The organism is Bifidobacterium sp. LH_417, assembly GCF_056357035.1.
The window spans coordinates 57,672-102,495 of the sequence record NZ_JBKEVI010000011.1 but is presented as its reverse complement, the minus strand read 5'-3'; the positions used below and the strand labels follow the sequence as shown (position 1 = coordinate 102,495).

The window sequence follows — 44,824 nt, the reverse complement described above, 5'->3', positions numbered from 1 at the left end:
CGCCGCCTGAAACCACCGCACCCCATCCCGGACCCGACCGGCAAACCCCCGGCCGGACGGCGAAGCACGCCCACCACGCACAACCCCTAACCCGATACATCACCCCGGCCACAAGTTGACAAAAACATAGGAACACCCCCCTTCGCTTGGGTGGGAGTCTCGCCATTGTCTTGCCGTCTGCCCGAATACTGCGATGTTGAGCACGTCTCCTTCTTGGGCGCATCTGAGGCGTTGATCGTTTCCGGAGAGGTGGGGAGGCACCGTTTCCTTGACCGCGTCGGTGTGCACGCGATAGTTCATGGCCGCAAAAAGCAGGCGCCCGCCGCCTTGCCCTCCTGTATTCCATAGGATACAATAGGCGGCGTGGAGATCAAGCAATCCGCTGAATACGCCAAGTAGTTCCGAAAACTCAAGAACCGCGACGCGAAGGCCGCCATACAGGCCCGTCTCGACGCCTGCCGCCTCGCGGGCCGCCCACTCGGCGACATCAAACCCGCCGGAGGGCCGGTCAGCGAGATGCGTTTCCGCCTCGAAGCCGGCTACCGCATCTACTTCACCATGCGAGGCAACGTGCTCATGCTGCTGCTCGCGGGCGGAGACAAAAGCACCCAGCAGGCCGACATCAACAAGGCGCACGACATCCTCGACGACTACAAGGAGCAGCAATGAGCACCGAATTCACCGACTACGACACCAGCGAATACCTCGAAAACGAGGACGACGCCATCGCATACCTCAACGCCGTCGCCGAATACGACGACCCCGCCCTCATGCAGGTCGCACTCGGCAACGTCGCCAAGGCGCGGGGCATGACCCAGATTGCCAAAGAGGCCGGCGTCGGCCGCGAAAGCCTCTACAAAAGCCTCAGCAGGGACGGCAACCCCAGCTTCCAGACCATCCTCAAGGTCATCCACGCACTCGGCGGACGCATCAGCATCCAAGCCGCGTGAACGGCCACCGCTTGGCAAAAACCGCTGTCCCGCACATACTGTCTATAGTGGTCATTCTTGTACCCACGGGGCACGGGGATGACACGACGGCCATCAACCCGCAACCGGGCTGGTGGCCGTCCGCGTATGGGAGGCTCCCCGATCGGGCGCAACCGGATTCCAACCCCGGCGCGAATCATGTCCTCCCGCCAAAGGCTTGCGTGCCCGAGAGGACGAAAGGGCCACGCCGCGAGGCGCAGCGCGGAGCAAACAGAGGCCATAGGGCCGCCACTCCGCCGCGGATTCGAATTCCGCCCAAGCCGCCACCTACAATGCCCATATGGCTTCAAGAACCTGCTGGCACTGCGGTGAAACCGCCCATATGACGCGCGTGGGGAACTCCTACGCGACGGATAAAGACAACACGTGGGCCGCATTCTGCAAATGCGACTACTGCGGGTACCCCAATATCGCATTCGTGGATAACACGGTTCGCGTCACCTACGGGGCAGTCACGGCAAATGAATTCATCGACGCCAACGGGGAGCAGTCCGAAAACCTGATTCACTGGCTCCCCGAAGAACCTCTCGGAAGGGAGTTCAAGGAAGTGCCACAGCATATCGCAGACGCAGCCTCCGAAGCATACGCCTGCTTCAGCATCCGCTCCTACCGGGCTGCGATCCTCATGGCCCGCAGCGTCCTGGAAGCATGCGCAAAAGACAAAGGCGTGACCAAAGGCAACCTCGCATCCAAAATCGACGCGCTCGCCGACAACGGAATCATCAGCCCGCAAATACAACAGGAAGCCCACGAAATACGCTATCTCGGCAACGACATGGCCCACGGCGATTTCGTGTCCCCGGTCGACGTGGCTGACGCGGACGACATGCTCGGCTTCCTCGCCACATTCCTCAACTACGTGTATCAAATGCCCGCCGCCATAAGACGCAGGCAGGAGGCCCGCAGGAACCGCACATCCAACCCCAATACCTGAACGTCCCAGGCCCCGCCACAGCGCGGGGCCTATCCATATCCGGGAGGCCCCGTATGACATCACCGGCCGCCGACGGGCCCACCGTCACGTTCGACATCACCGACGCGAACGGCAACACCCTCCACAGGCTCGGCCCGCTGCCCGCGCCCATGGCCGTCACGCCCGACGGCGCCGGCGGGTTCGACCCCGACCTGCTTACCCGCCTGCTGCACCGGGCGGCCGGAGCGTTCGCCCACGCATGGCAGGAGGCACAGGATGAGGGGCAATCCACGCAAGACCAACGGTCATAGACGCCGGCAGATACAGGCGCGCGTGCTCGCCGCCTACAGCATCTGCCACCTGTGCGGCCGGCTCGTCGACAAGACCCTGCCCGCAGGACTGCCCGGCTCGCCCGAGGTCGACGAGATCATACCCGTGTCCAAGGGCGGCTCCCCATACCAATTCTCGAACTGCTACCTCGCGCACCGATGGTGCAACCGCATCCGCTCCAACCACAGCGTCGCATGGGCGCAAGCGCGCATCAGACAGATCGAACACGGCCACGCGCCGGACATCAGACCGTCCTCGCTGCCGCTGACCACCAGCGGCGAATGGTAGCCGACCAGGGGAGGACACCCCGCCCGCCCCGTCACGGGCCACCTCGGGCGCAGGGCCGATATCCCCCCGCGGGTTCTATCCGTGACATGTCACGGCAACAGGAGGTGTCACGTATGCGCGTTTGCGCGGAATGCGGAGCTCCGCTGCCTGCATCCATGCGATCCACGGCCAAGTACTGTTCCGCTGCGTGCCGGAAGGCGGCCCAACGCTCCAGACAACGCGGGACCGAGACCGCCGGGAAAACGAAACCAAAAAAGAGACCTCGGGCAACGACCACAGTCCCGCTGAATTCCCGCGAGTTCGAACGCATGATGGACGGCAGCATCGAGGACGAGCTGCGCCACGTGCGCGACCGATTGAAGCGATACCTGGACGACCCGGCGACCCCGGCGAACGCGATATCGAACATCGCCGCCCGCTACATCGCCGTATGCGAGAAGCTGCACGACATGGCCGGCGGCGACCCGCTGCTCGAACTGGACGACGAGACCACGGAGGTGAACGCGGATGCCGGAGCGTCGATTGTCTGAGATCGCGCAGACCCTCGTACAGCCGTCCGGCGTCGTCGGCTCGGACTTCATCCGGCTCAACAAGGTCGCCCTGAAGGCCGGCATCCGCTACGACCTATGGCAGCAGGGCCTGCTCTGGCTCCTGTTCGCCCGTCGCGCCGACGGACGCTACGCGTGCGGCGAGGGCGGCACCGTCGTCAGCTCATGCCGTCAGATCGGCAAGACGTTCACGCTCGGCACCGCCATGTTCATCACCTGCATCCTGCGCAAGGGCCTGAAGGTCATCTGGACCGCCCACCACACGCGCACATCGGACGAGACGTTCGCCGACCTGTGCGACCTCGCCAAGAACCGATTGCTCTCCCGTTACGTGGAACGCATCCGCCGCACCAACGGCCAGCAGGAGCTCACCTTCCGCAACGGGTCGCGCATCATGTTCGGAGCCCGCGAGAACGGGTTCGGACGAGGCCTGCACAGCGTGGACGTCGAGATCTTCGACGAGGCCCAGATCCTCACCGTCCGCGCCCTGGACAACATGCTCCCCATCGTCAACACGTCGCCCGACCCGCTCGTCGTGTTCCTCGGCAACCCGCCCAAACCCGGCGACCAAAGCGAGGTGTTCGAGGAGAAACGCCGCGCCGCGCTCGCCGGCACCGACGGCATGGTGTACGTCGAGCTCGCCGCCGACCGGGACGCCGATCTTGACGACCGCGAGCAGTGGGCGAAGGCGAATCCCTCGTATCCGAAACGCACTTCCGAGACCGCGATCCTCCGCATGCGCAACCTCATGGCCGCCGATTCCTTCCGCCGCGAGGCCCTGGGCATCTGGGACGAGGCCACCAGCTCGCGCGCCATCGACCCGCAGCAGTGGGAGGCCGCGACGATCGACGCCGGCGAGGTCGACAAGACCGGATTGGTCGGCTATGCGCTCGACATGAGCCCGGACCGCAGCACGCTCGCCGTCGGCGGGGCCATCAGGCACGCGGACGGCACCATGCACGTCGAACTGCGCGAGTTCAGGGCCACCCGGCAGGCAGGCATCGCGTGGGCGGTGGACTACATCACGGAACACTGGCCGCGAGCCGCGAGCGTCGCCATCGACGGCCAGTCGCCCGCCATGGCGTTGCTCGCCGACCTCAAGGCGCGCCACGTGCGCCCCATCGTCACCAACGCGAGCGACATGGGCCGCGCCTGCGGCCTCCTGCTCGACCTGCTGCGCGACCACAAGCTCACCCACCTGGGGGACGAGAAGGCCCCCGCGCTCGCGCAGGCCGTGGCGAACGCCACGACCCGCAGCATCGGCTCGTCCGGCGCGTTCGGCTGGAACAAGACCGGCTCGGATATCGACATCAGCCCGCTCGTCGCGGTCACGCTCGCCGCGTACGGCACCACCATCACCAAACGCAACCCGAACAGAAGACAGGAGATGATGATCTGATGGTCAACGCAGACGTGGTGGCCGCGGCAGGCGGCAAGCCGTTCCTCGCGTCCGGGAGCCTGCCCGTCGTGCGCGGCATCGCCGGCATCGACGAATCCGACTGGGACCTGATCGAGGACCTGCTCAAGGTATGGCGCGACAAGATGGGCGGCAACGTGCTGCGCACCCTCTACTACACCGCCAAGGAGCGCCTGCGCAACTTCGGCATCGCGGTCCCCGAGACGATCAGCAGCGGCTACATGGCGCCCATCGGATGGCCGGCGAAGGCCGTGCGCGCCCTGTCCGACCTGAGCGCGTTCGAGGGGTTCAGCGTGGACGGCGGCGATTCGGGCGGGCTCGCCTCGGACGTGGCGAGCCTGTTCGAACGCAACGCGCTCGACTCGATGGTCTCCCAGACCATCGTCAGCTGCTACACGCACTCATGCGCGTTCCTGACCGTGAGCGACGGCGAGGACGGGCAGGCGCGGGTCACGCCGCGCTCCGCGGACTGGTCGTCCGCGATCTGGGACTCGTACGACAACATCATCAACCGTGCCATGACCATCACCGACGCCGACCGGGACGGCGCGGTCACCGGCTTCAACGTGTGGCTGCCCGACAAGGTGTACGTCTGCCGCAAACGGGCGGCCGGGTGGAAGGCCGAGACGCTGGTCACGAACTACGGGAGGCCGAGCGTGGTCGCGTTCTCCTACGACCCGCAGCTCAACCGGCCGTTCGGGCGCAGCCGCATCAGCCGGCCGTTGATGAGCCTGACCGACGCGGCCTTCCGCACGATGATCCGCATGGAGGGCAACGCCGAGTTCTACGCGGCCCCGAGACTGTGGTTCCTCGGCCTCGACAGGGACGCGTTGAGCGGCGACGTCTGGAAGAGCCTGATTTCGTCGATCAACGCGGTCAGCCGCGACGAGAACGATGAGATACCGACCCTGCAGCAGGTGCAGCAGGCGAGCATGCAACCCCACTCGGACATGCTCAAGACCATCGCGATGCTGGTCGCGTCGGAAACGAACCTGCCGGTCAACGACCTCGGCATCACGATGGACAACCCCGCCAGCGCGGAGGCCATGGCCGCCGCGGAACGCAAACTGTCACGCGAGGCCGACCGGCAGAACCGCCTGTTCTCCCGCGCCCTGAAGGACGTGGCCCGGATGGCCCTCGACCTGGACGACGAGGAACTGGCCCGCGTCACCCCGATCTGGGCTCCGACCCGCGAGGTGTCGGACGCGGCCCGCGCCGACTACTACGCCAAGGTCGCCGGCGTCAACACCGACTTCGCCGACTCCGATGTCGGATTGATGAAGGCCGGGCTCACGTTCCAGGAGATCCAATCGTTCCGCGCCTACCAGCAGCGCATGAGGGCCCAACGGCACATCGACCAAATCATGCAACAGGCCCAGTCCACCACTCAGGGAGGTTCCGATGCCCAATCCGAATCTTCCCCCGCTCCCGGACGACGCACGCCGGCAACTGGAAGCGAGGCTGGAGAAAGCGACCAGAATATATCAGGCCAGGCTTGACACGGACTCCGAGGAAGCGGCCGCCGCGATCGAGAGCGAATTCGAGTACGCCCGGAAACATCCCGGCCATGTCCCCGACCTGACGGGGATCATGCGCAGATACGCCGAGGTTGGCAGCCAACGCGCCAACGACTACTACAACCAGATCCGCAAGGAATACGAGAAAGCGTACGACCGTACGTTCGAGGACTACGCCACCGGCGGCGTCTACGACCCCGACCGCACCCTCTACCGGATGGTCGGGGGCTGGTCGAAGACCGACTACAACGGCCTGAACTACGAGCAGGCCATCCACCGCAGGTCCCGAGCCGGCGTGACCATCGATGATCTGTGGCCGAGCCTGACGAACGTGGACGACGCGATGCAATGGGCCGCGGACATGGTGCGCGCATCCGCGCGCTACACCATGCAGAGCAATATCGAGAACGATCCGACGGGTCCACGTTGGGCGCGCGTCACCGAAGGCGCGAAACCATGCGCGTTCTGCGTCATGCTCGCCGGCAGAGGCTTCGTCTACCACAGCAAGGAGACCGCCAGCCTCGGCGGCAGCTTCCACGACGGCCACTGCCACTGCACCGTCATCCCCGGGTGGAAGGACGACGTGCTCACCCCCGGGCAGCAGGAATGCAAGGCCATGTACGACAAGGCCACGCAGATGCTGAATGATGGGATCCCCTCACGATGGAAAGCCGACGCCGCCAAAGCCGCCATCGACCTCGGAGCAGCGAATCCCCGGACGCTGACCTACCTCATCAGGCGTAAATATCCGCGTAAAGTCAACGATGGCATATACCCCAAACAGCGTACGGCATGGCGCATAGAACGAGGCTTCACGTCCATGCGCCATGAGCCGTCACTCAGCAAGAAAGGGTGGGACAACAGGCAGAAAGCCCTCGGCATTCCTCTATCTCTTGACGTGCTCGAGATGCACGAGATCGTATTCGCGGAACACTTCAAGGCCATCGGACAGCACTTCGATTGGATTCCCCGAGATGCGGTCGGGCATACCTCGACCAATGATTTCTATTGGAAAGAGCAGGGGTATGAAATCGAAGTTAAAGCCTCACGGCAACGACGACCCGATTACGGCGCCATCGCAAAGAAAATCTCGAAAGCTGTAGCGAGCTCCACGGAGAACGGCCACCCCAAGGATTCATTCATGGTGGACCTTACCGGATACAAGGCTCCGGAAAAGCTCATCAACCAATTAGCCCAATACAACGTCAAGCATGCAAGAAACAAAATAATGCATCTTTGGTTGTTCGACGAGAACGGTCTGAGAGAAATCCAACTGAAATGAAAAAGGGAACCGGATGCGCTCCCGCACGAATAGGCTTTTATTTCAAGTCTGCACGGGACAACCGTTTCCCTTCTCCAATCATACCACAAAACGTTCGGCGGGTTGCCGGAGCGGTCGATCGGAGCCGCCTGTAAAGCGGCCGCAATTGCCTCGCAGGTTCGAATCCTGCACCCGCCACTCCTCCTATAACCATTTTTCTGTTTATGACCACCCGCACGGGTGGTTTTTTCATGCCCGGAACGGGCCCCTATCAACCAATTCAGGAGGAACATCATGGCCGAGGAAGCCAACATCAGCCAGCCGCAGCAGGATGCGGGAGAGCCGCACGGCGAACCGCAGTCCACGGATTGGGAGGCGAAGTACCGCGAGGCCGTCTCGCATTCGCGCGAGTGGGAGAAGCGCGCCAAGGACAACAAGGCCGCGGCCGACGAGCTGGTACAGCTCAAGGAGTCGCGCATGTCCGAGGCGCAGAAGGCCGAAGCCCGCACCATGAAGCTCCAGAAGGAGCTCGAAGCGTTGAAGGCCGAGAAGCAGGCCGACGCGTGGCGCTCGCAGGTGGCCGACGAGTCGGGACTGCCAGCGTCGCTCATCGTCGGCGATTCGCTGGAGGCCATGCAGGCGCACGCGAAGGCCATCAACGAGTACGTCGCGGAGAAGACCAAGCCGGCCGGCATCCCCGCGCCGACCAACGGCAACGTGCAGCCGGAAAACCCGCGCTCCACACTCGCCGACGACTTCCGGCACGCGTTCGGCCTGATCAACTTCTGAATCCTCCGACAAGACACAAGTCACATCATCCCATCAGCTCGAAAGGAGCATTCTCATGGTCGACCCGACTATGACACGACAGTCCGGCGGTCTTGACCTGACGCCGGAGACCCAGAACCTCATCTGGCAGACCGCGACCTATCAGAGCGCGTTCATGCAGCTCGTCCCGCAGATCAACCTGCCGGGCAAGGGAGTGCGCGTGCCCATCATCACCGGTGACCCCGTGGCCGACTGGGTGCAGGAAGGCGCTGTCAAGCCCAAGAGCGGCGTCGGCTTCTCCAAGAAGGACATGGTGCCGTACACCATCGCTGTCATCCTGCCGTTCTCCAACCAGTTCCGCCGCGACTTCGACGCGCTCACCGCGCAGGTCATCGCCAAGGGGCCGCAGGCCATCGCCCGCAAGATCGACCAGACCATCATGGGTTTGGGCGACGTGCCGGGCGCGGATTTCGACACGCTCGCCAATGCGCCGCAGGTGCAGCTCGGCAAGACCGTGTGGAAGAGTCTGAACGACGCGGACGACAAGGTCACCGGAGCGGACGGCACCGTGGACGGCTGGGCGCTCTCCCCGCAGGGCCGCAGCATCCTGCGTCAGGCGACCGACAACAACGGTCGTCCCCTGTTCCTCGGCTCCATGGGCGAAGCCGACGTGAACACCGTGCTCGGCAACCGCACTTACGTAAGCAAGGGCGTGCACGTGCCCGCCGTCACCGGCGATACGCCGAAGCCGGAGATCGTGGGCGCCGCCGGCGAGTTCGCGTCCGCCGCATGGGGCACCCCGCAGGGACTCCAGACCTCGGTGTCCGACCAGTCGACCATCACCATCGACGGCAAGCAGGTCAACCTGTGGGAGCAGAACATGTTCGCCGTACGCATCGAGATGGAGTTCGGCTTCCGCGTGCGCGACATCAACCGCTTCGTGCTGCTCACCAAGTAAGGAGGGCGAACATGGCAATCAAACTCCACGCGCTCGCCGCATCCGAAGCCGCCGGCCACGTCGACCCTTATCAGGCTACGTCCGAAGCTGTGTTCGTGGACGCGGACGGCAACCCTGTCGACATCACGGCCGGCGGCTCCTCCACGCCGGTGGTTCCGGCCGCGGGGTCGCTGACGCCGGCGATGCTGGCCGGCTACGATGCGGGCACGGGCCATTCCAAGGTGCCGCAGGTCAAGGCGGACGGCACGGGCTTCGATTTCGTCGACCCGGCCACCCTCAAGGGCGACACGGGCCCCGCGGGTCCGGCGGGCGCGAAGGGCGCTACCGGGGCCACGGGCCCCGCCGGCCCGGCCGGGCCGGCGGGCAGGTCGGTCACTGCGCTCGCCCTGACCGTGGACGCGTCCGGCAAGGTCACGGGCGGCACGGTCACGTTCAGCGACAAGACCACGGCCGCGGTCACCGTGACCACGGCGGCCGCGTCCTCCGACCAGCCGGCCGACCAGCCGGCCGGCATCCAGTAGAGGGAGGTCCCACGATGGCAGGCACGCCATCCGCGGACGGTTCGACGGGGGCGGTTCCCGCCCCGGTCCCGCCGTTCGCGTCGGTCGTGGACCTCGAATCCCGGTGGCGCGTCCTGTCCGGCGGCGAGCGGCTGACGGCGGCCACCCTGTTGGAGGACGCGTCGGACAAGATCATGACCGACTGTCCCATGTGGGCGCGGGCGTCCATGTCGACGCTGCGGCGCGTCACCTGCCAGATGGTCAAACGCGCCATGCTCAACGCCGACTGGGCGGGCGTGTCCCAGGGCACGCAGACCGCGAACGGCTTCAGCGAAAGCCTCTCATACAGCAATCCCGACGGGGACCTGTATCTGACGCGGTCGGAGAAACGGTCGCTCGGCGTGGGCGTGCAGCGCATGTGGTCGGTCGACCTGTCGAACGGGGAGGCCGTATGAGCCGCATGCACGGGGAGACCGTCACCGTCACCTGGCGCGTGGACGCCGGGACGCGTGACGAGGGCAACGATCCCGTCTGGCGGGAGGAGTCCGAGACCGTGGACGACGTGCTCGTCAAGCCCGGCGCCGGCTCGAACGCCACGGACGCCAACCGGCCCGAGGGCGTGGCCGTCGCGTTGACGTGCGCGTTCCCGAGACTCTGGACGTACCGGAGCCTCAGGGGCGCGCTCGTCACCGTGCGCGGCCGCGCCTTCGAGGTGATCGGCGACCCGCTGCCCGCCGACGGCGGGCTCACGCCCACCCGTTGGAACCTCATGGTCGAACTGGCCGACACGAGAGGATAGGAGCCGTCATGTCATCCACCGTGAGACTCGACCTCGCCGCGTTCACCGCGATGCGCCGCGACCCACGCACCCTGGGCGCGGTCAACGCGGAGGCCGACAAGGTCGCCGCGCGCGCCAACGACCGCGCGCGAAGCGAATGCGGACACCCCGAACACGCGCGCTTCCACGCGGAGCACGCGATCCCCACCGACCGCGGCAGCATCGCCATCGTCACCAGCAGCGGGGACCTGGGATGCCGCCGGCACAACGCGAAGCACAACACGCTCGTCAAGGCGCTGGGCGAGGGAGGCGCATGATGCGGCCCGTCGAGAAACTCGTCATCGACTGGCTCAACACGGACCCCGAGCTCAAGGACTGGCCCGCGTCGATGGACGTGCCAGCCGGCTCCACGGCCGCCCGGCCATCCCGGTTCGTCACCGTGGAACGCACCGGCGGCGTGGAGGAACGGTTCCGCTCCCGCCCCCTCGTCGCCGTGCAGATATGGGGCACAAGCACCTACGAGGTCGCGGACGCGGCCGCACGGCTCGTCCTGCCCCGCCTGCGACGCCTCGTCGAACTCGCGCCGGTCGCCGACGTGGACGTGACCGGCATGACCCACTTCCCCGCCCCGGACGGGCGGGCACGCTATCAGATACTCATCCAGCCCACCCTCCAGGCGGGCATGTAGAAAGGAACCATCATGGCCGAAACGAACGACGCGACCAATGTGACGCTCGGCAAGTTCAGGATCGGCGGCTACGCGTACTGGGCGCCGGCCGGCACGCCCCTGCCCACGGACGCGGCCACCCCGCTGCCCGCCGCCTACAAGCTCCTCGGCTACCTGAACGAGGACGGCATCACCCTGACGACCGACACCGACAACACCGAGGTCAAGGACGCGAACGGCAGCACCGTGCTCAAGGTCATCAGCAGCTACGCGGAATCCGCGCAGTTCGTGCTCCTCGAGGTCCTCCGCGCCGAGGCCGCGAGACTCCGCTACGGCGGCGACAACGTCGACGGCCAGGACAAGAACATGACCATCAGGCACACGATGCCGTCCGACGAGACGTTCGTCCTCGTGTTCGAACTCGTCAAGACCGGCGGCGTGCTCGACCGCCTCGTGGCCGGCATGGCCTCCCGCGCCGAGTTCGGCGACCGCCAGGAACACGCCGGCGACCCCAGCGCCTACGACGTGACCTGCGCGCTCAACGACATGGGCGACGGCGTCACCTCGATCGAATACGTCAGCAAGCCCGCCGACACCGGCGCGGACACCGGCACCGGCGACGCCGGCGCCGACAAGTGACGGGAGGCCGCGGATGAGCCAGCAGCACACCCCGCAGGACCACAAGCCCAAGACCGGGCCGCACGCCATCACCGTCAAAGGCGTGACCGTCCAGCAGCTCGCCGACATGTTCGTGAACACGGTGCTGCCCGCGCTCACCCCCCTGTTCGACGCGGTCAGCGGATTCGTGCCCGCGGTGCTCCCCCAACTGCTCGCCACGATCCAGCAGGTCATGCCCATCGTCACCCAGGTCATCGACACCGTCATGACGAACATGATGCCCGTCATCCAAGGCATCATGGACACCATCGACGGGATCATCACCGTGCTCACCGGCGTCATCACATTCATCACCGGAGTGTTCACCGGCAACTGGAGCATGGCATGGCAGGGCATCCAGACCGTGTTCTCCGGCATCTGGGACGGCATCAAGACCGCCGCGAGCAACGGCATCCAGGCCGTCGTGAACACCGTCACCGGCATCAAGGACAAGATCACCGGATTCTTCTCCGGAGCCGGCGACTGGCTCAAGGACGCGGGAGCCGCGATCATCAACGGCCTCGCGGACGGCATCAGGAGCGTGGCCGGCAAAGCCACGGACGTCGTCAAGGGAGTCCTCGACAAGATTGCCTCGTTCATCCCCCACTCGCCGGCCAAACAGGGCCCGTTCAGCGGCCGCGGATGGACCACGTTCTCCGGCGCCGCGATCGTCACCGGACTCGCCGCCGGCATCACCGCCGCCGCGTTCGGCGTCACCTACAACCCGATGCGACTCAACGCCAAGTGATCGCCGCCGCGTTCGGCGTCACCTACAACCCGATGCGACTCAACGCCAAGTGATCGCCGCCGCGTTCGGCGTCACCTACAACCCGATGCGACTCGCCGGCAAGTAAGATTGACATCTCAATAAAGAACCGCCCCGACCTCCCACAGTGCTTGGAAGCTCGGGGCGGTTTTCCCGTTGGAGCGACGTCGTTCCAAGCGTGGATTTTTGCCCACATTCTTCCTAAAAACAGTGTAAAACCGTATAAAATCATCAATAATGGAAAAGCCGCTCTCCCTTACTCCTGTATGGGAAAGCGGCCATTTCGCAACCCCCTATCAGCTCAACGCGTCCTTGAGCTTCGAGAAGAAGCCCTTCTTGCCGGACTGGCCGCCGGTGGCGGGGCGGGAGCTTTGCGCCACGTGGGTGGCGTCTCCGTCATGCGAGGCGGCGAAGCGCTCGATGAGGGAGCGTTCCTCGTCGTCGAGCCTGGTGGGGATCTCGACGGCGATGTGCGCGATGAGATCGCCGCGCTCCCCCTGCTCGCGCATGCGGGTCACGCCGAGTCCCTTCAACGTGACGGTGTCCTCCGGCTGGCATCCGGCAGGCACGGTCACGGTGCGTTCGCCGTCGAAGGTGTCGATTTCGAGATCGTGGCCGAGCACGGCCCAGCTCATCGGCACGCGCACCCAGCAGTGCAGGTCGTCGCCGTCGCGCGTGAACTGCTTGTTGGAACGGATGCGGATGTCCACGTAGAGGTCGCCGGCCGGGCCGCCTCCTTCGCCGACCTCGCCCTGGCTGGCGAGACGGATGCGGGAGTCGTCGCCGATGCCGGCGGGAACCTTGACGCCCACGTTGCGGGTGACCCGCACGCGACCGTGCCCCATGCACGAGGGACAGGGCTTGGAGATCACGTCGCCGTGGCCTTCGCACCGCTCGCACGGCGCGGAGGTCATCATCTGGCCGAGCATCGTGCGCACGACCTTCTGACGGTAGCCGCTGCCATGGCAGTCCGGGCACGTGGAGGGTTTCGACCCGTCGGCGGAACCGGAACCGGAGCAGTCGGGGCACAGGCCGAACGTGGTGATGCGCACCTGCTCGGTGCCGCCGAAGACCGCGGTCTTCAGGTCGATGGTCATGCTGGCGAGCGCGTCGCGTCCGGGCTGGGTGCGCGGGGTCGGCCCCTGCGATCCACCGCCGAACGCTCCGCCGAAGAACGTGCTGAACACGTCACCCATATCGCCCATGCCGCCGAAGCCGCCGGCTCCGAATCCGGCGGAGGCGTTGGGGTTGTTCGGATCGACGCCGGAATCGTACATGCGGCGCTTGTCGGGGTCGCTCAGCACTTCGTAGGCGTTGTTGACTTCCTTGAACTTGTCCTCGAATTCGGGGCCGGCGATGTCGGGATGGTATTTGCGGCTCATCCTGCGGTACGCCTTCTTGATCTCGTCGTCGCTCGCGGTGCGGTCGACGCCCAGCACCTCGTAGTAGTCTGCCACGGTTCGTTCCTTTATGTCTGTTGGTTGCTAGCGGGTCATTGTGCCATAAGGAGGGGTCAGCGTCGGAGGCTATCCGGCGTCGTCCGGGTATGCCGCCGGGGGCGCTTCGCGCTCCCTTCCGGGAGAATCGCGGCGGGGACCGTCGCCATTGGCCAGGAACGCGGTGAGGTAGCGCGCCACGGCACGTACGGCGGCGATGGTGTTCGCATAGTCCATGTGGGTGGGACCTATCGACCCGATGAAGGCGACCGGTTCGCCGCCCTGATCCTGGACGTCGGCGACGGGAACGCCCACATGGGTTCGATCCGCTTCGTCCGCCGATGCCTGGATATCTCCGATATCTCCCTCCGCGTCGCGGCCTGCATCGTCGGCGGTCTCCGTCCTGCCGTATCCGCTGGTGACGACCGACGCGTGGAGCAGTCCGGGTGTGTGCGTCTCCGATCCAATGGCCACGCCGACGCCGTCGCCGCGCGCCGTCTCCTCGCTGAGCGCGCTCATCAGCTTCATCAACACGACCTGCTCCTCCAACGCGTCGAACAACGGCGCAAGGTCGGCGACGGCGCGCTGGTGGGCGAGGCTGGATGCGCCCGACATGTACAGTTCGCTGCCGCGCTCGTCGTCGTGCATGGCATTGAACGCCTTCGCGAGTTGCAGGGAGAGCGCTTCGATCTCGTGGAACCGCCGGTCGGCGCCCAAGGCGCGGATCCGCTGTGCCGCCTGCGCGAGGGACAATCCCGCGCATTCGGCATTGACGGCGTTGGTGAATCGGGTAAGCAGATCGGCCTGCGGCATATCGGACACGACGAGCGCATGCTGTGCGACACGCCCGGTGTCGGTGATGATGACGGCCAGCAACGTAGTCATCGCGACGGGCACCAGCTCCACGTGCCGCAACGTGGATTTCGAAAGCGACGGGGAGGCGACGACGGCGACCTGCCCGGTGATGCGGGCGAGGAGCCGTGCGGCGCGTTGCAGCGTGTCCTGCAGACTGACCGATCCGGACAGGAATCCGTCGATGCCCCGCCGTTGCGCCCCGGACAGGGGAACGACGGTGGCAAGTCGATCCACAAAATACCGGTATCCCTTTTCCGTGGGTACACGTCCCGCCGACGTGTGCGGCTGGATGAGATACCCCTCCTCCTCGAGCGCCGCCATGTCGTTGCGGATGGTGGCCGAGCTGACTCCCAGATCGTGTTGTTTGGTGAGCGCCGCCGAACCCACCGGCTCCTGGGAGCGGATATAGTCCTCGATGACGGCGCGCAGCACCACCATGCGTCTCGTCTGCGGCATGCGCACCTCCTTCGTTACGTACCTTGCGGGTACATTTCATCCATGATTCATGTCGTGTTCCACGACGCTTCACGTCATGGTCGCGAACGCCACGCGACACGCGAGCACGTGACCGGAACAGGGCCCGGACCGATCCGATCGACCGCGGAAAACCGTTCTCCACGCGCGCCATCGCGATACCTCATTGTATTAGCACTCCTCCATTTCGAGTGCTAACGCGTTCATCGCCAGCGTAGCAACACATTATGTGAACGCTAACGGAACAGAAGTTACCAAAACACGCCAAAATCAAAACGCTACGTCGCGAAATGAAGGTAGCATGGGTAACGCAATGTGAGGGCGACAGCGCCCGGCACAAGCCGGATACGCGGCCCGACCAAGCGGAAGGAAAGACATCCATGACCGAATTCAAGGAGACCGAGCTGGACGAGCGCGCCATCAAGATGGCCAAGGTCCTGTCGGCCGACGCGGTTGAGAACGCCGGTTCCGGCCACCCCGGTTCCCCCGTCTCCCTGGCGCCCATCGCCTACACCCTGTACCAGCACTTCATCAAGCACGATCCGAACGATCCCAACTGGGAAGGCCGCGACCGCTTCATTCTTTCCGGCGGCCACGCCTCCCTCACCCAGTACGTCCAGCTCTACTTCTCCGGCTACGGCCTGACCCTGGACGACCTCAAGCACTTCCGCGGCGGCGCGGACACCCGTACCCCGGGCCACCCGGAGTACGGCCTGACCCCGGGCATCGAGATGACCACCGGCCCGCTGGGCCAGGGCTTCGCCTCCGCCATCGGCTTCGCGTACGGCGAGCGTTTCCAGCGCGGCCTGCTCGACCCGGAGACCCCGAAGGAAGACTCCCCGTTCTACCACAAGATCTGGGCCATCTGCGGTGAAGGCGACATCGAGGAGGGCATCTCCGGCGAGGCCGCCGCCCTGGCCGCCAACCAGAAGCTCGGCAACGTCACCGTGATCTTCGACGCCAACCGCATCCAGATCGAAGGCGACACCAACCTGGTGCTGGCCGAGGACGTGCTCAAGCGCTTCCAGGCGTACGGCTGGTACACCGACGAGTTCAGCTTCATCCAGCCCGACGGCTCCTACAAGGAGGACGTCGAGGGCCTGGCCGACGTGATCGCCAAGGCCGAGGCCGCCGCCCCGGACCAGCCGAAGCTCATCAAGGTCGACACCCTCATCGCGTGGCCGACCCCGGGCAAGACCAACGATCCGTCCTCCCACGGCTCCAAGCTGGGCGCCGAGGCCGTCGCCGGCCTCAAGAAGATCCTCGGCTACGACCCGGAGGAGAACTTCCACGTCGACGAGGAGGCCCTCGCCCACGCCCGCAAGGTCGCCGAGCGCGGCCTCGAGGCCCACAAGGAATGGGACGAGAAGTTCGACGCCTGGCGCAAGGCCAACCCGGACAAGGCCGCCCTGTACGACCGTCTGAAGGCCGGCGAGCTGCCGGAAGGCTTCGACAAGGCCATCGACGACCTCGAGGCCACCTTCGAAGTCGGCAAGAACGTCGCCACCCGTGGCGCCTCCGGCTCCGTCCTCAACGCCATCGCGGCCGTCATGCCGGAACTGTGGGGCGGCTCCGCCGACCTCGGCGGCTCCAACAAGACCGACCTCAAGGGCGCCGCCACCTTCGCTCCGGCCGAGTGCGCCACCAAGCAGTGGCCGGTCTGCAGCGAGTTCGGCCGTCAGCTGCACTTCGGCGTGCGCGAGTTCACCATGGGCTGCATCACCAACGGCATCCTGCTGGGCTCCCACACCCGTCCGTTCGGCGGCACGTTCTTCATGTTCTCCGACTACGAGCGCTCCGCCGTCCGTCTGGCCGCGCTGATGGAGATCCCGAACCTGTACGTGTGGACGCACGACTCCGTCGCCGTCGGCGAGGATGGCCCGACCCACCAGCCGGTCGAGCACCTGGCCTCCTTCCGCGCCATCCCGCAGCTCGAGGTCGTCCGCCCGGCCGACGCCTTCGAGACCGCCGAGGCCTACCGCTACTTCTTCGAGAAGAAGAACACGCTGCCGGCCGCCATGGTGCTGTCCCGCCAGGGCATCCCGGTGCTCGCCGAGACCGCGGCCAAGGCCAAGGACGGCGTGCGCAAGGGCGCCTACGTCCTGGTCGACACCGAGGGCACCCCGGACGTCATCATCATGGCCACCGGCTCCGAGGTTCAGTGGGCCGTCGCCGCCGCCAAGACCCTGGCCGGCGAGGGCGTCAAGGCCCGCGTCGTGTCCGTGCCGTCCGTCGAATGGTTCGAGGAGCAGGACGCCGAGTACAAGGAGGCCGTGCTTCCGGCCGCCGTCAAGGCCCGTGTCTCCGTCGAGGCCGGCGTTGCCATGCCGTGGTACAAGTACCTCGGCTCCTACGGCAAGCCCGTCTCCATCGAGCAGTTCGGTCTGCAGGGCGATGGCGCGCAGAACATGATCGACCTCGGCATCACCGCCGAGCACGTGGTGGAGGCCGCCAAGGCATCCATCGCGGAGGTCGAAGCCGCCAAGTGATCCGTCGGGCGGCGTCACCGCGTCGTGCGTGTATGACGCGGTGACGCCGCCCCTGCCCCAATCACATATCAGATGTGTTCCATGCGAAAGCGGCATGGAACGGTTAGGAAGGAAAACAATGACTGAAGCAACGCAGCGTACGTCCGACTCCGGCGTCTCCATCTGGCTGGACGACCTGTCCCGCTCCCGCATCGAGTCCGGCTCCCTGCAGGACCTCATCGCCAACAAGAACGTCGTCGGCGTGACCACCAACCCGTCCATCTTCCAGAAGGCCCTGAGCCAGGTCGGCCCGTACGACGAGCAGCTCAAGGAACTCGGCAAGGTCGACGTCGAGACCGCCATCCGCGAGCTCACCACGACCGACGTGCGCAACGCCACCGACATCTTCCGCGAGATCGCCGAGAAGACCGACTTCGTCGATGGCCGCGTGTCCATCGAGGTCGACCCGCGTCTGGCCCACGACACCGAGAACACCGAGAAGCAGGCCGTCGAGCTGTGGGAGAAGGTCAACCGTCCGAACGCGATGATCAAGATCCCGGCGACTCTGGAAGGCCTGCCGGCCATCACCGCCACCCTGGCCAAGGGCATCTCCGTCAACGTTACCCTGATCTTCTCGCTCGAGCGCTACGAGCAGGTCATCGACGCCTTCATCGAAGGCATCGCCCAGGCTGATGCCAACGGCCACGACCTCAAGCACATCGGCTCCGTCGCCTCCTTCTTCGTCTCCCGTGTGGACACCGCGGTCGACAAGCAGCTCGAGGCCCTCGGCACCGACGAGGCCAAGGCTCTCGAAGGCAAGGCCGCCATCGCCAACGCCCGCATCGCGTACGAGCTGTTCGAGAACAAGTTCGCGAACGACCCGCGCTGGGCCGCGCTGGAAGCCAAGGGTGCCAAGAAGCAGCGTCCGCTGTGGGCCTCCACCGGCACCAAGAACCCGGCCTACTCCGATTGCGTCTACGTCGACGAGCTCGTTGCTCCGTTCGTCGTGAACACCATGCCGGAGAAGACCCTGAACGCCCTCGCCGACCACGGCAACGGCGCCCCGACCATCAAGGGCACCTACGAGGAGTCCCACGCCGTCATGGCCAAGCTGGCCGACCTCGGCATCGACTTCAAGGCCGTCACCGACAAGCTCGAGGCCGACGGCGTCGCCGCCTTCATCAAGTCCTGGGATTCGGTCATCGCCGACGTGCAGTCCGGCATCGACCGTGTCAACGGCTGAGACAGGCGCACGCATGCGGATGCCATGCGTCCACATAACGGCTGAATAGCTGGAATCACAAGGCTCCCGACCGCAAGGCCGGGAGCCTTTGCGGTTATGGTGGCACTCGGAAACACACGGCGAGGAGGAGGTTCCATGGATGGACCGTCCCCGCCGCACGAACACGGCGCCGGAAACGGACGACCGGAACAAGGAGGCCTATCGCATGCATCTGACCGCAAGGCAACGTCTGGTGATGACGTTCACGTTCTTCTCGATGTTCTTCGGAGCGGGCAATCTCATCTTCCCGCCGTTCGTCGGGGCTCAGGCCGGTTTCGCCATCATGCCGGCCGGCGTCGGATTCATCGTCTCCGCGGTCGGCCTACCGATCCTCGGCGTCATCGCCGTCACCTTCGCCGGCGGATTCGACGCGCTCGCCTCGCGCGTCTCCCCCGGTTTCTCGTTGTTCCTGGGTCTCGCGATCATCCTCACCATCGGCCCGTGCTTCGCGATTCCCCGCACCGCGACCACCTCGTTCGAGATGATGGTGGCGCCGTTCACGCCGGATTCGTCCACGTGGGCGGCTCAGCTGGTCTACTCGGCCGTGTTCTTCGCATTGGCGTTCGTCTTCGCCCAGCATCCCGAACGGCTGTCCAAGGTGCTGGGACGTTTCATGGGCCCGCTGTTGCTGACACTCATCGCCATCCTGTTCGTCGCATGCCTCGTCCACGGCGGCACGGCACCACACCCGAGCGGCGACTACGCGACGAACCAGCTGGCACGCGGCTTCCTCGACGGCTATCAGACGATGGATCTGCTCGCCGCACTGTACTTCGGCATCGTGATCTCCGCGAACATCCGCGCCCAGCAGGTCGACGACGAGAACGAAGTGCGCCGCGAGACCGCATTCGCCGGAATCGGCACCGGTGTGCTGCTCGTCATCATCTACGGCGCGTTGAGCTATGTGGGCGTCGTGTCGGGCGGCATCACGGCGATCGACTCCTCCACGGACACAGGCGCGACCGTGCTCACCAACCTCACCTCGTCGGTGTTCGGTGCCTCCGGCACCGCGTTCCTCGGCGTCGTGTTCGTCATCGCGTGCCTCAACGTGTGCACCGGGCTGATCTGCACGTGCGCCACCTACTTCCACACGAGGTTCCGCACCATCGCGGGGCGTGACGTGAGCTACCGCGCATGGCAGGTGATCTTCACCGTGTTCAGCTTCATCGTGTCGAACGCCGGGCTGAGCGCGATCATCAAGGTCTCCGTGCCCGTGCTGTCCGCGCTCTACCCGCTCGCCATCGTGCTCGTGCTGCTCGCGCTGACGCATCATGTGTTCGGAGCGCATTTCCCGCGCGTCTACCCATGGACGATCCTGCTGGCCGCCGTCCCCTCCGTCGCCACGTGCATCGCCTCGCTGGCCGTGGTCTTCGGCGGATCGCTGCCGTGGCTCGATTCCCTGCTCCTGCTGCTGCCGTTGCAGGAGCAGCAGCTGGGATGGCTTGTTCCCGCGCTCGTGGGAGCCGTCGTCGGCATCGTGGATTCGCTGCTGCGACCTCCGACAGACGCCCGTCCCACCCGTCCGTGACATGTCCCGCCGGCGACGACTACTATGAGGGTGAGTCAACGAGTCCCCGATGATGAACAGGAGCGTTTTCATGGGTGAAGTGGTCACCGACAAGGACAGGGAATACGAGGCGGAGGAGCGCGCGAGCGCGCCGGGGGCCGACCAGGCGATGGCCGACCGTGTGAACAACCGTTCGCTGCGCCCGCGTTCCGAGGCGTTCAAGGAGTTCATGCGCTCCGGCTGGGCGGACGACGAGCCGGACATCAAGCCGCTCGAATCCTCGAAGTACACCCCCGCACGTCTCAAAGCCCTGGGCGCGGCGTTCCCCGGCGAGCGTCTGGTGATTCCGGCCGGACAGCCCAAGGTGCGCAACAACGACTGCGACTACATGTTCCGTCCGGATACGGCGTTCGCCTACTACACGGGTCTCGGCGTGGACTACGAGGCGGGCGCCGTGCTCGTGCTCAATCCGGTCGCCCCGGATTCGCCCGAAGCGAAGGCCGGCGAGACGCATGTGCCGGAGCTGTTCGTCGCCCCGCGCGCCGACAATTCCACCACCGATTTCTTCATGAACGCGCACTACGGCGAATACTGGGTGGGGCCGCGCGCCGGTCTCAAGGAGATGACGGCGATGACCGGCATCGAGACCCATGACATCGCCCAGCTGGCCGACGCCCTGTCCAAGGACGTGGGCGGCGAGGCGGGCGCGGTGCGCGTGCGCGTCATGCGTGAGACCGATCCGCAGATCACCGCCCTCGTCGAATCCGTGCGCGAAACGAACGGCGCTGCCGACCCCGACCGCGATGCCGCGGCGGACGACAAGCTGCACGAGTTCACGTCCGAGGCGCGCATGGTCAAGGATGCGTATGAGATCGGCGAGATGCGCAAGGCCGTGTCCGCGACGAAGGCCGGTTTCGACCGTCTGCTCTCCTCCTTGCCGAAGGCGCTCGACAAGCCCCGGTCGGAACGCATCCTCGAAGGCGCGTTCAACGCGGTGTCGCGCGAACTGGGCAACACGGTCGGTTACGATTCAATCGTCGCCTCCGGCCCGCACGCCCCGATCCTGCATTGGATGCGCAACACGGGCGTCGTGAAGTCGGGCGATATGCTGCTCGTCGACGCCGGCGTCGAGGTCGATTCGCTGTACACGGCGGACATCACCCGCACCTTCCCGACGAACGGGAAATTCACGGATCTGCAGAAGCGCCTCTACCAGGCGGTGCTGGACTCCCAGCAGGCCGGGTTCGAGGCGGCGAAGCCGGGTGCCACGTACTCGGACATCCATCACGCCTGCATGCGCGTGATCGCCGAGCGCCTGCACGAATGGGGCCTGCTGCCGGTGGACGTGGAGGAGTCCCTCTCCCCCGAGGGCCAGCAGCATCGCCGTTGGCTTGCATGCGGCGTGGCGCACCATCTGGGACTCGACGTGCACGACTGCGCGCAGGCGCGGTTCGAGTCCTATCAGGGCGCGACGATCCGTCCGGGCATGATCTTCACCATCGAGCCGGGCCTGTACTTCCGCGAGGACGACCTGCTCATCCCGCCGGAGTACCGTGGCATCGGCATCCGCATCGAGGATGACGTGCTCATGACCGAGGACGGCCCCGAATGGATCTCCGCCGGCATCCCGAAGCAAATCGACGACGTCGAGGAGTGGATGCGCGAACGCGCCGAGGCCGCAGGGAAGGCCATCGCATGACGACCCCGCAGTTCATCCTGGATCTGAGGAAGAAGATCGGCCATGACCCGTTGTGGCTGATCGGCGTGACCGGCTGCGTGCTGGACGATCAAGGCCGCGTGCTGCTCGGCCGCCGTTCGGACACCGGCGAGTGGGCGATGGTGTACGGCATCAACGAACCGGGCGAGCAGCCTGCCGACACGGTGGTGCGTGAAATCAAGGAGGAGACGGGCGTGGATGCGGTCGTCACCGACCTGGTAGCAGTCACCTCGGATACGCGCGTCATCACCTACGCGAACGGCGACAACGCGCAATACATGGATCATTCGTTCCTGTGCGCGTTGAAGCCGGGCGGCAACGCGGAGCCGTTCGTCGGCGACGACGAAAGCCTGTCCGTCGGATGGTTCCCCATGGACGAACTGCCCGAGCCTCTGGCGCGAAGCACCGTGGAACGTCTCGCCCTGTTCCGCACCTACATCGAGAACAAAGCCGCGGGTGACGCCCACGCGCTCTTCGTGTTCGACGGCGAACGCCGATGATTCCCAGCGCCGACCTGCCGGTTTCCCGCCGGACGGGTCGGCGCTTTCATACGCCTCGTATAATGGGGAGACATCATCGATAGACAGTGCGTCCGGCGGTTACGGGGACGCGCATCCGCCCATCAACGACGACGGAAACGGATGCCTCAGGCAAGGAGATGTCGCATGACCCCGCAGACCCGCACACGGCCATTGCCGCTGATCGTCCACGGAGGGCACCCCGGCAAGGCCAGTCCGTCCGACGTGCGACGCATGAACCGTACGCTCATCTTCAATCTGCTGTTCCCCTCAGACGCGCGCTCGCGGGCCGAGTTGAGCCGTATCACCGGATTGTCCCGCGTCGCCGTATCCGATGTGGTCAACGGCATGATCGATGAGGGACTCATCCGCGAGAGCGGACACGCGACGAGTGTGAGCGGCAAAGGCAAGCGCGCCACATTGCTCGCCGTCGATCCGACGCGATTGCACGTCATCGGCGTCGACCTGTCCCAGGATCGTCTCGTCGAGGGGGCGGTCACCGATCTCAGGGGCACGCCGCAGAATCACATGGAGATCGCGCTGGAACCCGACGCGAGCATGGATCCGGACGATATCATCCGGCTCGTGGACCGGCTCGGATCCGATATCGACGGCGACTCGCTCATCGGCATCGGCATCGCCACCCCCGGAGTGGTCAGCGACGGCGTCATCCGCGAATCCACGGCGTTGGGATGGCGCGACATCGATCTCGCCGCCGCGGTCGGCGCACGGTTTCCCGTTCCCGTGACCGTGGTCAACGATACGATCGCCTCCATGATCACCGAACGGTTCTTCGGCGATGCCGAATCGAACCTTATGTTCGTGAAAATCGGCCGGGGCATCGCCGCCGCGACGCTCATCGACGACGTGCCGGTGCTCGGCGAGCATGACGCGGGCGGCGAGATCGGCCATATCGCCCTCGACCCGGATCAGGGGCCGCCATGCCCATGCGGCAAACACGGTTGCATGGAGACGCTGATCGGCGCTCCGGCGTTGAGGGCACGCATGTCCGGAGCCGACGCGAACGGCAGGACGGCGGTCCTGCAGGATGCCGGCTCGTACTTCGCCTCCGCGATCGCCATGCCCATCGGCCTGCTCGACATCGACGACGTATGCGTGTACGGCCCCGCCGACATCGTCAACGGCACGTTCCTGGACGCGGCGCAGAACCGTCTGGACGCGATGACCGTATCCGACTTCCACGAGCGCACCCGCATCAGGCGATGCCAGCAGGGAGCCGGCATCGCCTTGCGCGGGGCCGCCGTAGCCGCGACGATGCGTCATCTCGAATCGGCATGACACGGGAGCGCTCAGCCACATCAGTCCGTCACATAGCACTTCAACCAGCGCGACACGCGTACATCGACACGACACGCCACATGAAATCTTAATTGCGTTCATGCATTAACCGCGTTAATATGTCAGCGAAGTTCAGATTCAACGACGAGCGGACAGCCGGTCAATCGCGCAAGGAGGTGTCGAGATGAACAGCAGCACACAAGCCAACACCACGACATCCCAGGCGACGGTGGCGGAATCCAATCGTTCCCGCGTACTCCAGCACCTTTACCACAACGGGGTCAGTTCCAGGGCTCAGATCGCCAAATCACTGAACCTCACCCCCGCCGCCATCACCAAGATCACCGCACAGCTCATCGAAGCCGGCGCGATCGAGGAAACCGGCGACATGGAAGGCGCGAAGAACCGCCGTTCCATCGGACTGATGCTCGACACCGAACGATTCCACATCATCGGTGTCAAGTTCGCACGTTCGCTCGTGCAGGTCGGCGTGTTCGACCTGTGCGGCAACACGCTCGGCCTTGAGGACCTGCCGCCGGTCACCAACGAGACCATCGGCGAAGCCGTCCGTCTCATGCACGTTCGGCTCCAGTCGCTACTCGATGCCGACCCCTCCATCATCGCCATAGCCATGGCCGTACCCGGCCCCTACATGCGTGACGAAGGCCGCACGGCCGTCGTCTCCTCCATGCTCGGATGGCGCGACGTCAACTTCATCGAGGAATTCGGCCACGCCTTCCGTGTACCGGTGTTCGTCGAGCAGGACGCCCGCGCAGGCGCGCTCGCCCACTATCTGTTCGATCCCGAATCGCACGGAGAGGACGACATCTCCTACTTCCTCGTCGGCGAAGGCGTCGGCCTGGGAGTCATCGAGAACGAACGCATCATCAACGGCGCGCTCGGAGCCGCCACCGAAATCGGCCACGTCTCCATCGATATCGACGGCAAACCGTGCGACTGCGGCAACCGCGGTTGCCTCGAACGCTACTGCTCCACCCCCGCCATCCGGGAGATGCTTATCGAGGAGGGAGGCCCCGTACCCCACGCCGAATTGATGAGCAACACGGATGCGGCCCGCGCCTTGTTCGCGCTTGCACGGGAAGGCGTCGACAGCGCCGTGAAGATGGTCCGGCGCATCGGCCGATACATCGGCTACGGATGCGTCAACATCTTCAACACGTTCAACCCCCGGCTCATCATCATCGGCGACATCGTCTCCGAAGCGGGACACCTGCTGCTCGACGAAGTGCAGGCCACGGTGCGCAGCCGCTCGATCCGCGAGATCTGCGACTCCACCGAAATCAGACTGTCCACCATGCCCACCGACGCGACCGTATGTGGTACCGCGGCGGTGGCGGCCACCCAGTTCCTTGATCACCCCTCGATGTTCTTCGATCTGAGCTGACCGCGAAACCCAAGATTTTCCATACGGAAAAACAACAGAAGGAAAGGAACCACCATGTCCAAGCCCATCGTTCTCTCCCTCGGCGAACTCCTGTGGGATATGCTCCCCTCCGGCAAGCGCGCCGGCGGCGCCCCGGTGAACTTCGCCTACCACGCGATGATGAACGGCGCGGACGGCTACTCCGTCTCCGCCGTCGGTGAGGACGAGCTCGGCGACGAGCTCCTGGCCGAGACCGCCAAGGCCGGCATCCACGCCGTCATCCAGCGCAACGCCTGGCCGACCTCCACCGTCGAAGTCGAGCTGCGCAACGGCATCCCGGAGTACACCATCGTCAAGGGCGTCGCCTGGGATCACATCCTGTACACCAAGCAGCTCATCGAGGTCGTCGAGCAGGCCGACGCCGTCTGCTACGGCACCCTGGCCCTGCGCTCCCCCGAGTCCCACGCCACCATCACCGAGCTGCTCAAGCACACCAAGCCGGGCGCGATGAAGTTCTTCGACATCAACCTGCGCGGCGACCACTACTCCAAGGAGCTCATCGAAGAGCTGCTCGAGGCCGCCACCGTGTTCAAGATCAACGACGAGGAGCTGCTGCTCCTGCGCGACATGTTCGACATCCGCGGCACCTCCGGCGAGGACGCCTGCCGTTGGTTCCTCGAGCAGTACAAGCTCGACTACGTGATCCTGACCGCCGGCTCCGCCTACTCCACGATCATCTCCAAGAACGGCGAGATCTCCACCGTGGACACCCCGCGCGTCGAAGTCGTCGACACGGTCGGTGCGGGCGACTCCTTCTCCGGCACCTTCACCGCCCGCATCCTGCTGGGCGACACGCTCACCGAGGCGCACCGCAAGGCCGTCAACACCGCCGCCTTCGTGTGCACCGCCAACGGCGCCTGGCCGGAGTACCCGGCTCACATGACCGACTACCTGGCCGAAGCCGGCAAGTGAGTCCGTCCGCCGCATGACGCGGCATCGTGACCGTCCTGTCGCATGACGCGAAGGACGGTCACCCGCCACCTTTCCTTGGCGCCCGTTTCGCGCCGGGACACCGCCGTCCCAGCATCACTTGCTTTTCGACGACCGTCCCGGCGCGGGGACAAAACCCGCCGCCCAAGGCAAGCCATAACTGAATATCGATTATTTCGTCAGTCTCATTACAGGAAAAAGGGAATTATTACAATGAGCAACGAAACCACCAAGACCGGCAATGCCGGTTTCGCCAAGATCGCCCCGGTGATGCTGGCGTTCTTCGTCATGGGCTTCGTCGACCTCGTCGGCACGGCCACCAACTACGTCAAGGCGGAGTTCTCTCTGGCCGACGGCACCGCGAACCTGTTCACCACGATGGTGTTCTTCTGGTTCCTCATCTTCTCCGTGCCGACCGGCATCCTCATGAACAAGATCGGCCGCCGCAAGACCGTGCTGTGGTCCATCCTCGTCACGCTCGTGGCCATGGCCCTGCCGATCATCGGCTACGTCGCCTTCTCCGGTACCGCCCGCCTCGTCCTGATCGTCATCTCCTTCGCGTTCCTCGGCATCGGCAACACCCTCATGCAGGTGTCCCTCAACCCGCTGCTGACCGTGTTCGTCAAGGGCGACAAGCTCGCCTCCACGCTGACCACCGGCCAGTTCGTCAAGGCCTTCGCCTCCCTGTTCGCTCCGTACATCGCCGCGTGGGGCTTCAACCAGCTCAACATGTGGTGGATCCTGTTCGTGATCTACCTGGTCGTCGGCATCATCGGCTACATCTGGCTCGCGTTCGACAAGATCGACGAGCCCGCTCCGGACGCCGGCACCACCACCATCGGCCGCTGCTTCAAGCTGCTGTTCTCCGACGGCATCGTCTTCCTGTGCTTCCTCGGCATCGTCGCCCACGTGGGCGTCGACGTCGGCATCAACGCCCAGGCGCCGCGCATCCTCATGGAGCACACCGACATCGCCCTGACCGTCGCCACCAACGCGACGATGGTCTACTTCATCGCCCGTATGATCGGCTGCTTCACCGGCGGCATCGTGCTCCAGAAGATCAGCAACAAGCTCGGCATGCGCATCTGCGGCGTCATCATGACGCTGTCCGCCGTCTGCTTCGCCGTGTTCACGCTCACCCCGAACGACCCGCCGCAGTGGCTGTTCTGGACCGCCGTCGCCCTCGTCGGTTTCGGTAACTCGAACGTGTTCTCGCTGTTCCTCTCCCACGCGCTCATGTACCGTCCGGAGCGCCAGAACGAGATCTCCGGCCTCATGCTCATGGGCCTCATCGGCGGCGCCATCTTCCCGCCGATCATGGGTGTCGCGGCCGACGCGGCCGGCCAGTTCGGTGGCATCATCGTGATGGCCGTCGGCTGCGTCTACGTGCTCGTCATCGGCTTCGGCTACAAGCTGATCGAAGGCAAGAAGGCCGAGGCCTGATCGCCTTCGCCGAGGTGAACGGTCCACGACCGCGAACCTGACCTAAGGGGTGGGGTTCTTCCGGAAATCGTTTCCGGAAGAACCCCACCCCTTTTCATCGTCTCCGCATGCGTCTCCGGATGCGCAGCGTCGCCAGCTGGAACGGGCCGAAGACGAGCGGCACGCCGTCGCGTCCGGCCGGCGTCTCGATCTCGAGCGCGCGCGGCAGATCCGGTCCAGGAGGTTCCTCCTCCAACAGATCGGTCTCCATGACCGAGCATCCGTCAAGCGCAGGATCGAGACGCAGCGTCACCTTCGCCCGACCGCCCGCCGCCTCGACCAGACGCAGGATGATGTCGCCGGAATCATCGTCGGCGGGCTTCACCCAGTCGAGCACCACCAGGCCTCGCATGTGGTCGAGCGAGGCAAGCGGCGCGACATCGGCCAGACCATCGACATCCGACGTGTTGAGCCGCACGGCCTCGGCAAACGTCGCCGGCATGTCCGCCGCGGCGAGCACCGACCAGTCGAACGAGTGCCGTCCCATGTCGGCATCCGGATCCGGATATCGCGGAGAAGACAGCAACGACAACCGGACCATCACGCCGCCATAGCTCCCCTGCATCGGATCGCGGCGGACCGACGACACGTCGGCACCGTAAGTGGACCCGTTCACGACGGCGACCGCGTACCCGGTCTCAGCGACGCGCACGAACCGCCCCGTGCAGCTCTCGTATGCGGGATTCTCCCCGAGCGGACCGGCCGTGACCGGCCGTTCCACGAATCCGTATGGGCATTCGAACCGCGCGCGGTCAGTGCGCACGGCCACGGGAACGTCGACCTTGAGCATACGCTCCTGCGCATGCCAGTCCACATCGGCGTGGAAGTCGAGCGAGCGAGCGTCCGGGCGCAACACGATGCGCGTGCGGATGCGCACGCCGTCCGTCGCGACGATGCCCACGGCCGTCGCCGTGCCGTCCGCCGCGACGGCGACATCGGCGAGTGCCGCATCCGTGAGCGGCATGGCGGTGTCGAACGCGTCGCGTTCCAATTCCCATGCGTCCCATTGCGACGGCTCGTCGCGCAGCAGTTCGTAACGGCCGATGGCCGTCCCCTCGGGCACGATCTCGCGGTCGACGGCGAGGTCGATCAGGGAGTTCACGGCGCCTTCCGTGGTGATGTGCGCGCGCAGCAGGCCGTTGTCGAACGTCACGCCGGCGTCGTCGCGCGTGACGCGTACCGGACGTTCGCATTGTCCAGTGTCGCAGCGGGAACCGTCGCGTGCCGTCGATGTCCCGGACGCGTTCGGTAGGGTGGCATCGCATCCTTCCCGTTCCGTGACGGCTTCATTCCTGTCGGCGATGGCGGCGTCGCGCAGCAGCGCACGCGTCGTCTCCGTCGCGAGTTCATGCAGCCGTGCGATGTCCTGTGCGTAGACGTCGCGCGCTTCGCGGTGGACGCGGGCGATGCCGGTGCCGGGCAGGATGTCGTGGAACTGGTTGACGAGCAGACGTTTCCAGATACGGTCGAGTTCGGCGCGCGGCGGCTCATAGCCGGGAACGTGCACGAGCGCCGTCGCAACGAGACGGTCGACGACGCGCAGCAGGGATTCCTCCTCTCGGCAGCGACGTTTCATCTCCTGCTGCGCCGTGTATGTGCCGCGGTGAAGTTCGAGGTAGAGTTCGCCGCGTCGTACGGGTGTCTCGTTCTGCACGTCGTCGACGATGTCGCGGTGCAACGCGGCGAACAGCTGGTCGGGTGTGCCGAAGGCGACCTTCGGGGCGCCTTCGAGGTCGTGCGCGCGGCGGATTCGCGCGGCCATCTCTCGGGTGGGACCGCCTCCTCCGTCGCCGTGCCCGTAGAGGATGATCGCGTCGTCCACAAGGTCCTTGTCGGTGAGGTCGCGTTGCGAGCGCATGAGCTCGTTCATCTCCATCGTGGATCCGTAGGTGGCGGACGGCGGCATGTGGACGAGGATGCGCGTGCCGTCGATACCCTCCCACAGGAAGGCGTGATGGTCGGGACGGTTCGTGTCGTTCCAGGAGAGCTTGTTGGTGAGGAACCAGTCGAATCCGGCGCGTCGGGCGATCTGTGGCAGAGCGGCGTCGAAGCCGAACGAGTCGGGGAGCCAGACGCCGCGCGGTCTCACGCCGAGATGGTTGCGGCAGTAGGAGAGACCGGTGGTGAACTGGCGTACCAGCGATTCACCGGTGGGCATCATCATGTCGGCTTCGACCCACATGCCGCCTACGGGGATGAACCGGCCTTCGTCGATGCGATGCAGCATCCGGGCGAACAGGTCTGGATGGTCGTGTTCGAGCCACGTGTAGTGTCGGACGGAGCTCATCGCGAACGTCATGTCGGGGTCCTCGTCCATGAGGGCGAGCACGTTGGCGACGGTACGCGCCACCTTGCGCCGGGTCTCGCGCATCGGCCACAGCCATGCGGTGTCGATGTGCGCGTGGCCGACGGCGACATGCCGTACCGCGCTCGCGGCGGCCGGCGCGGCGAGCACTCCGGCGAGTTCGGCGCGCGCCTGCGGGACGGTGGTCTCGCGGTCGTGTTCGTCGTAGGCGTCCAACGCGCGTTTGAGCGCTTTGGCGAGCCGCCATCGTCTCGGATCATCGTCCGCGAGCTCGCGGACGAGACCGGACGCCGTCTCGAGGTCCATCATCAAGGCGAACTGGTCGCGGTCGAACTGGGTGACGTCCATGCGGTTCACCGTGTACGGCAGATCCCGTATGCCGGTGGGATCGCCGCCGAGCGTCGTGGGAGCGAAGCCGGTGGACTCGCTCAGGTCGGGATTGCACGCGGCTTCGAGGTAGAGCGTGAACCGACCGTCCTCGTCGAGACCGGCGATGTCCGTGCCGTCGGCGCGGATGAGCGGCACCCACCGGTTGCGGGGATTGACGGCTTTGACCACCGTGCCGTAGGCCCGGTAGACGAGCCCTTCCGCTTGGAATCCCGGCCAGTCCGGACGGTTCCAGCCAAGGTCCGTCACGAGTTCCACGTCGCGGCCGCGGGTCGCCGCGCGATCGACGCGACCGGTCACCTCGAACCAGGTGGTGCCCCACGTCGTCCCCCATGGCCCGGGTATCGGGAACGGCCGGAATTCCGCGGTTCCGTTTCGGGCGCGCGCGAGGAACGCGGAGGCCGGCTCGGGCTCGCCTGGATTGTCCGCCGCACGCACCGTGCACGCGGACATGGTGACATGGACGTATGGCGCGACGCGTTGCGCGATGACACGGTCGCACCGTCTCAGCTCATGTTCCGGATCGAATCGCATGGTGCAGGCCGGTCCGGACTAGTTCTGCCAGTAGGTGCTGAAGAAGTCGGCGATCTTGGCGGTGGCGTCCTTGAGGATCTCGATGCGCGGCAGATAGACGATGCGGAAATGGTCGGGTTCGCCCCAGTTGAAACCGCCGCCGCGCGTGATGAGGATGCGCTGGTCGTGCAGCAGGTCGAGTGCGAACTGCTCGTCGTCGTGGATGTTGAACCGCTTGACGTCGATCTTCGGGAAGATGTAGAACGCGGCCTTCGGTTTGACGGCGGACAGGCCGGGAATCTGGTTGATCGCGTTGTAGATGTATTCACGCTGCTCGTAGAGGCGTCCGCCGGGCACGATGTAGTCGTTGACGCTCTGATGGCCGCCGAGTGCGGTCTGCACGATGGACTGGGCGGGCACGTTCGAGCAGATGCGCATGTTTGCGAGCATGTTGATGCCCTCGATATAGTCGCGGGCGATGCGCTTGTTGCCGGACAGGACCATCCAGCCGACGCGGTAGCCGGCGATCATATGCGACTTCGACAGGCCGGAGAACGTAATGCAGAACAGATCCGGGGCGAGCGAGGCGATCGACGTGTGCGTGAGCCCGTCCATGACGAGACGGTCATAGATCTCGTCGGAGAAGATCATGAGATGGTATTCGCGCGCGAGGTCGACGATCTGCTGCAGCACCTCCTTCGGGTAGAGCGCGCCGGTCGGGTTGTTCGGGTTGATGAGCACGATGGCGACGGTGCGGTCGGTGATCTTGGAGCGCATGTCGTCGATGTCCGGATACCATTCGGACTGTTCGTCGCACACGTAGTGGACGGCGGTGCCGCCGGCGAGGTTCACGCAGGCGGTCCACAGCGGATAGTCGGGGCTGGGGATGAGCACCTCGTCGCCGTCGTCGAGCAGGGCGGACATGCACAGGTTGATGAGCTCGCTCACGCCGTTGCCGGTGTAGATGTCGTCGATGGTGACGTTCGGCAGGTTCTTGAGCTGCGCGTACTGCATGATGGCCTTGCGCGCGGAGAACAGGCCCTTGGACGGCGAATAGCCTTCGGTCTCGGTGAGCTGGTGGGCCATGTCGTAGACGACTTCGTCCGGCGTGCGGAACCCGAACGGCGCCGGATTGCCGATGTTGAGTTTGAGGATATGCGTGCCGTCGGCCTCCATGCGCGCCGCCTCGTCGACGACGGGGCCGCGCACGTCGTAGAGGACGTTGTCGAGCTTGTGCGACTTGCCGAAGGTACGGCGACGGGGCACGAACGACTCCCCGGTCACGGACGGCGCGGCCGGCGACGACGTTGACGCGGCGGACTGTCCGGTCGCTTCGGCGGCCGGCGCGGCCGACCGGTCCGACACCTCGGAGGATGCCGGGACACGGTCCCCCCTGAGCCAGTCCACATCCACGCTGAGCGCGGTGGCGAGGAACTCGAGGATGTCTTCGCGGGGCATGGTCTTGCCGGCGACATACTGGCTGATGTGGCTTTTGCCCATCTTCACGCCCTGATCTTCGGCGGCGCGCACCAGGTCGACCTGCTTCAATCCCCTGTCGTTCATCGCCTCGTGAAGCCGTTCCGCGAAAGCCGTTGTGGACATGTCTTCCTCCAAACCACAAAGTTCAATATCCATATTGAACATTGGTTCATAACCTAGAGGAAGTTCAAGACAAGTTCAATTTCCCTCATGGCATGGTTTCACATGACGGACGACGACAATTGAACTTACTGTCCGGAGCGCCACGCCACGATCACAGCAGATGCGTTTCGATCCACTTCGCGACGCCGTCCTCGTCATTGGGCGGGCAGATCTCGTCGGCGATGGCGAGCACCTGCGGATTGGAGTTCGCGACAGCGACGGAACGGCCGGAGAACCGCATCATGTCGATGTCCACGAGATCGTCGCCGAATGCGACGACGTGTTCCGGGGCGACGCCCATATGATCGCACAGGACGTTCAACGCGTCACGTTTGTTCGCCTTCGGGTTCATGAGCATGTACAACGTGCCCTCGGAAACGGACAACGCGAAGTCGTCGGGAATCAGACCGAGGAGCGTCTCACGCTGCTCTCCTTTCGGGAACGCGATGATCTTGTCGGCGATGCCCGCGGGCACATCCGTCTCGGTGAAGTCGGTCAGGCGCCAAGTCTGGGTCTTCCAGTAGACGCTCACGTCGAAGTTCGTGTACCTCACGTCGTCCATGACGATGCCGACTTCGAGGTCGGGCATCGCGGCAAGCAGGGACCGGCACACCTCGCAGGCGCGAGACGACGAGAACCCGATCTTCCTGAGATGCCCGTCGGCGGGCAGACGGCCCGAAGTAAGCATGCCGTAGTCGGATTTCGCGGGGTCGAGGTCGATGAGGGCGCCGTTGAGATAGATACAGGCGTCGACCGGCAACCGTTCCGCGATGGCGTAGCCGGTGCTCACCGGTCTGGCCGTGGCGACGGCGAACCGGTAGCCGGCGTCATGCAGTCGACGCACCGCCTCGATGGAGCGTTCGGTCAGATGCCGTCCCTCGAACGTGGGGGCGCCGTGCAGGAGCGTGCCGTCGAGGTCGGCGACGATGAGCTTCGGTGCGCGGGCGGCGTTCACAGCAGACCCTCGCAGTAGGAGCGGACGAGTTCGGCGGAATGATGCAGCTTCGCGTGCTCCTCGTCGGTGAGCTCGAGTTCTACGATCTCGTTGGCGCCGTTGGCACGCAGTTCGGTGGGGACGCCGAGGAACACGTCATGCTCACCGTATTCGCCGTCGAGCAGCGTGGAGACGGGGACGATGCGTCGTTCGTCCCACAGGATCGTCTGGACGATGCCGGCGACGGTGGAGGCGATGCCGAAGTTGGTGCCGCCCTTCGCGGCGACGATCTCGTTGCCGCGCATACGCGTCTTGCGTTCGATCTCCTCGGTGGAGACGGAGGCGAAGCGGCTGCGGTTGTCCGCCAGGAACTTCGCGAACGGCTTGCCGCCGAGCGAGACGGTGGACCATGCGGCGAACTGGGAGTCGCCATGCTCGCCCATGACGAAACCGCCCACGTTGCGCGGGTCGAGGCCTGTCTCCTCGCCGATGATGGTCTTGAGGCGCGAGGTGTCGAGCGCGGTCCCGGTGCCGAGCACCTGCGTGCGCGGCAGCCCGGAACGCTTCCACGCATACCATGCCATGACATCCACCGGGTTGGAGACCATGACGATCACACCATCGAAACCGGATGCCATGACGTGATCGACGACGTCGCCGACGAGTCCCACGGTGAAGCCGAGTTCGGCGAGACGGGTCGAATTGGCCGGAGGCTTGCGGCCGACGGTGATGACGACGATGTCCGCGTCGGAACAGTCGGCGTAATCGCCCATGCGGACCTTGACGTGACGGTCCTGGAATTCACTGCCGTCGTCAAGGTCGTGGCTCTCCCCCGCCGCCTTGGCTGCGACATGGTCGATGAGGACGAGCTCGTTGCACAGGCCGTGCGTGACGATGGCGAACGCGGCGGTGGCGCCCACCTGACCGGTGCCGACGATGACGACTTTGTTGCGGTTCATGGTGACCATTGGTGTACCCTTCCGATTCCATGCGGAGCCGCGCCGTCGGGGCCGGACCCGCCATAACGAATACGACCCATGGCCGGATGCCGGTCATGGGTCATGCGATCACGAGCGGGAACGCTCAGATGAGATTGAACTTGGTCATCAGACCGAGGGCGATGATGATCGCCACCCAGATCAGGGCGATGATGACGGTCCAACGGTTCAGGTTCTTCTCGGCGACGCCGGACGTGCCCGCGTTCTGGGTCAGGCCGCCGCCGAACATGTCGGACAGGCCGCCGCCCTTGCCCTTGTGCATGAGGATGAGCAGGGTCAGCAGGCAGCTGAGCACGACGAGGACGATTTCGAGGGCGATTTTCAGAGCGGTCACGGGTGGATTACCTCCGGTTTGGTATCAATCTGCGCTCCAGCATAGCGCAATGTCTTGAGAACGGCGAAACGGCCGACGCATGGACGGTGCATGGACGGCGTCATCTCGTGGCCTTGGCCGTCAGCCGGCAGATGCGGGTCAGCTCATCCACGTCGAGCGCCGCTCCGCCGATGAGGAACCCGTCCACGTCGGGTTCGCCGATGAGTTCGACCGCGTTCTTCGACGACACGGAGCCGCCGTAGAGGATGCGCACGGTATCGGCCACCTTGTCGCCGAACGTGGCCCTCAGGTCGTCGCGGATGGCCTGCGCCGCATACTGCGCGGATTCCGGCGTGGCGACCATGCCGGTGCCGATGGCCCACACCGGCTCGTAGGCGATGATGAGCTTCGCCGCTTCGGCCTCGTTGAGGTCACGGGTGACGTCATGCACCTGACCGACGGCGAAGTCGAGCTCGATGCCCTGCCGGCGCTCCTCGAAGCTTTCTCCGACGCACAGGATCGGCTGCATGCCTGCGGCGAGGACGGCGCGCACCTGGTCGACGATGTTCGCATCGTCCTCGGGATGGTATTTGCGGCGTTCGGAATGGCCGATGATCACATACGAGCACCCGAGATGGGCGATCATGTCGGCGGAGATGTCGCCGGTGAACGCCCCTTGATCGGTGACGGACACGGACTGCGCGCCGTATCGGATCTTGAGCTTGTCGGCCTCGACGAGCACCTCCACGCTGCGCAGCGAGGTGAACGAGGGGAACAGGGCGACCTCCACCCTGCGGAAGTCGAAATGGGCGTCACGCAGCTGCCATGCGAACTTCTGCACGAAATACGTGGCCTCGAGATGATCGAAGTTCATTTTCCAGTTGCCCGCGACCAGCGGAACGCGTTCGGACGCCATGGATTCCTTCCTTGAAGTGCGTGAAGCGCGCATGACGCGCATATACGGGGATGAAACGGCATGGCTCCCCACGCCACGGGGACGCGGGGAGCCGATGCGGAGTCGATGTCAGGCGAGCACCTTCAGGCCCGGCAGCTCCTTGCCCTCGAGGAACTCGAGAGAGGCGCCGCCACCGGTGGAGATGTGCGAGAAGCAGTCCTCCGGGAAGCCGAGGTTGCGCACCGCGGAGGCGGAGTCGCCGCCGCCGACGATGGTGAAGGCGCCGGCCGCGGTCGCGTCGACCAGGCCCTGCGCGACGGCCTTGGTGCCCTCCGCGAACTCGGCGATCTCGAACACGCCCATCGGGCCGTTCCACACGACGGTCTTGGAGTCGACGATCTTGTCGTGGAAGAGCTTCTGGGACTCCGGGCCGATGTCGAGACCCATCTTGTCGGCCGGGATGGCGTCGGCGGCGACGACCTCCGGAGCGACCGGGGTGTCACCGGCCGGGAAGCCGGCGTTCACGACGATGTCGGTCGGCAGCACGAGCTCGACGCCGTTCTTCTCGGCGGTCTCGATGTAGCCCTTGACCTTGTCGAGCTGGTCCTCCTCGAGCAGGGAGGTGCCGACCTCGTAGCCCTTGGCCTTGAGGAAGGTGAACACCATGCCGCCGCCGATGACGAGGCGGTTGGCCTTGTCGAGCAGGTTCTCGATGACGCCGAGCTTGTCGGAGACCTTGGAGCCGCCAAGCACGACGGTGAACGGACGCTCCGGGTTCTCGGTGGCCTTGGACAGGGCCTTGACTTCCTTCTCGACCAGCAGGCCGGCGGCGGCCGGCAGATCGGCGGCCACGTCGTAGTTGGAGCCCTGGGCGCGGTGGACGACACCGAAGCCGTCGGAGACGAAGACGTCGCCGAGGGCGGCGATCTTCTTGGCGTAGGGGGCGCGCACGGCCGGATCCTTGCTGGTCTCCTCCGGGTTGAAGCGCACGTTCTGCAGCAGGACGACGTCGCCGTCGTTCATCGCGGCAACCTTGGCCTGGGCGTCCTCGCCGTAGGTGTCGGCGGCCAGCGGCACGTCGATGCCGAGCAGCTCGCCGAGACGGGCGGCGACGGGGGCGAGGGAGAGCTCCGGGACGACCTTGCCCTTCGGGCGGCCGAGGTGGGCCATCAGAATGACCTTCGCGCCTTCCTCGCGCAGGGCCTTGATCGTCGGCAGGGCGGCCTTGATGCGGCCGTCGTCGGTGATCGTGGTGCCGTCCAGCGGGACGTTGAAATCAGCGCGGACCAGGACGCGCTTGCCCTTGAGGTCTCCGAGATCCTTGAGTGTCTTCATGAATATCCTTTCCTAACCGCTTGCGCGGGAAAGTGGCGGTTTCTTGCCACTTCGCATAATACAACAGGCCCGCCGTCCGGGCGGGCCTGACACAGGATTTTTTGGAACGTATCTGAGAAACGTTATGAAAACGTTCAGGAACGCGACTTGGCGGTCTTCTCCGCCAGCTGAAGCAGTCGGCGGATACGGCCGGCGATGGCGTCCTTGGAGATCGGCGGGTCGGCGAGACGGCCGAGCTCCTCCAGGCTGGCGTCGCCGTGTTCGAGGCGCAGCTGGCCGGCGGCGCGCAGGTTGTCCGGCACGTCGACGCCGGCGGCGTCGAACAGTTCGAACGCCTTGCGCACCTTGTCGCACGCCTCCGCGGCGGCCTTGGCGGAACGGCGCATGTTCGCGTCGTCGAAGTTGGCGAGCCTGTTCGCCTTGGAACGGGTTTCGCCGTCGGAACGCTTGCCCGTCCAATCGCGGGCGGAGCGCATGGCACCCATCGAGTTGAGCATGCGTTCGATGGAGTCCGGGTCGGTGAGCGTCACGCGGTACGACTTGCTGAGCTGGCGCGGCTTGGCGGTGATGCCGAGGCGACGGGCGAGACCCGCCAGCGCCATGGCGGCCTCGTTGCACGGGCAGACGATCTCCATGCACGGGTTCTTGCCCAGATCGGACAGGATTCCCCTGGCCATGAAGGCGCCGCGCCATGCGGCGCGCACCTGGGCGATCTTGCCTTGGACGATCTTGACGGGCAGGCCGCGAACCGCCTTGTTGCGGTCGATGAGGCCGGTCGCCACGGCGAGATTCACCGCGCCGCGCTCCACCTTGACGACATGGTACTCGTGGACGCCGGTCGGCGTCGTCCTCTGGGAGCTGACGATCTTGGCTTCGAGGCTGTACAGGTCCTCGATGTTGTCGCGCAGCCACTGGGCCGCGACGGGGGAATCGAAGGTGGCGAGCATGACAACCTGCTTCTGGGCGTTGTTCATGAAGCCGCCGGCGAAGCGGATCATGGCGGTGACCTGCGCCTTCCTGGCGTCCGCCTTCTCGTCCTCAAGCGCAGCGAGTTCGCTTTTCACATCATCCAGAAGAGCCAAGAGCCAACCTCCTAAGTCTCGTCCCTCTCAATGGCTTCAGGGGTCCGGGGCTGGAAACGGGGTCGCTTCCCGCCGTCCGCCGAACTTCTGTGATACCGACCATCTTGGACAACAGTCGCGCCGTTTTCACTTTTTCGCGGTCGATGTCTCGGCATGTGGTCAGCGATGCCGGGCCACCATCATCGGCGTTTGCGCTGCTCGCGCGCGGAAACGGTGACATCAAGCCCATGTGAGCGCAAACGCTTCGCCAAGGCCTCGCTCATGGCCACCGACCGATGCTGGCCTCCGGTGCAACCGACCGCGATGGTGACGAAATGCTTGTCCTCACGTGCGTACCCGTCGATGGCGACGAGCAGCGACTTCTCATACGCGTCGAGGAAGGCGGACGCCCCGTCGCTGGACAGCACGTAGTCGGCGACCGGCTTGTCCCACCCGGTGAGCTCACGCAGACTGGGCACCCAGAACGGATTGGGCAGAAAACGCACGTCGGCCACGAAATCCGCGTCGGTGGGGGTGCCGTATTTGAACCCGAAACTGAAGATGTGCACGGAGACGGTCTTCGGTCCGGAGCCGACCATCGCCTCATACAGTTTGGTGGACAGCTGGTGGATGCTCAGCGCGGAGGTGTCGATGACCATGTCGGCGTGCTCCTTGAGATTGGCGAGCAGCGCACGCTCCTCGTCGATACCGTCGATGAGACGGTTGCCGTGCTGGAGCGGATGCGGCCGGCGCACCTTCTCGTAACGGGTCACGAGCACGTCGTCGGAGGCGTCGAGGAACAGGATCCTCGTCCTGACGCCAAGATCGTCGAGATGGCTGAGCACCTCGTTGAGGTCGTCGAAGTATTCGCGCGACCGCACGTCGATGACGGCGGCGAGCTTGTGCACGCCTCTGCCGTCGCCGGCGTTGGTCATCATGTCGACGAGCGGGATGAGCAGCTTGGGCGGCAGGTTGTCGACCACGTACCAGCCCATGTCCTCCACGCAGTCGGCGGCGTGGGAGCGGCCCGCACCGGACATGCCGGTGATGAGCAGCACCTCGAAGCCGTTCGCGGGCGCCGGCGCGTCGGCTCCCGCGCCGGCGCGGGTCACGACGCCGTCCGTCACATCATGGTTCCCGCTCACAGCGCCTCCTCCAATGCCCTTCTCATGGCGATCTCCAGATGGTCGTCGTCCGTGGTGACGTCCTGCAGGCGACGGTCCGCGCCGGACGGCGGGTCGTCGTCCCAGATGCCCGTCATGAGCAGCACCTGGATGAGCCCCTGGTACAGGAGCATCTCCTCGCCGCCGATCGCATGGCCGCCATGAGAGCGCCACACCTGCATCAGCTTCGTGGGACGCGGGTCGTAGACCACATCGAGCAGCATGCCCGGGAACGTGTTTCCCGGAAGATCGAGCACGTCGGCGAAACCGTCCGCGGCGTGTCCGGGAATCGTGTTGATCACGTAATCGGCGGCGCGCGCGGCGGCCGTCACGCCGTCCGCGTCGGACAGGTCGATCTCGCCGTAGGGTCGTCCTTCGACGCCGCGGAACAGCTTCGCGGCGGAGTCCAGCCCGAGGTCGCGTCCGGGGTGGCGCGCGGCGATGGTGATGCGTTCGACGCCCGGCAGCATCAGGCATGCCGCCGCGGCCGACGTGGCGGTGTTGCCGTTGCCGATGATGAGCGCGCGACCCCCCGTGCGCCCGTCGCGATGCACGCCGAGTTCGCGGTCGGCGTGGTCGAATGCCAATTGGATGCCGACCACATCGGTGTTGTAGAGTCTGATCGCCGGCTTCCCCTGAGGCCATGCCGGATCGTCGTGGGTGGCCTGGTCCCAATCGAACACGGCGGTGTTGGCGACGTTGAGTTCACGTGCCCACACGTTGCGGGGCGTACCGTACGGCTGGATGGTCTTCTTGAGCGGCATGGTCAGGCTGAGACCGCGCCACGTGGGATCAAGCCCTTTGAGGAACGCGTCAAGGTCCCCCTCTCCCACCTCATGCCTGTCGTACGCCCAGTCGTCGAGGCCGAGCGCGCAGTACGCCGCATTGTGCAGCACCGGCGAGAGCGAATGCGCGATGGGCTTGCCGAGCACCGCGCATCGATTGGCGATCGTCATGCTTCCCTCCTTGCCTTCCCTGTTCTTCCGACCATCCTACTCGGTTCGTCCGGACCGCCGACCCGACTCCCGTCGTGCGCCGGCATCGCCTTCGGCACGGTCGGCATGATCGTCATGGCCGTCTGCGGCGTGCAGCGCGGCATGAATGGCCTGCGCCTTGGCGTGTCCGATGCCCTTGACCGCTTCCAGCTCCTCGATGCTCGCCCCGCGCATCGCCCGCACCGATCCGAAATGCGCGAGCAGACGCTTCTGGTAGGCGGGCCCCACGCCGGGAATGCCGTCGAGGGCGCTGCGCAACGCTCCCTTGCGCCTCGTCTGACGGTGGTAGGTGATGGCGAAACGGTGCGACTCGTCGCGCACACGCTGCAGCAGGTACATGCCCTCCGACTGGCGTTTGAGGATGATCGGATAGTCGTCGTCCGGCACCCACACCTCCTCGAGCCGTTTGGCGAGCCCGCATACGGCGACGTCGTCGACGCCGCAATCGGCGAGCGCCTTGGCGGCGGCCATGGCCTGCGGTCTGCCGCCGTCGACGACGACGAGGTTCGGCTTGTAGGCGAACCTGTGCCGGTCGGCGTTCTGCTGGACGACCGTTCCCGTCGCCGTCCCGTCGACTTCGGCGGGCTTCTCGCCCAAGCCGTGCCCCGTGTCCGTCGAGGCCGCCGCACGACGTTCCGCCTCGATGCTCTCACCGGAGTCGCCGGCGATGTTGCCGTGGCGGAACCGTCGCGTCAACGTCTCGTACAGGGCGCTCAGGTCGTCGAGCGCGCCTTGGCCGTCCTTGCCGCGGATGGCGAAGCGACGGTATTCGCTTTTCTTGGCGACGGCGTCCTCGAACACGACCATGGAGGCGACCTGGAAGGCGCCGCCGACCGTGTTGGAGATGTCGTAGCATTCGATGCGCAGCGGAGCCTCGGCGAGACCCAGCGCATCGGCGACCTCGTTCATGGCGCGGGTACGTGCGCCTATGTCGGCGATACGGCTCATCTTGGCACGTGCCAGCGCCTGGGCGGCGTTGTCGTTCGCCCGGTCCATGAGCTGCTTCTTGTCGCCTCTGCCGGCGACGCGGATCGTGACCGCGCCGCCGCGCAGTCCGGTCAGCCATGTCTCGAGCTCTTCGCGTCTTGACGGTTCGAGCTCGATCGGCGTGATGACCTCGCGCGGCACCGGTGCGACGGGGGCGAGCAGGTCGGCGCGTCCGGTGATTTCCTGCCGCGCGTTGCGTTCGCGCGTCGCATGCGCGCGCGATGCCGCATCGGTCGCGGTCACGCGTTGCGTGGAGCCGATGGCGTCGCGTCGCTCCTCGATCTTCGCCGCCATGCTCCCGTCCACGCCGGTGGCGGGCGTGACGCGGGGACGTGCGTCCGTCGCGGCGTCGTCCTGCGCGTCCGCATAGACGCGTACGAGCAGGTCGGCCATGAGGTCGGCGTCGTCGATGTCGTCGACGCGTTCGACGCTCCAGTTGCGTTCCCCGCGAATCGTGCCGGCGCGCACGTGGAACGCGTGCACGGAGGCTTCGATCTCGTCGGTGGCGAAGCCGAACACGTCGGCGTCGACCTGGTCGTCGAGCACGACGGCGTTCTGCTGGACGACGGTGGAGAGCATGGCGATCTCGTCGCGCAGACGCGCCGCCTTCTCGAATTCGAGTTCGGCGCTGGCGGCCTTCATGTCGCGGGTGAGCTGCGCGATGTACGACCTGCCGAGTCTGCCGGTCATCACGCCGACGAGTCGTTCGCACATGCGGCGATGCTCCTTCGCGTCGATGCGGCCGACGCATGGCGCGGAGCATTTGCCGATGGAGGCGAGCAGGCAGGGACGGCCCGCGAGCTCGGCCTTGCGGTAGACGCCGTCGGCGCAGGTGCGCACGGGGAAGGTGCGCAGGAGCCGGTCGAGCCCGTGGCGCAGATCCCATACCTTCGCGTAGGGGCCGAAGTAGCGGGTGTCGCGGCGTTTGCGGCTGCGCGTCACCCAGACGCGGGGCACGTCCTCGCCCACGGAGACCGCCAGATACGGGTAGGTCTTGTCGTCGCGGAACTGCACATTGAACCGGGGGTCGAATTCCTTGATCCACGTGTATTCGAGGGTGAGCGATTCGAGTTCGGTGCCGACGACGGTCCATTCGAGGCTGCGCGCGGTGAGCACCATGGTCTGCGTGCGCGGATGCAGCAGGTACAGCGGCTGGAAGTAGTTGGCGAGCCGGTTGCGCAGGTTCTTCGCCTTGCCGACGTAGATGACGCGGCCTTCGCCGTCGCGCCACTTGTATACGCCCGGTTCGGCGGGGATGTCCGAGGACTTCGGGCGGAACAGGTCGCGCGAGTCGCCGAGCAGCGGCGCCCCGTTGCGGTTCGTCCTCGCCGCCGCTCCGGTGCCGTCCGCGGCGGGATCGCGCACGGCGGTGGCGGACGCGTCAGCGCCTCCGCGCAGGGCCTCGGCGGTCCTGCGCCACACCTCGGGCGAATGCCGTTCGATGTCGTTGGTCACGCCGTCGCCTTTCAGAGCATGTCCCTGAGGAACCGACCGGTCCAGGACTCTTCGCACAGCGCCACCTGTTCGGGCGTGCCCTGCGTGACGACGGTGCCGCCGCCGTCGCCGCCCTCGGGGCCGAGGTCGATGATCCAGTCGGCCGACTTGACCACGTCGAGGTTGTGTTCGATGACGATGACCGTGTTGCCCTTGTCGACGAGCCCCTGCAGCACCTTGAGCAGTTTGTTCACGTCCTCGAAGTGCAGGCCCGTGGTCGGCTCGTCGAGGATGTACACGGTCTTGCCGTCGGACCGGCGCTGCAGTTCGGTGGCGAGCTTGACGCGTTGGGATTCGCCGCCGGAGAGGGTGGGGGCGGGCTGGCCGAGGCGGATGTAGCCGAGACCGACGTCCACGAGGGTCTTCAGGTACCGGGAGATGCCGGTGTAGGCCTTGAAGAAGTCGGCGGCCTCCTCGATGGGCATGTCGAGGATGTCGGAGACGGTCTTGCCGTTGTACTTCACCTCGAGGGTCTCGCGGTTGTAGCGTCTGCCGTGGCACGTCTCGCATTCCACGTACACGTCGGGCAGGAAGTTCATCTCGATCTTGAGCGTGCCGTCGCCGTGGCACGCCTCGCAGCGTCCGCCCTTCACGTTGAAGGAGAAGCGGCCGGGCCCGTAGCCACGCACCTGCGCCTCGGGCGTCTTGGCGAACAGGGCGCGGATCTTGTCCCATACGCCCGTGTACGTGGCGGGATTGGAGCGCGGCGTGCGTCCGATCGGGTTCTGGTCGACGTGGATGACCTTCCTGACCTGGTCGACGCCTTCGACGCGACGGTGCTTGCCGGGCACGATGCGCGCACCGTTGAGCTTGTCGGCGAGGACCGGATAGAGGATCGTGTTGACGAGCGAGGATTTGCCGGACCCGGAGACGCCGGTGACGACGGTGAACACGCCGAGCGGGAAGCTCACGTCGATGTTCTTGAGGTTGTTCTCCCGCGCGCCGACGACCTTGAGCTGCGCTGTCCTATGCGTGTTGCGGCGGCGCTCGGGCACGGCGATCTCGCGACGGTGGGCGATGTAGTCGCCGGTGATAGAGCGTTTCGCGTCGACGAGATGCTTCGCCGGACCGGAGTAGACGACTTCGCCGCCGTGTTCGCCGGCGCCGGGACCGATGTCGACGAGCCAGTCGGCCTCGCGGATCGTGTCCTCGTCGTGTTCGACGACGATGAGCGTGTTGCCGAGGTCACGCAGATGGTGGAGCGTCTCGATGAGACGCTCGTTGTCGCGCTGGTGCAGGCCGATGGACGGCTCGTCGAGCACGTACATGACGCCGACGAGGCCTGAGCCGATCTGCGTGGCGAGTCGGATGCGCTGCGCCTCGCCGCCGGACAGGGTGGCGGCGGCGCGAGACAGGGTGAGATAGTCGAGGCCGACGTCGTTGAGGAAGCCGAGGCGCGCGCGAATCTCCTTGAGCACCTCGCCGGCGATCTTCGCATCCGCACCTTCCAGTTTCAGGTCGTTGACCCATGCGAGCTCGCGCACGACGGGCATGTCGCACACGTCGAAGATGGACAGGCCTCCGACGGTGACGGCCAGCACCTCGGGCTTGAGACGCCTGCCATGGCACACCTGGCAGGGCACTTCGCGCATGTACGACTCGTAGTACTCCCGCATGGACTGCGAATCGGTCTCCTCGTGCTTGCGCATGAGCGAACGCACCACGCCTTCGAATCCGGTGGAGTATTCACGCAGACGCCCCCAACGGTTGCGGTAGGAGACATCGACCTTGAACTCGTGGCCGTAGAGGATGGCATGGCGCACGTCGGAGGGCAGATCCTTCCACGGGGTGCGCATCGAGAAGCCCATCTCGCGGGCGAGACCTTCGAGCAGATGCCCATAGTATTGGGAGGTCATCTTCGTGTTGCTCCACGGTTCGATGACGCCTTCGGCGAGCGACTTGTCCGGATCGGCGATGACGAGTTCCGGGTCGATCTCGAGTTTGAATCCGAGACCGGTGCAGGCGGGGCATGCGCCGTAGGGCGCGTTGAAGGAGAAGGTGCGCGGCTCGATCTCGTCGAGTTCGAGCACGTGG

At 65.6% G+C, this 44,824-nt stretch carries 40 protein-coding genes, 1 tRNA gene and 2 pseudogenes (1 of these 43 running past the window's edge); 29 read left to right on the top strand and 14 right to left on the bottom strand.

The features are described from left to right. Positions 1-414: 414 nt before the first annotated feature. The 20 genes and pseudogenes from AC1AYR_RS07910 to AC1AYR_RS07815 form a co-directional block, all read left to right on the top strand. Positions 415-669: pseudogene (locus AC1AYR_RS07910) on the top strand (type II toxin-antitoxin system RelE/ParE family toxin); the annotation flags it as partial. Further along, positions 666-950: an addiction module antidote protein gene (locus AC1AYR_RS07905; RefSeq protein WP_476512160.1), complete on the top strand. Its 285-nt coding sequence runs from the start codon at positions 666-668 to the stop codon at positions 948-950. The pseudogene AC1AYR_RS07910 and the gene AC1AYR_RS07905, both read left to right, overlap by 4 nt. Before the next feature lie 193 nt (positions 951-1,143). Beyond that, positions 1,144-1,255, top strand: a pseudogene (locus tag AC1AYR_RS07900). Between the two features lie 14 nt (positions 1,256-1,269). Then, a complete protein-coding gene (locus tag AC1AYR_RS07895; RefSeq protein WP_476512161.1) occupies positions 1,270-1,923 on the top strand; it encodes a DUF4145 domain-containing protein in 654 nt (217 codons plus the stop codon). A gap of 53 nt (positions 1,924-1,976) precedes the next feature. Then, a complete protein-coding gene (locus AC1AYR_RS07890; RefSeq protein WP_476512162.1) occupies positions 1,977-2,213 on the top strand; it encodes a tensin-4 in 237 nt (78 codons plus the stop codon). Then, positions 2,179-2,520 (top strand): HNH endonuclease, encoded by a 342-nt coding sequence (locus AC1AYR_RS07885; RefSeq protein ID WP_476512163.1) that lies wholly within the window; start codon positions 2,179-2,181, stop codon positions 2,518-2,520. Before AC1AYR_RS07890 ends, AC1AYR_RS07885 begins: the two co-directional genes overlap by 35 nt. Positions 2,521-2,828: 308 nt before the next feature. Next, entirely contained in the window at positions 2,829-3,050 is a 222-nt protein-coding gene (locus AC1AYR_RS07880; protein WP_476512164.1) for a hypothetical protein, read from the top strand. Further along, entirely contained in the window at positions 3,028-4,467 is a 1,440-nt protein-coding gene (locus AC1AYR_RS07875; protein ID WP_476512165.1) for a terminase, read from the top strand. Before AC1AYR_RS07880 ends, AC1AYR_RS07875 begins: the two co-directional genes overlap by 23 nt. Continuing rightward, positions 4,467-5,984: a phage portal protein gene (locus tag AC1AYR_RS07870; RefSeq protein ID WP_476512166.1), complete on the top strand. Its 1,518-nt coding sequence runs from the start codon at positions 4,467-4,469 to the stop codon at positions 5,982-5,984. The genes AC1AYR_RS07875 and AC1AYR_RS07870 overlap by 1 nt, the downstream gene beginning before the upstream one ends. Further along, positions 5,887-7,284 (top strand): VG15 protein, encoded by a 1,398-nt coding sequence (locus AC1AYR_RS07865; protein ID WP_476512167.1) that lies wholly within the window; start codon positions 5,887-5,889, stop codon positions 7,282-7,284. The genes AC1AYR_RS07870 and AC1AYR_RS07865 overlap by 98 nt, the downstream gene beginning before the upstream one ends. A gap of 96 nt (positions 7,285-7,380) precedes the next feature. Continuing rightward, positions 7,381-7,461: transfer RNA gene (locus tag AC1AYR_RS07860), tRNA-Tyr, on the top strand. A gap of 96 nt (positions 7,462-7,557) precedes the next feature. After that, complete coding sequence (locus AC1AYR_RS07855; protein ID WP_476512168.1) at positions 7,558-8,052, top strand: helicase; 495 nt, start codon at positions 7,558-7,560, stop codon at positions 8,050-8,052. 55 nt (positions 8,053-8,107) lie between these two features. Then, entirely contained in the window at positions 8,108-8,989 is an 882-nt protein-coding gene (locus AC1AYR_RS07850) for a phage major capsid protein (RefSeq protein ID WP_476512169.1), read from the top strand. An 11-nt stretch (positions 8,990-9,000) separates the two neighbouring features. Beyond that, the gene (locus AC1AYR_RS07845) at positions 9,001-9,510 is read left to right on the top strand and encodes a hypothetical protein (RefSeq protein WP_476512170.1); all 510 of its coding nucleotides are present in this window, start codon (positions 9,001-9,003) and stop codon (positions 9,508-9,510) included. A 14-nt stretch (positions 9,511-9,524) separates the two neighbouring features. Beyond that, entirely contained in the window at positions 9,525-9,944 is a 420-nt protein-coding gene (locus AC1AYR_RS07840) for a Gp19/Gp15/Gp42 family protein (RefSeq protein ID WP_476512171.1), read from the top strand. After that, positions 9,941-10,288 carry a hypothetical protein gene (locus AC1AYR_RS07835; RefSeq protein ID WP_476512172.1) on the top strand — a complete coding sequence of 116 codons (348 nt, stop codon included), beginning with the start codon at positions 9,941-9,943 and terminating at the stop codon, positions 10,286-10,288. Before AC1AYR_RS07840 ends, AC1AYR_RS07835 begins: the two co-directional genes overlap by 4 nt. 8 nt (positions 10,289-10,296) lie before the next feature. Continuing rightward, positions 10,297-10,584: a hypothetical protein gene (locus AC1AYR_RS07830; protein WP_476512173.1), complete on the top strand. Its 288-nt coding sequence runs from the start codon at positions 10,297-10,299 to the stop codon at positions 10,582-10,584. Then, positions 10,581-10,955, top strand: a complete 375-nt coding sequence (locus AC1AYR_RS07825; protein WP_476512174.1) for a hypothetical protein — start codon at positions 10,581-10,583, stop codon at positions 10,953-10,955. Before AC1AYR_RS07830 ends, AC1AYR_RS07825 begins: the two co-directional genes overlap by 4 nt. Positions 10,956-10,967: 12 nt before the next feature. Beyond that, the gene (locus AC1AYR_RS07820; protein WP_476512175.1) at positions 10,968-11,573 is read left to right on the top strand and encodes a phage tail tube protein; all 606 of its coding nucleotides are present in this window, start codon (positions 10,968-10,970) and stop codon (positions 11,571-11,573) included. Positions 11,574-11,586: 13 nt separating this feature from the next. Beyond that, positions 11,587-12,339: a phage tail protein gene (locus AC1AYR_RS07815; protein WP_476512176.1), complete on the top strand. Its 753-nt coding sequence runs from the start codon at positions 11,587-11,589 to the stop codon at positions 12,337-12,339. A gap of 314 nt (positions 12,340-12,653) precedes the next feature. Here AC1AYR_RS07815 and dnaJ read toward each other — a convergent pair whose 3' ends face one another. Both dnaJ and hrcA read right to left on the bottom strand, forming a co-directional pair. After that, positions 12,654-13,814, bottom strand: a complete 1,161-nt coding sequence (gene dnaJ, locus AC1AYR_RS07810) for a molecular chaperone DnaJ (protein ID WP_476512177.1) — start codon at positions 13,812-13,814, stop codon at positions 12,654-12,656. A gap of 69 nt (positions 13,815-13,883) precedes the next feature. Beyond that, positions 13,884-15,104, bottom strand: a complete 1,221-nt coding sequence (gene hrcA / locus AC1AYR_RS07805) for a heat-inducible transcriptional repressor HrcA (protein ID WP_476512178.1) — start codon at positions 15,102-15,104, stop codon at positions 13,884-13,886. A 398-nt stretch (positions 15,105-15,502) separates the two neighbouring features. On the opposite strand from hrcA, the gene tkt reads away from it, so the two are divergent. The 9 genes from tkt to AC1AYR_RS07760 all read left to right on the top strand — a co-directional run bounded on the left by tkt (position 15,503) and on the right by AC1AYR_RS07760 (position 27,730). Beyond that, on the top strand, positions 15,503-17,611 hold the full coding sequence (gene tkt / locus AC1AYR_RS07800) for a transketolase (protein WP_034526114.1): 2,109 nt from the start codon (positions 15,503-15,505) through the stop codon (positions 17,609-17,611). Between the two features lie 118 nt (positions 17,612-17,729). Then, positions 17,730-18,833 carry a transaldolase gene (gene tal / locus AC1AYR_RS07795; protein WP_034526112.1) on the top strand — a complete coding sequence of 368 codons (1,104 nt, stop codon included), beginning with the start codon at positions 17,730-17,732 and terminating at the stop codon, positions 18,831-18,833. Positions 18,834-19,038: 205 nt separating this feature from the next. Next, positions 19,039-20,400 (top strand): branched-chain amino acid transport system II carrier protein, encoded by a 1,362-nt coding sequence (gene brnQ / locus AC1AYR_RS07790; protein WP_101622798.1) that lies wholly within the window; start codon positions 19,039-19,041, stop codon positions 20,398-20,400. Positions 20,401-20,470: 70 nt separating this feature from the next. Next, positions 20,471-22,078 (top strand): aminopeptidase P family protein, encoded by a 1,608-nt coding sequence (locus tag AC1AYR_RS07785; RefSeq protein ID WP_101622797.1) that lies wholly within the window; start codon positions 20,471-20,473, stop codon positions 22,076-22,078. Then, a complete protein-coding gene (locus AC1AYR_RS07780; protein WP_101622736.1) occupies positions 22,075-22,596 on the top strand; it encodes an NUDIX hydrolase in 522 nt (173 codons plus the stop codon). Before AC1AYR_RS07785 ends, AC1AYR_RS07780 begins: the two co-directional genes overlap by 4 nt. A gap of 165 nt (positions 22,597-22,761) precedes the next feature. Continuing rightward, a complete protein-coding gene (locus AC1AYR_RS07775) occupies positions 22,762-23,913 on the top strand; it encodes an ROK family transcriptional regulator (protein ID WP_101622735.1) in 1,152 nt (383 codons plus the stop codon). 184 nt (positions 23,914-24,097) lie between these two features. After that, positions 24,098-25,318: an ROK family transcriptional regulator gene (locus AC1AYR_RS07770; RefSeq protein WP_101622734.1), complete on the top strand. Its 1,221-nt coding sequence runs from the start codon at positions 24,098-24,100 to the stop codon at positions 25,316-25,318. 54 nt (positions 25,319-25,372) lie between these two features. Continuing rightward, positions 25,373-26,269, top strand: coding sequence for a carbohydrate kinase family protein (locus tag AC1AYR_RS07765; protein WP_101622733.1), 897 nt, complete (start codon positions 25,373-25,375; stop codon positions 26,267-26,269). A gap of 231 nt (positions 26,270-26,500) precedes the next feature. Further along, a complete protein-coding gene (locus AC1AYR_RS07760; RefSeq protein WP_101622732.1) occupies positions 26,501-27,730 on the top strand; it encodes an MFS transporter in 1,230 nt (409 codons plus the stop codon). 94 nt (positions 27,731-27,824) lie between these two features. Here the strand turns inward: AC1AYR_RS07760 and AC1AYR_RS07755 are convergent, their stop codons facing one another. The 12 genes from AC1AYR_RS07755 to uvrA form a co-directional block, all read right to left on the bottom strand. Continuing rightward, a complete protein-coding gene (locus AC1AYR_RS07755) occupies positions 27,825-30,995 on the bottom strand; it encodes an alpha-mannosidase (RefSeq protein ID WP_101622731.1) in 3,171 nt (1,056 codons plus the stop codon). 18 nt (positions 30,996-31,013) lie between these two features. Then, positions 31,014-32,576: an aminotransferase class I/II-fold pyridoxal phosphate-dependent enzyme gene (locus AC1AYR_RS07750; RefSeq protein WP_101622730.1), complete on the bottom strand. Its 1,563-nt coding sequence runs from the start codon at positions 32,574-32,576 to the stop codon at positions 31,014-31,016. A 151-nt stretch (positions 32,577-32,727) separates the two neighbouring features. Further along, a complete protein-coding gene (locus AC1AYR_RS07745; RefSeq protein WP_101622729.1) occupies positions 32,728-33,570 on the bottom strand; it encodes an HAD family hydrolase in 843 nt (280 codons plus the stop codon). Continuing rightward, positions 33,567-34,517, bottom strand: coding sequence for an L-lactate dehydrogenase (locus AC1AYR_RS07740; protein WP_101622728.1), 951 nt, complete (start codon positions 34,515-34,517; stop codon positions 33,567-33,569). Before AC1AYR_RS07740 ends, AC1AYR_RS07745 begins: the two co-directional genes overlap by 4 nt. 115 nt (positions 34,518-34,632) lie before the next feature. Next, positions 34,633-34,881 (bottom strand): preprotein translocase subunit SecG, encoded by a 249-nt coding sequence (gene secG, locus AC1AYR_RS07735; RefSeq protein WP_034526069.1) that lies wholly within the window; start codon positions 34,879-34,881, stop codon positions 34,633-34,635. 100 nt (positions 34,882-34,981) lie between these two features. After that, positions 34,982-35,776, bottom strand: coding sequence for a triose-phosphate isomerase (tpiA, locus tag AC1AYR_RS07730; protein ID WP_101622727.1), 795 nt, complete (start codon positions 35,774-35,776; stop codon positions 34,982-34,984). 108 nt (positions 35,777-35,884) lie between these two features. After that, entirely contained in the window at positions 35,885-37,090 is a 1,206-nt protein-coding gene (locus AC1AYR_RS07725) for a phosphoglycerate kinase (protein WP_476512179.1), read from the bottom strand. A gap of 134 nt (positions 37,091-37,224) precedes the next feature. Beyond that, on the bottom strand, positions 37,225-38,172 hold the full coding sequence (whiA, locus tag AC1AYR_RS07720; protein ID WP_101622725.1) for a DNA-binding protein WhiA: 948 nt from the start codon (positions 38,170-38,172) through the stop codon (positions 37,225-37,227). A 179-nt stretch (positions 38,173-38,351) separates the two neighbouring features. Then, positions 38,352-39,296 (bottom strand): RNase adapter RapZ, encoded by a 945-nt coding sequence (gene rapZ / locus AC1AYR_RS07715; protein WP_476512180.1) that lies wholly within the window; start codon positions 39,294-39,296, stop codon positions 38,352-38,354. Then, the gene (locus tag AC1AYR_RS07710) at positions 39,293-40,264 is read right to left on the bottom strand and encodes a shikimate dehydrogenase family protein (RefSeq protein ID WP_476555154.1); all 972 of its coding nucleotides are present in this window, start codon (positions 40,262-40,264) and stop codon (positions 39,293-39,295) included. Before AC1AYR_RS07710 ends, rapZ begins: the two co-directional genes overlap by 4 nt. Before the next feature lie 42 nt (positions 40,265-40,306). Further along, on the bottom strand, positions 40,307-42,751 hold the full coding sequence (gene uvrC, locus AC1AYR_RS07705) for an excinuclease ABC subunit UvrC (RefSeq protein ID WP_476512181.1): 2,445 nt from the start codon (positions 42,749-42,751) through the stop codon (positions 40,307-40,309). Between the two features lie 11 nt (positions 42,752-42,762). Continuing rightward, positions 42,763-44,824, bottom strand: partial view of an excinuclease ABC subunit UvrA gene (uvrA, locus tag AC1AYR_RS07700; RefSeq protein WP_476512204.1) — the 3' portion only. Its footprint extends 872 nt past the window's final position; the window shows 2,062 of its 2,934 coding nt (coding positions 873-2,934); the start codon falls outside the window, past its right edge — the gene reads right to left on this strand; it ends in the stop codon at positions 42,763-42,765.

Coding starts and splice junctions, on each gene's coding strand:
- AC1AYR_RS07855 (WP_476512168.1), top strand. CDS start 7,558: ATGGCCGAGGAAGCCAACATCAGCCAGCCGCAGCAGGATGCGGGAGAG.
- AC1AYR_RS07755 (WP_101622731.1), bottom strand. CDS start 30,995: ATGCGATTCGATCCGGAACATGAGCTGAGACGGTGCGACCGTGTCATC.
- AC1AYR_RS07820 (WP_476512175.1), top strand. CDS start 10,968: ATGGCCGAAACGAACGACGCGACCAATGTGACGCTCGGCAAGTTCAGG.
- brnQ (WP_101622798.1), top strand. CDS start 19,039: ATGCATCTGACCGCAAGGCAACGTCTGGTGATGACGTTCACGTTCTTC.
- AC1AYR_RS07725 (WP_476512179.1), bottom strand. CDS start 37,090: ATGAAGACACTCAAGGATCTCGGAGACCTCAAGGGCAAGCGCGTCCTG.
- AC1AYR_RS07760 (WP_101622732.1), top strand. CDS start 26,501: ATGAGCAACGAAACCACCAAGACCGGCAATGCCGGTTTCGCCAAGATC.
- tal (WP_034526112.1), top strand. CDS start 17,730: ATGACTGAAGCAACGCAGCGTACGTCCGACTCCGGCGTCTCCATCTGG.
- AC1AYR_RS07815 (WP_476512176.1), top strand. CDS start 11,587: ATGAGCCAGCAGCACACCCCGCAGGACCACAAGCCCAAGACCGGGCCG.
- AC1AYR_RS07885 (WP_476512163.1), top strand. CDS start 2,179: ATGAGGGGCAATCCACGCAAGACCAACGGTCATAGACGCCGGCAGATA.
- AC1AYR_RS07870 (WP_476512166.1), top strand. CDS start 4,467: ATGGTCAACGCAGACGTGGTGGCCGCGGCAGGCGGCAAGCCGTTCCTC.
- AC1AYR_RS07880 (WP_476512164.1), top strand. CDS start 2,829: ATGATGGACGGCAGCATCGAGGACGAGCTGCGCCACGTGCGCGACCGA.
- AC1AYR_RS07865 (WP_476512167.1), top strand. CDS start 5,887: ATGCCCAATCCGAATCTTCCCCCGCTCCCGGACGACGCACGCCGGCAA.
- tpiA (WP_101622727.1), bottom strand. CDS start 35,776: ATGGCGTCCGAACGCGTTCCGCTGGTCGCGGGCAACTGGAAAATGAAC.
- AC1AYR_RS07840 (WP_476512171.1), top strand. CDS start 9,525: ATGGCAGGCACGCCATCCGCGGACGGTTCGACGGGGGCGGTTCCCGCC.
- AC1AYR_RS07850 (WP_476512169.1), top strand. CDS start 8,108: ATGGTCGACCCGACTATGACACGACAGTCCGGCGGTCTTGACCTGACG.
- AC1AYR_RS07740 (WP_101622728.1), bottom strand. CDS start 34,517: ATGGTCACCATGAACCGCAACAAAGTCGTCATCGTCGGCACCGGTCAG.
- AC1AYR_RS07875 (WP_476512165.1), top strand. CDS start 3,028: ATGCCGGAGCGTCGATTGTCTGAGATCGCGCAGACCCTCGTACAGCCG.
- AC1AYR_RS07765 (WP_101622733.1), top strand. CDS start 25,373: ATGTCCAAGCCCATCGTTCTCTCCCTCGGCGAACTCCTGTGGGATATG.
- tkt (WP_034526114.1), top strand. CDS start 15,503: ATGACCGAATTCAAGGAGACCGAGCTGGACGAGCGCGCCATCAAGATG.
- AC1AYR_RS07890 (WP_476512162.1), top strand. CDS start 1,977: ATGACATCACCGGCCGCCGACGGGCCCACCGTCACGTTCGACATCACC.
- AC1AYR_RS07895 (WP_476512161.1), top strand. CDS start 1,270: ATGGCTTCAAGAACCTGCTGGCACTGCGGTGAAACCGCCCATATGACG.
- AC1AYR_RS07825 (WP_476512174.1), top strand. CDS start 10,581: ATGATGCGGCCCGTCGAGAAACTCGTCATCGACTGGCTCAACACGGAC.
- AC1AYR_RS07775 (WP_101622735.1), top strand. CDS start 22,762: ATGACCCCGCAGACCCGCACACGGCCATTGCCGCTGATCGTCCACGGA.
- AC1AYR_RS07845 (WP_476512170.1), top strand. CDS start 9,001: ATGGCAATCAAACTCCACGCGCTCGCCGCATCCGAAGCCGCCGGCCAC.
- AC1AYR_RS07905 (WP_476512160.1), top strand. CDS start 666: ATGAGCACCGAATTCACCGACTACGACACCAGCGAATACCTCGAAAAC.
- AC1AYR_RS07785 (WP_101622797.1), top strand. CDS start 20,471: ATGGGTGAAGTGGTCACCGACAAGGACAGGGAATACGAGGCGGAGGAG.
- hrcA (WP_476512178.1), bottom strand. CDS start 15,104: ATGCCGCAGACGAGACGCATGGTGGTGCTGCGCGCCGTCATCGAGGAC.
- AC1AYR_RS07750 (WP_101622730.1), bottom strand. CDS start 32,576: ATGTCCACAACGGCTTTCGCGGAACGGCTTCACGAGGCGATGAACGAC.
- AC1AYR_RS07780 (WP_101622736.1), top strand. CDS start 22,075: ATGACGACCCCGCAGTTCATCCTGGATCTGAGGAAGAAGATCGGCCAT.
- AC1AYR_RS07830 (WP_476512173.1), top strand. CDS start 10,297: ATGTCATCCACCGTGAGACTCGACCTCGCCGCGTTCACCGCGATGCGC.
- AC1AYR_RS07770 (WP_101622734.1), top strand. CDS start 24,098: ATGAACAGCAGCACACAAGCCAACACCACGACATCCCAGGCGACGGTG.
- AC1AYR_RS07835 (WP_476512172.1), top strand. CDS start 9,941: ATGAGCCGCATGCACGGGGAGACCGTCACCGTCACCTGGCGCGTGGAC.